Source organism: bacterium 336/3 (assembly GCA_001281695.1).
Lineage (GTDB): Bacteria > Bacteroidota > Bacteroidia > Cytophagales > Thermonemataceae > Raineya.
The window spans coordinates 1-57671 of sequence record LJIE01000003.1 but is presented as its reverse complement, the minus strand read 5'-3'; the positions used below and the strand labels follow the sequence as shown (position 1 = coordinate 57671).

Here is a 57671-nt window from a genome sequence, read left to right as displayed (position 1 = left end):
CTCATGGTAGGGCATGACATTCCTGATATTCCAGCACCACCAGACGAAGTATCTTCGATTTTGGGACAAATGAATTTGGCACTTGGCAGAGATATGAGTAGTTTGTCTGATGGAAGAGGTTTTGCGATGGGAATGGATGTGAAAGTGGATACAGGGGATTTAACCTTTTTGGTGTTTTATGCTCGTTTTGCAGCAGGATTAGGTTTTGATATCATGATGAAAAACTATGGAGAGGAAGCAGTCTGTGTAGAGACTCAGCAAAGAGTAGGCATCAATGGCTGGTATGCCATGGGACAAGCTTATGCTTTTGTGATGGGAAAAATTGGTATCAAGGTGGATTTGCCTTTCTTCAAAGGCAAAGTAGATATTTTAGATATTGCTGCTGCTGCGATTTTGCAAGCAAAACTGCCCAATCCTGCTTGGTTTAGAGGGATTGTGGGTGGTAGATTCAATATTTTAGGAGGACTTGTAAAGGGTAGTTGCAAATTTGAGATGACCATTGGTAAGCAATGTACCATCCAGAATGCCAATTTACTTGCTGGTATGCAGATTATTAGCCAGCTTACCCCAGAAAATGAAGCAACTGGACTTGATGTCTTTACAAGCCCTCAAGCAGTGTTTAATTATGAAATTGGTAAAGAGTTTGAGTTAAGCGACCCTGAAACAGGTAGACTCCGTATTTTTAGAGTAAAACTTGAAAAGTTTGAAATAGTAGCAAATGGTGCAGTAATTCCAGCAAGTTTAGAGTGGGACAGTGACAAAAAAACAGCTGCACTCGTAAGCCATGATATTTTGCCTTCTGAAGCTCAAGTAAATGTTTTGTGCAGAGTCAGTTTTGAAGAATATATTGGTACTAGCTGGAAAGGAGTCATCAGTGGAGGAAAGTTAGTGACAGAAGAAAAAACAGCAAGCTTTAAAACAGGCAAAGCTCCTGATTATATCCCTCTATCCAATGTTGCTTGGAGTTATCCCGTTGCAAACCAACTGTATTATCATCCCAAGCAAACAAGGGAAGCCTATATCAAACTCAAACGTGGACAACCTGATTTGTTTGTAGCAAAAGATGAATGGAATCAGGAAGTAAGAGTGAAAACAGGAAGTGCTGCTACCCTCAAAGCTGGCTTTGTCTATGACAATGCTTCCAAAGAAATCCGTTTCTCCATGCCAGAAGGTGTTCTAACCAGTAAAGTCTATACTTGGGAGATTGTAAACACGCCAGCCTATGCAAGAGATTCAATTAATAGCAATGTAAGTCAGGTTACGACTACCACTGGTACTACGGACAATAATATTCAATTAACAGGACAACAAGCCACAGGCAGTTTAGTGCAACTTCAAGACAAAGCTATTTTTACAGCTTATTTTGCAAGTTCTAAATACAACACGTTTAAAGAGAAAATCGCTTCACTGAGGATGTCTCAAGGTTGGAGTTATCCAGTGCTGACAGGAGTCCATGAAATTGGAGTCAATATTTCAGCTGTTGAGCTTTTTGATAAAGCTGAAATTTTAGGAAATGAACAGAATGGTGTCCAATCACTCGTGCAAATGGAGGCTGAGTACAATACGTATTGGCACAATAGCTTGCTTCATCCAATCGTCTATGAAGGATTGCCACATCCAAACATCAGTATTTTGAATCGAGTGCCTGCAATTTTTGGTGTGCCTCCCACAAAGGACATCATCATTGGGCAAAATCCAAACAGTCAAGTATTGTCTGCTAGTGATGCTACAGCAGGTATTGTGCCTCTCTCTCCCACTTTTGGCTCTTTTGTCTATCGAATGGCAATTAGTGGTTTTAATGATTATACGGACTTGCGTACTCAAGCTGCACAAGTAGGATATTCTGCTAATGGCAATGCATGGATTAATAGGCTCTTAACAGAACCTTATCCTACGATTCAATCAGGCGATTATCCAGTGAGAATCAGATATGTATTACCAGGCAAAAACCAAGTCATTGCAGAGGAGCGTTTTATCATCAATAGACCTTAAAGAGTTATAAGTGATGAGTGATGAATTGTTTTAAAATTAGGAGCACATGAGAAAAAAAATATATAAATTACAATTAGTATTGAGTTTTATCTGGTTTGTGGCAAGCACCAGTATTGCTCAAAACTTCCCTATTGAGGTAGTCACACAATTATCCAAACCTTATTCCCTAAGGCTCACAGATTATGGTGGTGGCTCAGGAGAAAGAGTAAACCTAACACTACTTTTAAAAGATATAAATCGTACCAATTATCAAGTCAGACTCAGACTTGTGATTGAAGGAGCAGGAATTAGTATTTTTACAAAACCCTCCTACATTGGAAAGATTGTATTGCTTCAAGGGGGTATTCCTGAACAGTTTAACGGCATTGAACTCGCTGATTACTTTAATCCTAATAATTTAGAGTTTCAGGGCTTTACAAGAAGCCAGTACGATAGAGCCCAAAAACTACCAGAAGGTATTTATAGTATTCGTTTTGAAGTCTTAGACTTCATTAGAAATGTGCCTGTGGCTGCTCCCAAAGCAGGAGAAACCATAGCATGGCTTGCTGAAAATGACCCTCCCTTAATTAACCAGCCCTATCAAGAGGAAAAGGTGCAAATCTTAGAGCCTCAGAACGTGATTTTTTCTTGGACTCCTAGACACCTTTCAAGTCCAAATGCAGCCATTGATGTGGAGTATGAAGTGACTGTTGTACAGTTAATTCCTAAAACCAGAAACCCCAATGATGCAATCCTGACTTCTAACCCCATACTTAGAACAATCACTCAGTCCACTACTTTTATTTACGGAATTAGTGAACCAAGTTTGCTTGCAGGAGAAAGTTATGCCTTACAAGTCAGAGTAATTGAACGCAATGGTCTTGAAATCTTTAAAAACAGAGGAAAAAGTGAAGTAGTCAAGTTTACGTATGGTTCTGTGTGCCTGCCTGCCACAAACATTTCAGCACAGGTACTTGCTCCCACAAGAGCTAAAATAACGTATGAAGCTGGGGCTGGAAATACTCGTTACAAGCTCAGATTCAGAGAAAAAACGTCAGAAAACAATGGTACTTGGTTTGAGGAAAATAGTCAGTTGTTACACATTAACTTGCTTGATTTACGTCCTTCTACCACCTATGAATACGAAGTCTTGAGTTTTTGTGGGGATTTAACGCCCACAAATCAAATAGTAGTTAGAGACACCTTTCAAACCAGTGGCTTTTCAGCTCAGGACTTTGCCTGCGGCAGGGTACCCAAAGAATTTACGCTCCAAAACCAAACACCCAAGGCAAATTTAGTGAGAGGAGATACCATTGTAGCCACTGATTTTAAACTCAAAATAGGAAGAATTGAAGGAGGACAAGGAGTGTTTAGTGGAGAGGGAGTCGTGGTCATGCCTTTTATGAATAATATTAAACTTAAAGCTGCTTTTAAGAATATCAAAGTCAATGAAGAAAACAGAATGATTGATGGCATTATTGCCATCACTGGAGCAAGTGCTCAAGTGCTAGATGATAGTACCCTTGCCACTGTACAAGCCCAAATTACTGAAATTGAAGGTTTTTTAAACCAAGCAGAGTCGGCTTTAGACCAGATAGATATTGTCCTTGATAAAATTGATTTGGTCTCAGCCAAAATGTATGAATATTTGCCTGAAAGTATTCAATTAAGGTTAGACAATGCAAGAGATAGCCTTGCAGCAGCCAAAAAAGAACTGAAAGGACTGCCAGCCAATGCCACAGAAGAACAAAGAGCTGCTGCCAAAGAAAAGCTTAGAAAGGCTAAACTTGAAATGAAACAAAGTCTTTCAGAAGCTATCAAGTATTATGTAGAGGCACTCAAAAGATTTATAGATATTATCTGGGGAACACTGGTGGAACTCAAACGAGAATATTTTGGTGCACAACCAGCCAGTGAGCAAGATTTGGATGCTGCTGGAGAGGCTGCCATGAAAGTTTTGTTTGATGACCAAGGATTATCACGACCTACTACTGAACAAGAAACGGGTGTTTTCCTCATCAAAGATTTTTCCATAGACAATATAGAAAAACCTACTACTTCCAACAGAAGTAATGTAGAGTCTAAACTTTGGGATTTTAATAAAAAAATGAGAAAGAAAAGACTTGTCAAGTTTTTAGTTGCCATGCTTTCTTTCTATTTATCTCCTGATGATGTGAAACAACATTTCAAAAAAGATGCAGTTTTAAAAGGTGAAAAATTAATAGAGGATATTTTTAGGGGAATGCGATTAGAAAAAACCAATCAAGAGCTTATTTCACAAACCAAAGACTCTATTGTTCTCAATATTGAAGAAATGATAGATTTTCTAACAGATACGGATAAATAATAATGCCATGAAAAAACTGATTCAATTATTTCTCTCACTATGGATTTCTTTCTTTGCTCATCAAGCCTTCGCAGAGCTTGATAGTCTTCAAAAGATAAAAGTCAGAAAGGAAATAGAGAGCTTGATGGACAAACAAAAGGCTCAAAACTTAGAAAATGACCGTTTGGGAAAAAGCCATTTGAATAACTATATTATTGATTATCAAAAGATTTTAGATGATGATGAAACAGAGCATTTTAAAATCAAAGAAGCCAATGGAGGGAAGACTCTTTGGAATTTAGAGTCAGATGCTTTTAAGAAAGAAAAAACAGGAATCAAGGCTATTTTAAGTAGTCTCAATACTGGTCGTAGTCCAAAGGATAGAATCTATGTGGTACTTATCTCTATTTATGATTATAAAAGAGATGTAATCAGGTGGTATCAAAATAAAAATAGATATACTCAAGATTATGAAGCTATTGATAATATATCAGGACAAAATTGGAGTACAGTCAATGAAGCACTTACACAAAAACAACAAGACCAGAGTCAAATTGATGCTCAATCTAATGGTATTGATAATGAAACCTTTAGAAAAAACAACCTTGTTGGTGATTTTGTAGGAACTGTGATGAAACAAAAAATAGGTAGTGGAGACTTTTCCAACAAGAGTATTGCCTGTTTTTCTCATTATAAAATAGAGTTTGATAAAAATGGAAATTCTACCTACAAAGTGAATAGTTCTATTTTACGCTTTACTTCTATTCCTAAAGCATTATTAGACCTGATTGATGCTGCTACTGATAAATTTGATTTGCAAGGAGCAGGAAGAAACGATGCCTTGAGAGATATAGTTAGTATTTTAGCAGATTATGAAAATTGCAGTCCTGATGCCACCAAATACAATGCTGAGGTTCAAAGAATCAGTAGTTTTTTAGACACAGAACTTGATAAACTATCCTCAAATACACAAAGTGGTGTGTTTATTACTCCCAAAACTAATTCAGATTTTAATTTTTGGGGTAACACAATTAGTCTATCTGATTTTACTGAAACACAAAAGAAAATTAGTCATTTAGAAGAAAAAACAGGCTATAAAATATGTGTCATTGTAGATAACTCTAAAGAATATATCTGTGATGATTTAATAGCCAAATCTGTTTTCTTGAAAAGCCAGAAATTAGATAAATTTAAAACCATTTTGATTTATGCTCGCCTAACTACAAAGAAATTTGATGCCCAGCCAATGAGTATGTTTTATAGTGCAAAGCTTGGAAATTATGTACCCACAGAGATGGGGTCATATATAGAAACAAATGATGTTGAAATGGCTCATAACAAGGATTTATACAAAGAAAGTGATGTGGGAGGATTTTCAGAACTTATTATTCGATATGTACATAAGAATATTTATAGACCATTGCCTAAACCTGCTGTGGTTTATGCTTATCAAATGAATTTTAAAGGAGAGATTATTGAACTGCCTGTACAAAAATCTGAAAAAATAGCAGGATTAGATATGTATAATCTTGTTATTGTGCAAGATAGAAGAATTAAAACTGCTATTAATGCCTATAAATCTATTGAACAATCTCAAAATTTCATTAGATCCTCTGCAGCACAAGGGTTATCGCAATCACCACAGATAACACAAGAAGGAGAGAACATTATTGCACAAAAAAAACTATTAGAACAACTTGAAGAAACTCCAAGTTCTGATGGAGATTTAGAAATTATAGACCACCAAATAAAAGAATCTTATTTACGAAATATAGTTACAGAGTCTTTTCAAACAGGTGATATTAAGTATAATCCCATTGCCCGACAATATACAAGATGGCTTCTCTCTACTTATGTGGAAGATGGGTTGCCTAACGTATTTTTTGAAAATTTCTTGCCATCATCCCCTTCTAATGAGATATTTATTACAGGTAACAATGCTGTGAAATTAGCTCGTGTAAAAGAAAAAATAGATGAGGCAAGTTTAGCTTTATCACCTTTTGGTTTGGATTTCATAGCAGATGGATATGGGGCTTTGTATTGTTTTGTAAATAATGATACACAAGGTTCTTTGTTGTATGGAGGCTTTATGTTGATAGGTTCAGCAGATAAAGTTGTGAAGTTGGCTGATAAAACCTACGACATTGTGAGAAGAACAACTTCATCTTACAATATCAAGATTGTAAAAAATGATAAACTCTTTTGTTCTGGTTTTCCTCTATTTGAATTAGTACAAGTCAAACCTATTTTTAAAAATTCCACTCAAGTATTATTGAGTGAACGCTTTTTAGAAAAAGTAACTAGTTTAGGCTTGAGTAAAGCTGAAATTAAAGCTCTTGACAAAGATTTATTCAATAATCGATCTTTAATTGATGCAATGAATGCTGATGTCACTTGGTTAGATGTTTGGAAAGAAATATCTTATTTGAAGCAACATAGAAAAGAGGTTGATTTTTTGAAATGGGTTAGAAAAGTAAATAGTTCAGACCCAGAGTTTGAGAAACTAAGAAAACATATATTTGAAGGAGAGCCAAGTATGCAAGGAGGTGTATTGAAAGTCAAAGGTGTACACCACGAACTTGCTTTAACAACTAGAACAAGTGGCTTCTTAAGAGATGATATAAGAATAAAACCAGGAGCTACTATAACGCCTATTGGCACTAATGGTTGTTATAAAGTCCAAGTGGAGATTTTTGATGGTGTTAATTGGAATCCTAAAATTGGTCCAAATGGAGGAGAAGCCTCATTTTTTCCAGATACATGGACAAAACAACAAGTTTTAGAAGAAATAGCTCTGGCAAGAAGTAAAACAACCCCCATAAATTGGCAACCTCCAATACCTCCAAGAACTTCAAGTAATACTTATCATGTCATTTTAACTTCAGGTGAAACATTAGAAATGTATATAGGACAACCATTTACAACAAGACCTTCCATAGTTCAAGGTAATTTTATATCAGCATTTCCAACAAACTAATAAATTTTAAATATATGTTTTCGTACAGTTTTGGAGTAAGTTTTAATTTAAATGATAATAGCAAAAAAGCTTACATTGGCTTAGGTTCTAGTGAGCCACAATATCCTATGCTCAGTTACCTAAGCCAATACAACTCAATAAGTGCAGCAAATGAAGTTATTGAGGAACTTAGTGCTGTCATTTCTGGAGAGAAAGAATTTTGGGGTTGGGGTACAGATTTTTGTTCAATAGTTTCATATAAGAAAACTTCTTTAATTGAACATCATATTAACCCTCAAAATGGAGAATGGTCTTTGGAACCTGATTTTCAAATTAATATTCCTACCTCTTGGTTATTACAAATGTTTAAAGATTGGCGTATTTTTTTAGAAAATAACCCTATAGAATTATACTCTTAACATATGTTAGAATTTAAGATTAAAAATCATAATGAGCAAGAAGAAGAAATAGGATATAATTCAAGGTATCCAATTTGTTTAGCTTTATCTGAGAATTATGAATTAGTAGCTACTTTGTTATCAGATGACCCTAAAATTGGATTTAGTTACTATCAAAGTTATGGTAAAAAATATATAGAAATTTTAGAAAACTGGCTGATAATTGTAGATAATCATATTAACCACCAACAACCTTTTGAAATAGAAGATACATTGACCTTATCTATCAAAGATAATCGAGTTAAGCTTTGGATGTCTTTTGAACCTGATTTTATAAATGAGATAGATATTTCTGCCTTTAAAGAAATTATTCAAAATTGGAAGAATTATGTATTAGATTGGTTAGAAAGGAATGATAATTTAGCATAATAAATATGGATTACAAATTCTATACATATAATTTTAGAAACACAGTAAATGAGAAGTTTATTGAAGTCCCTTCCATAAATATTGAAAATGCTTCTGAATTTGGGTATTTTTTTTTAGACGAAATATCTAACTTGTATTCAAATTTGGAATATATAAACGAAATAGTTGATAAGATAGATAAAGTCTTGAATGGTTCTGTAGATTTTTATGAGGGATTTGGATATAAAGTTTATATGATTCAGTGTGATAAAAACATTGCAAAAGTGGTTAATTTATTTGAAAATGAAAAAATAGAGGCAGAAATACCAACTATTGAAATATATGCTCTAATGAAGGATTGGAGAGATTATCTGATTAAATTCTATGATAAATAATTTAAAAAGTGCATTAACAGCTTTTATGGAAGATATGTGGATTCCTTTTGAAGATAGTTTAGGTATTATTGACCATGAATTTAGCTCTGAAAAAAAAGAAAATCTAAAGACGGAATTTATTGAAGCAACTGTCAATCAAGATTTTGATTGGCTGCGGTTAGCTAAGGATACTTTGTTATTAATAGAGCCTGAGTCTTATAGTAATTTAGAAATCAAAAATTATGTAAAATTTTTATTGCAAGATTATTTATTTCCTGAACAGAAAATATCTAATGAAGCAATAAATGCTTTAAAAAATATCATTATTAATATATTTCATCAAAAACCTGATAATTGGATATATTCTTATGATTTGTATAATTTCATTATAAAAGAAGAGGCTTTTAAAGATATTGATTACTACAATCTATGGAAAATACCTTTTCAAAAATTAAATATAGAAAGAAAACCTATTGAGAGTAAAGAAAGGGAAATAGGCTTCTTAAAACTGGTTCAATAGGTTCATATTTTCCTAAAAAAAGATAATATAATGAAAAAAATCCAGTATAAGTTTTACTTAAATGAAATAGGTACACCTCAATTTGATAGAATATATGCTCAAAAAGATGCTCAAGGAAATATTAGAAGGTTTAATGATGCTATAACTGAAGCAGCAGAACAATTTATCACAGAACTTGTGCCAACAAGTTACAAAAAAATCATTAGAATATGTGTTTTTAATACTAATGATACAAGATATGCTTCTAACATAACAGTCAAAGCCAGAATTCAAGAATTAGTTACAAATACATTGAGAGATAAGCCTGAGGTACCTGTCAATTTAAAAAATTTAGACGAAATTCACATACAACTTCCTAATGCTTTCTATCGTTATAAGGTCGATGCAAATAATATTGTTCAACAATTACTGCCCTAAATAATAATTTATGAGTTATTCTATTGGATTTGATTTTGAGTTACCAATTACTTCGAAAAACTATGTTGATAGAATATTGGATTTTGATGTGGCTTTTATAAAAAATGCTCATAAATATGGATTGATGTATTGGGGTGATATAGATATCAATCAATTTACAGAAATATACAAGAAAACACGGAAATATGATTTTTTTGACAAAGAACATAAAAATTATTATCTTTTTGATACTCCTTATATTAATCAAGTTTTATCAAAACACTATGATTCACTTGTGTATAACAAAGAGAATTACACTAAAACTTTTGACCATAAAATTATAGGTGCTGTTAGACAATCTGTATGTTTTTTTGAGTTTGAGAATACAGCACTTGCCGCTTATGAAGTGGAAGGGCTTGATTATTGGGAAGAAAATGCAAGTATAAGCCTACTTTTCAATAGCCATCGTTTTCATAAAATGGCATACGATACTAAAATATTTTATATTCCTAGATTCAATAGTTTTGTAAGAGAAATAAGTAAATTTGTTAAGGAAATAGGTGGCAAAATAAATGCTGATATTACATATGAGAAGTTTATGACTATTGAGGGCTTTTTACTCAACGGAAAAATTATCTATCAAGAAGATGTAGATGAAGGTAGAGAACCTTTTCCAACCCCACATATTGATTTTTGGCTAGAATTAGAATAGAAATTAAAGACTGAAAAAATAAATAGCTTAAATAAGTTATACAGGCAATATTGTCTTAGAATATTATGAGGTAAGGCAACCCTTTGATGATAATGAAAATCGAGATTCTTCCTGCAAAAATGAGAAAAATGGCGGTTTGCTCTATATGTGTCTGTGAATTAGTATATTATTGTTTTTGAGTTTTCATATTGAGTCAATAAAACGAACATTTACTTTACTTTTTGAAAATACCAAAATCTTACTATTTGAACCTATTTTTTTTGTAAACAAATTAGGTTAAAGATTCTAAGTTAAATTTCTAAATCTATTTATGTTTTTTTACTATTGAAAATTGATGTCAAATCATAGATTTTGTTTCAATGATAAATTTACAAAGAAACAAATAGTATTAATACATTAGTTTACAAGTAGATATAGTGCAAACCGCCATTTTCCGCATTTTTGCAGGAAGAACCTCAATAAACACAAGAAAGCTTTTATTCTGCATACTTGTTTATTAACCGAACCATTAAGTTGTTTAGAAATTCCACTTGATATTGCCCAACGGTGGGTTCTAAATGACTATTTCCGATTCCACTATGATTAGTTATAAAAACGTATGTACCATTCGTAGTCATAGATATAAATCGCATGAGAAATTCTGTTTCTTTGTCAATACCACTAGCTGTGATAGGTATCACTTTAATACCTTTTTCAGAAGCCTTTAAGATAGATTTTTGAATATCCTTGATAACTGCATTATCATAATGAGGTGGAGCATCTAATAATAAAAATAAAATTCTTGTTTTTGAGTTTACAGACCATTGAAGTTCATGAATTGCTTTATCTAATGCAGAATGTACTGCTTCTGGAAAATCACCTCCACCTCTGGCACTTTGATTTTTAATAAAGTTTGCTGTAGCATTATTATCATTTGTAAAATTGGAAATTTTTGTAACATATTCGTCTCCTTCATCTCGATAAAATACGGCTGAGGTCAACACTGAATAGTTGGTATGGGCATTTTTAACTCTTGTAATCACATCTAACAATTCAGTTTTTAAATATTCTAACTCATCTCCCATTGAACTTGTGGCATCTACAACAAAGGCTATTTCAATTTTATTTTCTATTTTTGTAGGAGATACAATGATTTCATTGACACCCTCTTTATATGGTTTGACATTAGATATGATATTTGAACCCTCATTAATATCCACAACTAATTTTGTGAAATCAACATTTGGACTATTTTCATATATATTAGCCCATAATTCAGCTTTTCCTTTATTATCTGTTTTTGCACTGAAAATGGTTATTCCATCTCTTTTTAATTTTACTAAGGCATTCATAATAGGAGCAGAATCTGCCCCCTGAATACTTACTGATATTCTGTTATTATTAAAAAAAGACCAATGTGAAGGCATAGATTTAAAATGGTCTTTATGAATGATTGTTTCCCAAAAGTTCCAATTATCAAGGTCATTCCATTCACCAGCAGTAATAACCCCTGATTGATTTGGATTTCCTGGATTACCTTGACCATTTGTGGAAGAAGAGCTTGATGGTGCAATACTACTACCATCATCTTTGCTGAGGCTGTTACAACTTATCAGTAAAATAAAAATGATTAGATTTAAAATTCCATTTTTCATAATTATTGATTTTAAGTTTATATATGATATGAACTATCTTGATAGATTATCAAAAAACAATCCTTTTAATTTTACTTTTGTGTTATCTGTAGGATACCTTATCTAATTGCCCCCCTATGACTGTAAAGGAAAGTATTTGATAACAATCTACTGGTTTTTTTTCTACAAAGGCTGATTGCCAATTTTGAGGCATATTCTTTACGATTGTTAAAACTTGTTGTGCAAGATTTTCTAATTCTCCTTTGCCTTTGCTGATAATTTTTAATTCACAAAACTTCCCATGACAATTTACTAAAAAACCAATATGAACTCTAAAAACTAAATCTTTAGCTTTAGGATCTGTTAATGGATTTTCTACAAAATATTTTTTAAGCTCCTCTAATCCTCCTGTAAAAACAGGGTTTTTGTCAACTTTGGAAAGGTTTTGACCAAGAGATTGTTTTAACAAAATATCATCCACAGCATAACTAATAGTTTGCAAACAAGGGTTAATGGTTTGATGAGGAGTAACATCTTTTGTTTGGCAAAAAGCTGAAGAAGAGAGTATGAGGAGTCCTAATACGTTTTTTAATACTGTTTTCATCTGGAATATTTTAAAGTATGTGTAAGATAGCTTTTTTAGTCCATATCAAAAAATACAAATTTTCATGCCTACTCTGTTTAAGGATACCCACTTAGCTCTCATGTGATAATATTTTGTGAAAAACTTTATACAAAAGAAAGAATAAAAGAGAATATATACAATAGGGTTTCCAGTTACTTCAACTTATTTCCACTTTTTTCCGCAAAAATGCCTATCAAGCCCACTTTTAGTGGGCTTTTTCCATTTATTTCTGAATGACTACTCTAAAGAATCTGGTTTCATTAGGACTCACCACCATCAAGGCATAAATTCCTGCTGGAATATCCTCTCTTAATGTAAAATCAAAGAGATAGTCTTGCTGGTTGTCTCCTTGATAGGTGATTAGGCTTCTGGATTCTTGAAGACTATAAAGTGAAATAGTTACAGGAGCAATCTTGTTTAATTTCACCTGAGCCTGAAATGTTCCAGCAGAAGGGTTTGGAAAAGCTGTAAACTCTGTTACATCAGCTCCCTGATAACCCAATCCATTCTGAGTGGCATTCTTGGCTGCTTTGGGAAGAACCACGATACTTTTCTCTATCTCACTAGAGCATGATGTATAAAATGCTCTGAGCTTGATGGTATAAAATCCTTCTTTCAAAAACTGAAGTTCCTCTGTATAACCTGCATAACCTCCTACCCTTACAATATTGGGGCTATTATACACCCATTCTATTCTGTCTGGTATTTTGGTAGGATTGTTAGGATCATCCACAAGCACCCTTGAAATATCAATGAATACCACTGTATCCTCAGCAATTGCCTCAGCTGTGGAAAGTACATCTGCCTTTACCAAATCATCTCTGACTTCAAGTCTGAATGGATGTGAAGACTCACAACCCAAAGCAGTCTTAATCTTGAGTGTATAATTACCCATTTGAGAAATGGCAATCGTTTGATTGGTGCCTATCACTTGATTTTCTGCATTTTTCCACTCATAAGTTGAACCTGCGTTTCCAGCATCTACTGTATAAGCATTTCCACCACAAACACGAACAGTATCAGGGAAATTTACTTTTGTTGGAAGTGGGTCTGTAAGAGACACTTCTTTTGAGAACTCACAACCCTTGTTATCTTTTACTTTGAGTGTATAGGTTCCTGCTGTTATATTATTGAGTGTGGCAGTAGTGGTGGTAAATCCAAGCCATTCATAGGTATATCCTCCATTACCTCCTGAAACAGTGGCTGTAATGCTTCCATTACTTGCCCTCTCGCAAAGTGGATTTTGTGGAGCAAAACTAATCGCAAGTGGCGTAGTTTCTGGAACTTCTATCACAAAAGGTCTCACACATCCATTTGCCCCTTTGATTTCAATCACATGCTGATTGCTTGCCCCTCCTTTGAGTCCAGTGACATTCACTGTGCCTGTCACAGGAGCAAAGTTTGTTACTCCTTGCAATCTCCATTCATAAGGAGCAGTTCCAGAGGTTACTTCAAAAGAGATGGTACCATCATTTCCTCCAAAACAAGATACAGGTGTGGTTTGCAGGTTAGCCATATCAGGTGAACCAATATCAGAAACAGCAATAGCACTAGATATCCACTCACAACTTCTGCTATCAGTCACTTTCACTCTATATGTTCCTGCAAAAATGTTTGATAAGGTATTGCTGTTACCACTCACTGCAACATAACTAGCTCCTTGAAGCTTCTCCCACGCATACGAATAAGTAGGTGTCCCTCCTGTAATGCTCACTGTAATTACTCCATCATTTTGACCACAAGAAGTGTTTGTAACTACTGGTGCACTTTGAAAAGCAATAGCAGTCGGTGATGTTATGGTTGCATTCACTACACTTGCCCCTGAGCAGTTATTTGCATCAAAGATGCTGATATTGTATGTTCCTGCACTTAAACTTGTAAGGGTTGCTGATGTTGTATTAATATCTGTGAGTATCCAAGTAGTGCCTCCATTTAAAGACACCTTGTAAGGCATGGTACCACCTGAAATATTGAGTGTGGCTGAGCCATCATTTCCTCCAAAACAAGAAGTATTGGTGGAAGTAGCAAGGTTGGCAGTAAGTTGGTCTGGCTCTGTTATCACAAAATTGACTGTCTTCACACAACCTTGCAAGTCTCTGACTGCTAAAGTGTGATTACCTGCTGAAAGTCCTGAGAAAACATTGTTCAAACCAAAAGTACCTCCATCTAAAGCATACTGATAAGAACCCACCCATCCACCAGTGGCAGAACCTGTAATGGAGCCATCATTGCCACCAAAACAAGATACTTGCTGATTAAAACTCACACTTGCATCCAAAGCAATGTTGGGCTCAAAGATGGTAAATTGAGTTACTACCCCTCCAATAATATTATTATCACAATTTTTAGAATCTTTAAATTTCACATAATAAGTTCCTGCCTTGAGATTTTTAAACAAATGGGTTTCAGTTGCTCCAAGGCTGACTGTTTCCACTATTCCTCCCCAGCTATTAAGGGCTGCAATCCCTATATAGCTAGAAGTATTGTTATATGACCATTCTATCTGATAAGGAGCACTTCCTCCCTCGAATCTCACTTGGGCTTCTCCATCACTTCCTCCTTTGCAAGAAACATCTTTCTTGGTACCACTCACTACTCCAGAAGATAACTGTGTTGGTTCTGAGATAATGATGGTTGTATCTTTCTGACAAGAAAACTGGTCTTGAATACGAAGTCTATAAGTTCCCTCTGGTAAAGCAAGAAAACTGGCTCTTGTTTGGCTTTGAGGTGTAGGGTCAATATAACTATAAAAACTATTGGACTCATTTCCTGCTGTTCTTTGAAGGCTAAAAGTATAAGCCCCTCCCACTGCTGGAACTCCTCCAATAGCTTCTGATTCAATTTTTCCATCTTTGCCTTGATAACAAGTAGGAAGTATTACCAAAGCATTTGTAGGGCTTATTCTAGGTGGCTGAGTGAGTGTTACTACTTGTGTTTTCTCACAACCATTGGCATCACGAATGATAAGCGTGTATGTGCCAGCTACTAAATTTGTAAAAGTAGTGGCTGTGGTAGTAGTAGCTGTTTGAGATAGAGAACCTACCTGAACAGTATAGCTTGATGTTTCAATCCCTCCTTTGGGTAATACCTGAATGCTCCCTACTCCTCCAAAACAAGGAATATTATAGGTTCCAAATTGAGAAAGTGTGAGGTTATTAATGTCTACAGGTGCTGTTGGTTCCGATAAGGTAAAGTTTTCAATCACCTCACACGCTCCCAAAGCGTCTCTAATCTTTAAAGTATAGTTAATAGTGTTGCCATCAGAGCCTTTTGCTGCAAGACCTGAAAACTCAAAAGGAGTACTAGTAGCTCCTGAAACAGTAGTTGCAGGACTAAACACAGGGCTATCTTCTGTAAGCTCATAAGTATAAGGCATGATGCCTCCTTTTGCTTGAATGTTTACTTTTCCATCGGTTGAACCTTTGCAACTCACATTGAAACCATTATAAGTATGCTTGGAAAAATTTTGTTTTTCTAACAAAGCAGGCTGTTGAACCTTAATATTAAAAATTTCTCTATAGCAACCTGCCCTACTTCCATTAGAACCCCCTGCATCATAATTTTCGATGGCTAAGGAATATCTACCTGCTAGAAGTCCTGTCAAGCCATTAGCATTATCGGCATTATCAGGAAATACCACAGGATTGCCTGGTGTAGGTTTTTTATTTAGTACATTGAGTGTCAATCCTGATGAAATAGAATTTCCATTTTCATCATGAGTTCTTCTTAGAGAATAATAGTAGCCATTTGCTTGCCCTGTAATATCTTTAACAATAATTTTTCCTGTGGGTGTAGAAAAACACTTTACATTTTCAATTCTTAGTTGAGTACTTTCATAAGTAGCTTCTGAAAGGTTTGAAATAGTATTGTTGGCAGGTGTTGCAGGAGCAATAATATCAACAGCTGGAGGCCAATTGACTCGAATCTGACCAGCATTGGAATAATTGGTGGTTCGAGTATCTGCTCCCACACCATATACCCCTCTTACCCTAAACTGAATATTAGGATTTAAAAGCGTTTTGCCATTATTATAAACATTTGTCAGGTGTCCTTGGATTCCTGGCAAAGCAAAAATATCTGCAATCTCAAATGCATTGGAAGTGGAAGAAGTAAAACCTAATGTCCAAGAGTTATCATACACAGTAGTTACAGCAGGATTATAACAAAGATAAGGATTACAGAAATAATCGTAGGTATAAACATAGTAAGTCGTATCTCTTACACAAATAGGATCACAAGGTACAGATATGAGTCCTCCAGTATCAGGGTCAATATCAAAACAACCTATAGGAGTAACTTCTTTTAAACAAGCAGTGGTCAGTGTACTATCTATTTTACAAGTATTATAGCACGTTACACTATCAGGTTTTGTGTAAGCACCTGATACTCTGTATTCCCAAAAATAAGTCATGCCTTCTACATTAGGAATGGTAGTTCTTTTATCAATGTCCCAACTTACATTGTCTGATAGTCCATCTGTAAGACAATGCCCTGTACCATGATCAGTTGGATCATAATTAAATGTTTGAGGGGCTTCAAATACATTATCAGGTAAGAAGTAACGCATTTCAATAAATACACCATAATTCCACTGTGTAGTTTGGTCTGGTTCAATAATATGCCATACCCCAGGGGCATAATTGGAGAGGTTGATATATTGCCAGTAGTCTTGAGCATTGGTAGCAGCTACATCGGCACTTCTATTATCATCCTCACAGCCTCCCAAATTATCATAATTACAACGATTGCCACAAGATTCTGAATTTCTTCCATCCTCCCAACCATCCACTTTTAAAACCAAATCAGCAGGTAATGAGCCTGTAGCCAAAGGAATATTATAAGTATTGCCTGCTAACTCTGGAAAAAATACTTTTAAACCAAAAGTTTCATCTCCTCCCCCATCTTTAGAGAAACAACCAATTTGGTTAAAGGTGGCTGTTGAATTGGTAGAGGAAGAAAGTACAAAAGAATGGTTTCTACGTGCATAAGACTGAAAAGCAGTAATTTTGATTTCAATTCTTTGGGCAAAGGTTTCGAGACTAAAGCCTAAGAAAATGAGGCAGAGAGTAATGAAAGGGATAAGTTTTTTCATAGTGTCATTGTGTACTTACTATCTTGCAAATATATGTATGTGTTCAATTTAACACCATCACACCTACTGATGTGAGTAGGCGTGATGGTATGATTTATAATGATGTATTAAGGTACTATATCAAATTCTACTAAATCTTTCAATCTTCCACCTTCATTTTCACACCCTGATTTGTAAGCAAGGGTATAACGAAGTGTTCCTTTTGAATAGGTTTCAGGTTTGCCTACTTCTTTGTTATTTACTTTGATAGCAAAGTTAAAAGTGTTAGGTTGATTGGTAGGAGTAATAAAAATAGTGGGTCCAGCAGTTAATGTTACAAATGTTCCATCTTGTTTAAAAGCATATAAGCTTAATGATGCCCCTTCTAATTGGCATTGGGTATCAGGAGTAACTGTTAAATCGAAGGTAATGGTTTCTCCTACTTTATAAGAAGATTTGAATGTGATACTGGGAGCAATTTCTGCATTTTTATAAACTTTGGGTTCATCTTTCTTACAACCTGCAAAAAGTGTGATAGCAAGAAACAAAATAGAAAGTAGTGTAATGTTTTTCATGAGAAAAAGAGATTTATTTGTTGAATGAATAATACTGCAAATATACGAGGTAATTTTCTTATCTACAAGTTTTTAGGATTTCAAAAAACTCAAAAGCATGTAAGAATTCTTGCAAGATTGTATGTTTTTAAGAACACTTTGCAAGATTTTAATACACACCATTCTTTTAAAAACATTAGAAGCTTTTGTATCTTTTTTAAGAACATAAAACTATCTGTAAGATTTTCAGTGATATTACTTAATATACTACCAAGATCACCTTACTCATTTTACTTCGAGCATTATCCTTAAAAATAGCTTGGATGGCATATTGGTATTCTCTATTCAGAGATGCTTCTTTGTCAATGTAACTCTTAGCATTCACATCTAAAGTGGATGTGAGCAATCTCAAAGGCTTTCCTTTTTCACTTCTATAAATCCAGAAAGCATATACATCTTTTTCTGGATACTCCCAGTTTATCCTGATTTCTTTGTTTGTTCTATCTGATACGACTTCAAATTTTTCAATAGCCCTCCTGATTTTCATGTCCAATCTTTTTGCCATGATGGGTTTGGAAGGCTTGGATTCCAAACCACTCTCATCCACTGCCACAAGAATATAAGCATAAACATTCAAAAGATCTGTATCTTTGTCTAAATAGTTTTGGATACTTTTTCCTTCAAACATCTGAATTAGTTTCCAATCCTTCGATCCTTGTTCTTTTCTATAAAGCAAATGCTTTTTCACATCTTCACTACTACTCGATGCCCATTTCAAGAAGATTCCTTCTTCAAGAGCTTCATAGTGAATGAAATTGGCTTCTGTGGGTGGTATTTTATCAGGACGTTTCAAGAGTAATGCTTTTGAAAAATCAGAAGCATTGAATACTTCATCCAAAGCCACTATTTTGTAAAATACTTTCTTAGAAAGTGTTTTGATATTAATAGTATCATAAAACACTGTTTTTCTGATGGGTTCTTTGGAAACTTGACTATATTCTTGATTTTCAAAATTACTTCGAAATACTCTGTATCCATACAGGTCTATTTCCTTTCCTTTTTTCCAAGTAAGTTTCACCACCCCATTTGAATCTACCACTCCTTCAAGCCCTTCTGGAATGTTGGGGGCAATGCTATCTTGAGCAAGTACTCTATAAGGAAAAGACAAAGCATATTCACCCTCCTTTTTGCCCAGAGCCTTGATACGATAGTAATTGGAACGCTCAGGCTTGTTATCTACAAAAAATGTGGTAGTCACAGGTAATATTTGAGTATTTAAAGGCTCAAAACCTGATTGTTCTGTTTTAGAACGTTCAATCTGAAATCCTTTTACTTGAGCAAGGGTTTCTGAAGGAAATTGCCATTCCACTTGAATATGACCATTTTTGAGTTCATAAGCTTTGGTAATACTTGGATTACCTCTCAAAGGGATATAACCCATTCCAGAAACTGTATCAGAAGGCAAACTGATTTGTCCAAAGGCATTCATCCCTTTGATGCGATAGAAGTATTCTTTTTGGTTCTGTTTCAAAGAATCTACATAGAAATTCTTTTTGAGGTCTTCTTTGGCTCCATAAGGCTCTGTATTCAAAAAGGGAAGTTCAGAAGTGGCTTTAAATGTTTTTCCACCATCTTCGGAGCGTTCAATTTGATAAGCTGTGAAATATTTATTGTAAGGATTTTTATCCCAACTCAGTAACACTGATTTATCAGAAAATTCTGCATGTAACTCTCTAATTTGAGGCAGAGGGCGATAATCAGAAACACCTACATACACATAACCTGTATCAATGGCAAGAGTATTTTTAGGGCGAGATGCTACATAGACTTTATACAAATACATTTCATCTTTTTTCACATCAGCATCTTCCAAATACAAAGCAGCAGCCTGAGCTGTCTCTTTTGAAACATCTGAGGCAAACAAAGCAAAAGAGTATCTATTCTCTAATTCAGTAGATTGATTGAGCATTTCTACCATCCCTTTTGTAGTAGAAGTCTTCGCTGCTCCTTGAGATACCTGAAAACTCTTTCCATACAAGGCTTGGGCTGCAATGGCTGCAAATTGATTCTTTTTGGCTAAGGTTTCCCAATCTTTTAAAGCCAAAGGCTTCAAAGGGTTCGTAGTAAGTTTTACAAAGGCTGGTTTGGGGCTTAATACCTTGCCAGACTTTACAATCAGTTGTCTTTCTACTACCACTCCTTGCTCTGTAGATATTTTCCAAGCATAAGGGCTAGAAGCCGCCCATCTGAGTAAAATCTTATCAGGAGAGGCTTGTCCCAAGAGTTTGATAGCATGGGTATTTTTGAGGGTAGTATCTTTCTTTTGAGCATACAAAGGCATCGCCACTACACACAAAAGTAAAAAAGAGCAAAGTGTTTTCATAAAAATTTATGATTTGCACAAAATTATCAAATTATTTTCAGATGCTCAAATCTCTATGATATTCAGCTTGTAAGAAAACATAAAAAATTCAAGATTTTAGAAATGTCTTTTGAAAAAAAGCCAAATGTTTACATATTTCTCTATCGAATCAGCGAAAAAACAGAAATTATCCGTGAATACTTTGGCTTAGAAAACCTCCTTTTTAGATAGTTAAATCACTGACTATGAGTTCTCAATTAACTCATATAGGCTTATAAAAACTCTTTTTTAACTCCAAAACCACTTTCAAAAAAGACAGCGTATCAGTCAAAAAGTGGGGGAAATGTTGCAAAAACCAAACTGGAAATAGAAATATATTCTAAAAGACTGATCAAATAAAATTCAGTAAATCAATGATTTAAAAACGAAAAAACACTTTTTATAAGTCAAAAAACAGAAAATATCCGTCAAAGACTTTGGCTTAGACCGCCCTCCCTTTTAGATAGTTAAATTTTCTTAATCAAGCTTATAAAAACTCTTTTTACAGGTATATCTATGTCCTAAAAAAGACATTTCATCAGTCAAAAAACAGAAATTATCCGTGAATGCTTTGACTTAGAAAACCTCCCTTTTAGACACTTAAATCTTTGAGGATGAGTACTTTTATTTCTAAAAAAGACAGCGTATCAGTCAGGATTTTGGCTTAGGAAACCTCCCTTTTAGCATAGCTAAGTTGCCTCAATCAAACTTATAAAAACTCTTTTACAAGTATGTCTATGTCCTAGAAAAGACATTTCATCAGTGAAAAAACAGAAATTATCCGTTAAATTTTAGCTTAGAAAACCTCCCTTTTAGAAACTTAAACCTTTGAGGATGAGTACTTTTATTTCTAAAAAAGACAGCGTATCAGTCGAAAAACAGAAAATATTTGTCAAGAGTGGGTAAAATGTTGTAAAACCAGATAAATTAAAAAAATTATTATAAAAATAAAACATTATTTATCAAATACTTACAAGCGAAAAAACACATTTTATCAGTCAAAAAACAGAAAATATCCATGAATGTTTTGACTTAGAAAACCTCCTTTTTAGAAGATTAAATTTTTCGATTAGGCTTATAAAAACTCTTTTTACAAGTAAACTTATCCTAAAAAAGACATTTTATCAGTGAAGAAGTCAAATGTTTATGATAAAAGAAATTTTATTTATTCAGTTTTTTTATCATACTAATCCCATTGTTTTTAAGTATAACCCAGCAGGATTGCCTACTTTGCCAAATTTTCCTAATTTCCATTCATAAACCCATTTAAAAGTCTTTTTACGTAAGCTTTCATCTTTTATTATTATACTTACTATATCCTTACGCACAACTCCTATTTCTTCTAAACTTTTTAAACATCTTTGTTCTTCAGAATTGTGATTAAAATCTATATCAACTACTGCTTTATCATTTTGTACATCTATGTCAAATTCAATATCCTGAAATTTCCTTCCTCTTTTTAATAATTTATATGAAACATTTAACTCTGTATATTTATTAATTTGGCTTATAGCTGGATCTAATACTCTGTGCTTTAATTCTACTATTTGTTTATAGAGTTCTGGTTCTTTTCCCTTTGGATCAAGAATTTTTAGTCTAATTTTCATTTCTTCTATACTTATCTTCCATACACCTTTGTCCTTCCATTGAGATAACATCGTATATATTCTTTTTGCGTATTTAGAAGACATATTGAGAGCTGCATATAAACGAAAAGAGGTGAATCTTTCCCTTAAATCAAATAGAAATGGCTTGATTTTTTCTGATAATTCAATTTCTATAATCCCTAAACCTTTTTTATATAAACAACTTGAAAAAAGCCAAATTTGTAAGTAATCTCCATTGTCTAAATTATATTCATACATACGACTTCCCATCTTTTCTGTTGCTTCTCTCAATTGTGTATATTGATATTCTTTTTGAGTTATATTTTGGAGTTCTAATATGGGTATTTGATACTTTTTGGTTTCAGAATCCTTCTTAAGAATACTCAATAAGTAAAATAATATATCTAGTTCAGTTGCACTCATTTCAAAACGTGCTTCTGTCAAAACATTTGATTGTCTTATTTCTTGTTTATCATTTATTCTAGAGAGCATCATAGTCTATAGATTTTATGTTTCATAGCAAATATAAAACATATTTTAAAAAATACAAAAAATTACAAATGTCTTTTTTAAGGGGTATTTTTTTGACTGATAAAATGTCTTTTTTGGAGATTAAGATATTGGTATTCAACTAAAAAAGCAGATAGCTTTATATTATAGATGGTTATTCTTTGACTGATAAAATGTCTTTTTTGGAGATTAAGATGTTGGTGTTCAACTAAAAAAGCAGATAGCTTTATATTATAGATGGTTATTCTTTGACTGATAAAATGTCTTTTTTGGAGATTAAGATGTTGGTGTTCAACTAAAAAAGCAGATAGCTTTATATCATGGGTGGTTATTTTTTGACTGATAAAATGTCTTTTTTAGAAACTAAGATATTGGTATTCAACTAAAAAAGCAGATAGTTTTATATTATAGAAGGTTATTCTTTGACTGATAAAATGTCTTTTTTAATCTTTGACTGATAAAATGTCTTTTTTGGAGATTAAGATGTTGGTGTTCAACTAAAAAAGCAGATAGCTTTATATTATAGATGGTTATTCTTTGACTGATAAAATGTCTTTTTTGGAGATTAAGATGTTGGTGTTCAACTAAAAAAGCAGATAGCTTTATATTATAGATGGTTATTCTTTGACTGATAAAATGTCTTTTTTGGAGATTAAGATGTTGGTGTTCAACTAAAAAAGCAGATAGCTTTATATTATAGATGGTTATTCTTTGACTGATAAAATGTCTTTTTTGGAGATTAAGATGTTGGTGTTCAACTAAAAAAGCAGATAGCTTTATATCATGGGTGGTTATTTTTTGACTGATAAAATGTCTTTTTTAGAAACTAAGATATTGGTATTCAACTAAAAAAGCAGATAGTTTTATATTATAGAAGGTTATTCTTTGACTGATAAAATGTCTTTTTTAGAAACTAAGATATTGATATTCAAGTTAAAAACAACCCATTTCTTATTGCGGATAGTTATTTTTTGACTGATAAAATGTCTTTTTTAGAGGCTAAGATGTTAGTGTTCAACTAAAAAGCAGGCTGTTTCTTATCGAGGATAGTTATTTCTTGACTGATAAAATGTCTTTTTTGGAGATTGAGATGTTGGTGTTCAACTAAAAAAGCGGATAGTTTTATATTATAGAAGATTATTCTTTGGCTGATAAAATGTCTTTTTTGGAGATTAAGATGTTGATGTTCAACTAAAAAAGTAGATAGTTTTATATTATAGAAGGTTGTTTTTTGGCTGATAAAATGTCTTTTTTGGAGATTAAGATATTGGTGTTCAACCAAAAAAGCAGATAGTTTTATATTATAGAAGGTTATTCTTTGACTGATAAAATGTCTTTTTTAGGTACATAAAGACATTTAGTATATTAATGTCTTTTTTGGCTGATAAAATGTCTTTTTCAAACTGATAAAATGTCTTTTTTGGCTGATAAAATGTCTTTTTTCAACTGATAAAATGTCTTTTTTGGCTGATAAAATGTCTTTTTTAATCCTTATAAAAAACTATAAAACAGATAGTTACATTGTATCCAAATAGTCAAATAATATTAAAAATAATACAAATTTGTGTTGTTTTTTTAAAATATTTTTTGTTAAATGATTAAAAAGAGGTATTTTTAAAAGTTGGTAGACTTTGATTTTTAAAGTTTAAATATATTACTCTATTATATAATTTTTTATTTTATATAAAATCTCTAATTTTCGAAAAAAAAGCTCATGACAAAAATTATTGCAGTAGTAAATCATAAGGGAGGGGTTGGTAAAACAACTACAACTCTTAATTTAGGAAAGGCTTTGTCTGTAAATAGTAAAAAAGTTTTACTTATTGATTTAGATCCTCAAGGAAACTTAAGTCAAAGTTTGGGTAAAGAAGTGGAAGAAAATACCATTTATGAAACCCTAATAGAAGATAAGAAACCAAATATTATAAAAATTTCAAAAAATTTAGATTTAATACCTGCTAATATTGACTTGGCTGCGGCTGAAATAGATTTACAAATAAAAACTCTTGCAGGTCATACTAAACTAAAAAAGAAGTTAGCTGATACTGCAATAAAATACGATTTCGTATTAATAGATTGTCCTCCAAGCTTAGGAATGTTAACAGTAAATGCTTTAACATTTGCAACAGAGATGCTAATTGTTGCACAAGCTGAATACCTAAGTGTTAAAGGATTTAATACAATTATGAAACTCCATAAAGATATTGTTGAGGAATTAAATCCTAAAGTTAATTTTTTAGGAATCTTATTTACACAATTTAATGGAACAGTTGTAAATAAAAGTGTTATAGATGGAATGCGTAAAAAGTATAAAAATAAAGTTCTTAATACTCTCATTCGTAGAAATGTAAAAATATCAGAAGCTTCTATACATAATCAAGACATATTTACTTATGACTCAGAATCTATGGGAGCAGAAGATTACAATGCACTTACTTTAGAAATTCTAGAAAATTTAAAAAATGGCTAAAAAAGATATTCTTTCAAAAATTATTCAAGATAATACAGGACAAATAGAAGAAATAACTATCTATCCTGATTTGCAAGCTCTAATCCCCCCTCTTACACAAGAAGAGCTTGAAGGGCTTGAAAAATCTATAATAGAAGAAGGGTGTAGAGAGCCTATTCTACTTTGGGAAAATGGAAATGAATTGGTTTTAGTAGATGGGCACAATCGTTATTCTATTTGTAAAAAACATGGATTACCCTATAAAACTCGGTTAAAGGAATTTAAAAATTTCGAAGTAGTCAAGGATTGGATGATTTCTAATCAACTAGGAAGACGAAACCTAACAGAATTACAAAAATCTTATTTGAGAGGTTTGCAATACAACCGAGAGAAAAAAGGGCTTGGAGGAGATAGGAAGACAGAAAAATCAGGTTCCCAAAATGGCAACTTGAAAACTGTTGATAAATTAGCAGAAGAGCATAAAGTTTCTCGTAATACAATTATAAGAGATGAAAAATTTGCTCTAGGGCTTGATAAACTCACAGAAGGGAATAAAGAACTCAAAGATAAAATTTTAAATAAAAGTATAAAAGTACCTCAAAGTGTTGTTCAGGAAGCAGTCAATTTAGATAAAAAGTCTGTAAAAAAGCTTGCTGAAAAAATTCAGGAAGAACAAGATTTACCAAAAGTATCAAAAGAGAACAAAGGGAAAAAGAAAGATACAAAAGAGAAGCTTTTAGAAAATATTATGCAGAAACTGAAAAATTATACTTATGAAAAATTGCTCGAAATTGAAAAAACTATTTAAAAGCTGATCAATGGTCAGCTTTTTTATTACAAGAAATAAATTATAATCTTAAAAAAGGCTCCTATCAATCTAATAATCTTACAACATATACAATAAAATATAACACCAGCTAATAGATGTTGTAACATTTAATTTACTGATTTTATTAAAAAAACACTTAAATCTTACATCATTAAAAAAGCTTTTAAATATTTAAATAGCTTAAAATAGGCATTTTCTCTCTCAAAAAGTCTCTCAAAAATTATTTTATTACACCATTGCAAAATCAGGGATTCCCTGATGCATAAGAGTTTTTTATTTACTTTATTGCAATTTCAAAAATAAAAAAAAATGATGATATTTGTATAAAAATATCATTCTATGATGGTAAAATTTAAAGACATTGTATATGAATAAATTAAGTTTAATAATAATATGAAATATATTTTTTCTGGACATGATTCTTTTCAATGTAGACAACTTTGGTTAAAAAAAGGATACGATTTTGTGATTGAAGGAAGAAATTTCAATGATGAGTCAGCAGTAATACAACTTGGCGTTGGAAAAAATATGGTTTCATCAATTAGATTTTGGTTAAAAGCTTTTAATATCATTGATAAAAAAGATATTCCAACTGAGTTTGGTAAAAGATTATTTGATAATGAAAATGGCTACGACCCATTTTTGGAAGATGAAGCAAGCCTTTGGCTTTTACACTATCAAATAGTAAAAACTGGCTTTGCATCAATTTACTCCATAATTTTTAATGAATTTAGAAAGGAGAAAATGTTTTTTAATAGAGAAAGTTTTGTAAACTATGTGAAAAGGTTGGGAGAAAGTAATCCAGAGTTAATCTTCAATGAAAATACTATTGCTAAAGATTTTGATGTTTTTATAAATCTTTACAAAAATGAATCAAGCATCACAGATATTGAAGATAGTTTCTCTGGAATTTTATCTGAACTCGAACTTTTGAAAGCAACTTATAATCAAAAAGGAAAAATAGATTCATATTACATAGAAAATACGGAAAGAGATATTCTCAATGAATATATTGTTTTATTTACAATACTTGATAATCCTAATTATGGAAACTCTATTAGTTTAAATTCTTTAGAGTTTGATTTGAATAGTCCAGGCTCAATATTTTCCTTGAATCGCTCTGGTTTGATGAATAAAATCTCTGATTTAGTTAAGAAATTCAAAGAAATTACTTTCACTGATCAAGCGGGAATTAAGGAATTGCAATTCAAAAACAAACCAGAAGCTTACACAATTTTAGACAAATATTATGGAAAATAATTTCACAACATCAATTAATATTATTAGAGATACGGATAAGAATTTCAATTATATTCCAACACCCAATGCTAAGCAAGTTGTTAGCCAAATAGTCAATGATTTCAAGAAGGGTATTCGTTCATTTAATATTGTTGGGACTTATGGAACAGGTAAATCCTCGTTTCTTTTAGCTTTTGAACAAAGTGTAAAAGGAATAAAACGGTATTTTGAACCAAACTTCTTGGCAGAACTTGAATATGATTTTGTAAAAATTGTTGGTTCCTACTCTTCAATTATAGATCAATTTGCAGATATTTTTGAAGTTCAAACACAAAATAATTTACAAGAAAATATACTATCCGAAATATTCAATAGATACCACTCACTTGAAAAGGAAAATAAGATTTTGTTTATATTGATTGATGAGTTTGGTAAATTTTTAGAATATGCAAGCAAACATAATCCTGAAAAGGAATTGTACTTTGTTCAACAATTGGCGGAGTTTTGTAACAATCCCAAACATAATATTGTACTGATAACAACTGTTCATCAAAGTTTAGAATCGTATGCCTACAGTTTGAGTAAAATCCAACAACATGAATGGACTAAAGTAAAAGGACGTTTTCGTGAAATTACATTCAATGAGCCTGTTGAGCAACTGTTATTTTTGGCATCAGAATATATTACAGAAAATTATAAAAATAAAGCATCAAAATCAGAAATTGGAAAATGCTTAAAACTTGCAATTGATACAAAAGCTTTTAACTTCAATAAGGACTTTCTTGAAGAAATTGCCTTAAAACTATACCCACTTGATATTCTTTCTGCAAATATTCTTACACTTTCATTACAAAAATATGGACAAAATGAACGTTCTCTTTTTTCTTTTTTAGAATCATCAGATCATACAGGTTTGACAAAATTTAATAAACAAGAAAATCCATTTTATAATCTATCAAATGTTTATGATTACTTGAATTTTAATTTTTATTCCTTCTTAAATTCAAAGTATAACCCTGACTTTTCAGCTTGGGGCTCAATTCGTTCATCTATTGAAGAAGTAGAAAGAGCATTTGATTATAATATTAATGATTATATCAAAACTGTCACAACAATTGGGCTTTTGAATATCTTTTCAGCAAGTGGCTCAATATTAGACTTGAATTTCTTAGTTGAATACTTAAAAATAACTTGTGGTATTCTTAATGCAAAAGATGTTATCAAGAATCTTGAATCAAAAAAAATTATTCGATATCGAAATCATTCCAAGCGTTTCATACTATTTGAAGGAACAGATTTAGATATTCAGACAGCTTTAATTGAAGCAGGAAACAAAATATCTGAGGTTGTTGATATTACTACACTCCTAAACAAACATATACAGTTTCCTCCTGTTTCTGCTAAACAGTATTCATTCATAACAGGAACACCTAGATATTTCAACTTTGTCATTTCAGATTATCCAGAGACAAAAAAAATCCCTCAAGGGGAGATAGATGGACTTGTAATACTCGTATTCAATTCTAAGTTAAAAGAAAGTGACATCCAAAATAAATCAAAATTACAAGAGGAAGCAGTGATTTACTGCTTCTTTAAGAATTCAGATGAGATAAAAAACTTATTATTTGAAATTGAAAAAATTCAAAAGGTTTTAGAAGAAAATAAAGAGGACAAAGTAGCTAAGAGAGAACTAGAAAACATTGTCGAATCTCAAATACGATTACTCAATCATTATATAACTGATAGTATTTACTCAGGAAGTGAAGATGTAAAGTGGTTTTTTAATGGAGAGGAAAAGAAAATAGCTCATAAAAAAGACTTCAATAAATTACTTTCTCAAGTTTGTAGCATGGTATATGATGCTACACCTATTTTCAAAAACGAATTGGTAAACAAGCATAAAATATCTTCTTCTATTCACACTGCTAAACGTAATTACTTTAAAGCACTAGCCAATGACTGGGATAAAGAGAATTTAGGTTTTGAGGACGCTAAATTTCCACCTGAAAAGACTATCTATTTGTCACTCTTAAAAGAAAATAGTATTTCTCCTATTAGAGAGAACTCAATAGATGTAATATCAATTGATAGAAATTCAAGCTTTTTCAAACTATGGAGAGCATCAGAAGATTTCTTGGAAAGTGCCAAGTTTGAGCAACTAAAGGTTTCAGAATTGAGTGAATTATTAGGTAAGCGACCCTTCAAACTTAAACAAGGATTAATTGACTTTTGGGTCCCAACTTTCCTATTTTTAAAACGGGATGAATTTGCCATATTTAATGAAGATGGTTACATCCCTCAATTATCAGAAGAAAATTTAGAACTGATAGCAAAATACCCTGAAAAGTATTCGATAAAAACTTTTGATATTGAAGGTGTCAAACTTGATATTTTTAATAGTTACCGAACTTTCTTGAACCAATCAACGGAACTAAAATTTGATAACAAATCTTTCATTGAAACAATTAAACCATTTATTATTTTTTATAAACAATTACCTTCTTATACTAAGAACACAAAGAGGCTATCACCCTCAGCTTTAAAAATTCGTAAAGCAATTGCAACAAGTAAAAATCCAGAAGAAACGTTTTTTGAGGCTTTTCCTGATGCATTAGCAACTTCGCTTCATACTTTACAACAGGATATATCAAAGTTGCAAAATTATACAGTGAGTTTGCAGGATACTGTAAGGGAGTTAAGAACAGCTTATGATGCATTAGTTAAACGTTTTGAAGAGTTCATTTGTAGTGAATTTGTTGGTCAACCTACTGAATTTGAAGAATACAAAGCATATCTTCAACAGCGTTTTTCAAAACTAAAAAAACATATGCTTTTAAGTAATCAGAAGACTTTTGTTCAACGATTAGATTCACCACTTGATGATAGAAAATCTTGGCTAAGTTCTATAGCTCAATCAATTACAGGGAAAGCATTAGAAGACTTTTCAGATGAAGATGAGATTTTACTTTATGAGAAATTTAAAGCTATGGTTTTAGACTTAGATAGTTTAACAAAAATCTCTAAATCTGATATTGACGAAACCAAAGAAGAAGTAATTGGAGTAAAAATAGATACATTTTTCAGTAAAATAGATCCCAAAATTGTAAGAATACCTAAAAATAAGACTAAAGAAATTGAGTTGTTGAAAAGCGAATTAAAAACCAAATTGGGTAAAGACAATACATCTAACATTGCTGCTGTTTTGAACCTACTAAAAGAGTTATTACAATGAACAAAGTAAGACATGTATTAGGTATATCAGGAGGTAAAGATAGTGCTACTTTGGCTATTTATGTCAAAACAAAATACCCTTCCATAGATTTAGAGTTTTATAGTTGTGACACAGGTAAAGAATTAGACGAAACCTATCAACTGATAAAAAACCTTGAAATTTATCTTGGAATTAAAATTAAGCTACTTCAAAATGCAGAAAATAGTTCGGAAGATCCTTTTGACCATTTTCTAAAAATGTATGGAGGTTTCCTACCTTCATCAAATGCTCGTTGGTGTACCAAAAAATTAAAACTAGAACCGTTTGAAAAATATGTAGGTGATGATCCAGTAGTTTCCTATGTTGGGATTAGAGGGGATGAAGAACGTGAAGGGTATATTTCAACGAAGAAAAATATTCAATCTATTTTTCCTTTTCGTAAAAACATCTGGAGCCAAGATGTAGTGAATAAATTACTTTCTAACCAAAATATAGAACAACTTTTAGAAATATCAAAAAATATTGATTTTGGCAAAAGTCAAGAAAAAGCATTTCAGACTATTTCACGAAAGGTAGATGTAAGTTTTACCCATAATCAAAAGCTGAATATTTTGCTTGATTCGAATGTAAAAGCATTTAATTACTTAGTTTTTGATTTTTTGAAGACTACAGACTATCCTTTAGCAACTGAAAATATATTTCCATTGCTCGAAGATGAGGAAATTTTGGTACGAGAGGACATTTTTAGAATCTTAGAAGAAAGTGGGGTTGGTGTTCCTGCCTATTACAAAAAAATTGATTTTGAAATCAATGGTAAAAAAGGGCAATATGCAAGAAGTCGTTCAGGTTGCTTTTTTTGCTTCTTTCAACAAAAAATCGAATGGATTTGGTTGTATGAACAGCACCCTGAACTCTACAAAAAAGCAATGGAATATGAGAAAGATGGTTATACATGGGGACAACATGAAAGCTTAGAAGAACTAATTCAGCCGAAAAGAATGGCTGCAATTAAAGAGGAATATGTAAAAAGAATGGAGAAAAAATCAAAAGTAAAATCAAACCTTCTAGTGGATATATTGGATGATGATGACACTGAAGGATGTGCAGCTTGTTTTATTTAAAAAATGTTAAAAATGAAATTTACAATAACTAAATGGACAATAGAAAACCTTTATAGTGTTTTTAAGAATGGAAAATTAGATTTGAGTCCTCCATATCAAAGAAATTTTATTTGGTCAAGAGAAGATCAACAAACGCTTATAGATTCTATAAATAGAGAAATACCAATACCTAATTTTTTTATTCTTGAAAAAGGACAGGAAAAATATGAGATGGTTGATGGACAACAACGCTCAAGAACAATAATCAGTTTTATCAATCAAGGTTTTAAGGACTTTCAAGAGAAGCATTACTCTGAAAGAACTCATCCAAAGTTTTTAAATTTTTCATTTCCATTAACTATTATTCATGATACAGAAGGCGAGTCCATAGAGAAATTTTATGCTTTAGTAAATAAAACAGGAATACACTTAAATAAACCTGAAGTTAGAAAAGCTGACTTTTATTCTACAAAACTTTTAACACTTGTAAATGAAATTGCTGAATCTAAAAAATTCGCAAGATTAAAATTATTTACAGATGCTACCTTAAAAAGAATGAATGATAAGGAGTTTATTTCTGAATTGCTTGTTCTAATAAAAGATGGCCATGTTGATAAAAAAGGACATTTAGATGAATATTTTAAAAATGATATAACCAATGATTTATACATAGAGCTTAAACATAAATTTAATGATGTTATTGATAAGATTAATGTATTAAACACAATTTATCCTATTAATAAGACACGATATAAACAGCGTAACGATTTTTATACGCTTTTTGATTTCATTTTGAATTATTCTCCATATGACGAATTAGAATTAATACATTTTTATAGAATATTAGTTTTAATTGGTTATGATATAAAACCAACTCAAGAGAACTGTGAACCATTGAGAGAATATGCAAGGAATTGTGTAACACAATCTAATTCAAAGGGAGCACGTGAATATAGACTATCATTTTTTCAAACACTCCTTACAAATCCAGAGAATAAGCCGAATAATGTTCAAGAACAAGTTATGGCATTTTATAGATTCAAAAACAAGAAATTAATGAGTATAAATACTTTCTTTACATTGAATATTAAGGATATTTCTAATCAAAAAAATATTGAATTCTTGAAATGAAATTTGAAAATGGTAACATATTGTTGAGTCAAAATAAGTACAGTAACTATGTTCAAATAGATGAGGAAGATTTTTTGTTATTATCCTTAAATGAAGATTTTCAAACATCTAAAGGAGCAAGCTCTAATATATTCATACTTAATGACCCAAATGGAGATACAGAAGATAGAGTAATCAAAATCTGTAAATCACCTCTTTCACAAGGTAAAAATAGTAAAACTAATAGGTTTGAAAGAGAAATTAAAGCTTTTAGGTTAGCAAAAAAACATAAACTTAGAAATGTTATTCAATTTTTTAAAAGTGGAATAGTAGAAATTGATAATGATGAGTTTTATTATTTTATAATGGAAAAAGCCAATGATGATTTAGCTTCTTATCTTGTAAATAACAAATTTGATTTTACAGTAAATCAGAAATTAGCCTTTTGTGTAAATATTTTAAATGGAATTAAACAACTGCATAGTATAGGCATATATCATAGAGATATAAAGCATGATAATATTTTAATAGTAAATGGAGAATTTAAAATAGGAGATTTGGGATTGGTTAAATTTAGAGAAAAAGATTATAATGCTGATAAGACCAATGAAAAAATTGGTCCAATTGGATGGCTATCTCCAGAGGCGACAAACAAAATGCTTACAAACCAAAAGGGCATAATATATAGTTACGATTGTGAAATAGATGGAGATTCTGATATTTTTCAGTTAGGAAAGTTATTTTGGTATGTGTTTCAAGGGAATCTGCCAGTTGGGCAAATAGAGATAGATGATTATATAATTGGTGATAATGAGATATTTAAAATGATTTTTTTAATGTTGCAACACAAAAAAACAAGAAGATTAAAAATTAGAGATATTGAAACTCTATTGGAGCCTGTTAAAATTAAATATGGTGTGTAGCTTCAAATTTTATTTAAACAAATGTCTGAACTTGAAAAACTTACAGAATATATAGTTTCCTTTTCTAGGAAACACTCTCTTTATGTTGAAGAATCAGCAAGTGGAAGATTCAGAATTTTTACAGACCATGCATCAGGTATAACACTTTTTTTAGAAGTCAAAAGCCCTACTAAGTTCTCTTTTTACTTTTTAGAAAGAACATATGATATTGTTTATCATGGTGATAGAACGGACATTCATGTCATAATGAGTTTAATGTTTGCAAGTTTTCTTAGGGAATTTAACACTGAAATTTCTTGCTCACTTTTTGATATACCACATCCTGTAGTAGAGGATGAAATTTGGGGTAGATATATAATGCCTGAACAAACTCCATTGCTTTGGGGTATTACTAGTTGGGAGAAACTAAGTGATACCATTTCCAAAATTATTATAAGTGTAGCAATGTGGCGAGAGTTATTTTGGCAATTTGTTGGATGTCCATGCCAAGATTGTTTAAAAATAATTGGAATAGATCGTAACGATAGAGAGTATGAACTCCCATCAGAGTTAAGTCATGATGAAAATAAATTATTAAAACATACTCTTAATTTAAATTATGGTAATCGTAAAAGACCTGAATGGAGTTATTTCTATGATATGAAAAATGAAATAACAATTATCAAATCAGAAACCTTATCGATGTACTTGGAAGCCCTACAAAACCTATCAGAGAATAAACGAGAGGTAGTAGATGGAATGAAAGGCAAATTTGTTTTGCATGGTGAATTGAAGAACTATTTGGCCAATAGTGATATTGCTGAACTTAAAAAGTTATTCAAGATTTTAGGACATAAATCTAATTCTAAGAGTATTAGAATACTACCCTTAGAAAATATGATGATGGCCGTTGCTAAACCGTACATTATTGCACTTGGTAGATTTTGTGGAATACATAAGTTTAAAATTGAGCGAGAATCTTTGAGAACGCGTCATAATCGAGAATCTGAACTCATTTTTCCTATTGCTCTGTTTGAGTGGGTTGAAGATACTTGTCCTGAGCAGTTTGAGGGCTTAATTAAAGCATTATTAGAACGAGAACCAAATGTTGTTTCAGTGAGAAAGGCATCTCCAATGAATCAAGGAGATGGAGGAAGAGATTTATTGATTGAGTGGAAAATTCGAGAAAATGGGGTTGTATCTCAAGCTCATCCCCCAACTTTACAAATGAGAGTTGTTGGACAATGCAAATCAAGTAATAAATCTGTAGGAAAGAATAAAGTTTTAGATATTAGGGATACTGTGGAATCGCATAACGCACAAGGGTATTTCTTAGCTGTAAGTACTCAAATCTCAACTCACTTAACTAGAAAGTTAGAAGAATTACAAGCAAAAGGAATTTGGACAGAGTGGTGGAATAGAGACGATATTGAAATTCGACTATCAAAAAATCAAGATTTATTACCATTGTTTCCTTTAGTAGTTAAGGCTAAACATCAAATTAAGTTTGTAGAACAAGACTAAAGATGAACATTAAACAAATTACATATCTCGACTACAATTCCACCACCCCAATTGACCAAAGGGTGTTCAAAGCAATTTTACCTTATTTACAGGGCAACTTTGCTAATCCAAGTAGCACCCATTATTTCGGTCAAAGTATCAATGAAGGAGTTAAACAGGCACGTAATGCAATAGCTAATTTCATCAATGCAGAATCTAATGAATTAATTTTTACAAGTGGGGCAACAGAGGCTATTAATCTTGCTATTAAGGGAGTTGTTGAAAGCTATTCAGAAAAAGGTAAACATATTATCACAGCTTCAACGGAGCATAAAGCTGTTTTAGATACTTGCAAAGACTTGGAAAGAAAAGGTTTTGAAGTTTCTTATTTATCAGTTCAAAATAATGGTTTAATGGATTTAAATGAGCTTAAACAAACTATTCGAACTGATACCATTCTTGTTTCAGTAATGTATGTTAACAACGAAACAGGTATTATCCAACCAATCAAAGAAATTTCAAAAATAGCTCAAGAAAAGGGTGTTTTGTTTATGACAGATGCCACCCAAGCAGTTGGTAAAATAGAAATTGATGTGGATGATTTAGGTGTTGATTTGATGTGTTTTAGTGGTCATAAGATATATGCTCCAAAAGGTATAGGAGCACTTTTTGTAAGACAAAGAGGAAATAAAGTAAAACTTATCCCACTAATCCATGGAGGTGGGCATGAGCAAGGTTTGAGAAGTGGTACACTGAATGTGCCAGGAATAATGGCTTTGGCTAAGGCTTGTGAGATTGCTAGCCAAGAGATGATAAAAAATGAGAAAACAATTAGAGAATTAAGAAATACTTTAGAAATAGAGTTATTAAAGTTGCCTAATACTTCACTAAATGGAGATTCTAGAAGCAGGCTTTATAATGTATGTAATATATGTTTCAGAGGACAAGATGCCAATGTACTAATAGGTAGAATGAAAGATATAGCTGTTTCTAATGGTTCAGCTTGTACCTCAGCTGTTGAAGAGCCTTCACATGTTTTAAAAGCTATGGGGATTTCAAATGAAGATGCTTTTGCCTCCATAAGGTTCTCTTTGGGAAAATATAATACCCTTAGCGAAATAGAATATGTTATAAGTAAACTGAAAATATTAATGCAATAAGAACACCACAATATGCTGAAAACTTGTGAATGGTCACCTGATAGAGATTATAAAACAGGTTCAGAAAATGAACCATTACAATTTTATTTGGATGGTTTAGCCAATAGCAATGAGTTCAGTTTGTTATTAGGTTATTTCAGTTCATCAGCTATAAATTTACTTTCAGTAGGCTTTGCCACTTTCATCAGTAAAGGTGGTAAAATGCGAATGGTCATCAACCATTTATTATCTGCAAAAGATAAAGAAGCCATTGAAAAGGCAAATCAAGAAGCTGTAAAGAAAGTTTTTGATTTAACAGATGTGGTTTCTCTTGGAAGAATCCTAGATGAATATGACACCCATTTTTTTGAATGCTTAGCTTATTTAATTGCAGAAAAACGAATAGAAATAAAAGTGATTAAGCCAAAAAATGGAAAAGGCATAGCCCATTATAAATCTGGAGTTTTCAGCGATGGTCAAGATTCTGTGGGTTATAAAGCATCATGTAATTTTACACTTTATGGATTGTCTGAAAACTTAGAAGAACTAGAAGCTTTTCTTAGTTGGGAAAATGGCAGGTCAAACAAATTAATAAAAAAACAACTCAAAATTATTGATGATTATTTTGCTGAAAAAGATGAGGACGTGGAATATGTTGTAGTAAACGAAATTGAAGTTGTGCTAAAAGATAGATTTGGCAAAAAGGATATCAATGAATTATTAGTTCAAGAAGAACAATTGCTCAAAACAAAGCAAAACTTAATGTTCTCTAATCCAAAACTAAAGAAAACAATTAGTAAACTTTTTAGCGAAATTGAGATTATTAGACGTACTCCAAAATTCCCCTATTCAGAAGGGCCAAGAGAATACCAAGTAAAAGCTTATAACAGCTGGACAGCCAATGATTACAAAGGAATGTTTGCAATGGCAACAGGAACAGGTAAAACTATTACTTCCCTCAACTGCCTGCTTAATGAATACAAGAAAACAGGAGTTTATAGAGCGATAATAATGGTTCCAACAACAGCTTTAGTTGAACAATGGAAAAAAGAATGTTTCAAGTTCAATTTTAAAAATATTATTACAATCAGTTCAAAAGAGAACTGGAATAAAAACCTTGCATTTTTCAATACTGCTTCAATACTGATTGATACTTCATATATTGTCATTGTTACTTATGCTTCTTTGCCAAAACCTAAATTTCAAAGTTATTTTACTCAACTGCCTAAAGACACAATATTAATTGCAGATGAAACGCACAATTTAGGTTCGCAAGGTCTTTTAAGACTGTTACCAAACATACATCTTGAAAAACGAATTGGATTATCTGCAACTCCACATAGAAAGTTTGATGAAGTAGGCAATCAAGCCATACAGCAGTTTTTCAATGATGTGCCGCCTTACATAGTTTCTTATTCAATGGAAGAAGCATTAAAAATTGGTTGGTTATGTAAATATACCTATTACCCTCACATTGTAAAGCTAACAAATACAGAGATGGAAAAGTACAAAGAACTTTCTCTTCAACTGTTGCGAATGGGCTTATTTGATAAAGAAACAGGAAATTTTAGAAGTACTCCTGAAATTGAGAAAAAACTCCTTGAAAGAAAACAAATCATACACAAAGCAGCCAATAAATTAGAAGTATTTAAAGTCATTCTAAAAAGTGAGTTCGATAAACGAAAGAATCTAAAATATACATTGGTATATGTACCTGAGGGTGTAGAATCAAAATTTGACAAAACGGATTTTAGCGTTGAAACAGAGGATGAAAACAGGTTGATTAACAAATATACAAGAGCAGTTAGCCAAACAGATGATTCTGTGATGGTGAAACAGTTTACTGCAAGTTCAAGCAACCGTGAGGAAATACTAAAAAACTTTGAACAAAGTAATATCCACGTATTAACCTCAATGAAATGTTTGGATGAAGGTGTGGATGTGCCACGTTCCGAACTGGCAATATTTTGTGCAAGTACTGGTAATCCAAGACAGTTTATCCAAAGAAGAGGAAGAGTTTTGCGATTGCACAACGATAAAATTCACGCAACCATTCACGATTTAGTAGTTGTGCCAGAAGTTTCAGATGAAAGCACCTTTGAAATGGAAAAGGGATTAGTAAAAAAGGAACTTGAACGAGTGGTGGATTTTGCTAATCTGGCAATAAACAAAACTGACACATACGAAAAGCTGAGAAGCATATTGGACCACTACAACCTAAACCTTAACGATTTATAAAATTATTCTTATGGCAAGAAAAGACGATATACTCAAAAGTTTTTTAACCCACGAGCTACTTGAAAACAAGTATGAGCTTAAACAAGAAGACCTACCAAAAACAGTAAGAGAAGCATTGGATTCTGATATTCCAATAGTTAAAGCATTAGCTTTAATTGTAGAAGGATTAGAAAAATCACCTACAGCAACTGATAATGAATTGAGAAACAGTGTTCTTCAATTTTTAAATACTGCAATATGATAATTAAAAAAATCCAAATAAGCAATTACCTTTGTTATTATGGTATAAACACTTTCCAATTTGAGGATGGTCTTAATATTATTTTAGGAGAGAACAATGAGGGCAAAACTAAGTTTTTTGAAGCTGTTGAGTGGTTGTTTAATGGTAAATCAGTTGATGTAGTAAATCTGATTTCAGCCAAAAAGCTAAATGAAATTAGTTCAGGAGATAGTTTTAGAGTAAGCGTATCGATGACTGTAGAACAATATGAGACCGAGTCTAAAATATCAAGAAGTTTTACGGTAACCCAAAAAACAACTAATGAAATTGACACTTCAAATGTTGTATTCGAAGGAGAAGAAACAGATAATACCACAGGAGAAAGAATTCCAAAGAATGCACAAAACTTACTTGACAGAATTTTTCCATATCAAATACGAAAGTATTCAATGTTTAAAGGAGAAACTGAATTAAACATATTTGATAATGATGAAGCACTTGCAAACTTAATAAACCTTTTTTCAGATGCTAGACATTATGAGAAATATACTGAAAAGGGTGCTTTTTTAAGAGAAAAAGCTGAAAAAGCAGTTGAGCAATCAACAAAGCAAAATCAACAAAACCAAAGAGCTTATAATTTATTAGAGAGTGAAATATCTCAACTACAGAGGGAGAAGGAAAGATTGAAAGTTCATCTTAATAGTACTGAAGAAGAAAAAGCTAAATTAGAAAAGAATATAAAAGAAGCTGAGAAATACGCTAATAATGCCAAAGAATTAGAAACAATAAACAAAAGAATTGAAAATATTGAAAATAAAATTTCATTGGCAAACAGAGTAATTGACTTTAATTTCACAACATCTCTTTTCGATGAGAGTTGGATTCTAGTAAACTTTGAGCCATTTCATAAAGAGTTTTCGGAGAAAATTGCAGCCCACAGTAAAAAGAGAAGAGAATTACAATCAGAATTTGACAAACAAAAAGGAATTAAAGAGGGCGAGAAAAAGGCAAAGGCTGAACTGCTTAATAATGCAATTCCACTTCCTATAGGTGTTCCATCAAAATCGCATATGGAGGAAATGTTGAATGATGAAATCTGCAAAGTTTGTAATCGTGAAGCAAAAAAAGGTTCTGAAGCTTATGAGTTCATGATGAAAAGACTTAAAGCATATCTTGAAAGTCAAGCTGTAGAAGATAAAGAGCCAGAAAAGGATGAACCACTGTTTAGTTTTGATTATACCAACAGACTTGAAAATTTAAGTATCAGCCACGAAGACAATCTAAAAAACTTAAGATTAATCCTTTCTGATGTTAAGGATAAATTTGAGTTAATAAGTGAAAGGGAAAAAGAAAAGCAAGAGCTTGAAGAACTTTTAGAAAAAGCAAAAGATGAAAGAAAAAAAATATTAGGCGACTCAAAAATTGCTGATGAATCAAAATTATTGAATGTTTTTAAGAATTACACACATTGGCAAGACGACTTAAAATCAATAAATGAAGATTATTACAATCTGAACACAAAATTTCAAGACATACAGAATAAGATTAAAGTAAAGCAAGCTGAAAAAGATAAAATTGATTTAAATTCTGCAAGTTCATTTTTGCTAAAAACTAGGGATATTCTTAGACATATCGAAGCAGTATTCATTGAAACTAAAGAAAAGAAATTTGACGAGTTTATTAATAGGCTTGAAAGTAAGTCAAATAAATATTTGAGTAAAATCAACATTGAAGCATTTACTGGTCAGATTAAGTTTTCTAAAAAGAGAATTGGTGGGGATAGAATGAAAATTGAGGTATCACTCTTTGAATCTAGAGGAAGACATTTTATTCCTGGTACAGCAGTAAGAACTTCAATGAATATTTCAATTCTTCTTGCAATTTCTGAACTTGCTAACGAAGTTAGGGATGAAACTTACCCAATGATCTTTGATGCACCTACATCTTCATTTGGTGAAACTAAAACAGGTGATTTTTTAAATCTGATTTATGAAACATCAAATCAAAAAATTATACTCCTTAAAGACTTTATCGGTGCAATTAAAAATACAGAGGGTTCCATTAAAGATTTATTTATAAAAGATGAGTTTAACTCTATAAAACGCAAAAAGGCTTTTTGGGTAAAACTAGAAAGACCTTTTGACAAAAATGAATTATCAACAATAAACACTGAAGTAAATCCATTATAATATGAAAAGCTTATTTGAAAAATGGAAAACTAAAGAACCTGAATTCGATATTGTATTTAGGGATTTATTATTTGATAAACTTACACACAAAGGTGGTGGTTCTGAACAATCTCGAGAAAACAGAGGAAAGCAATTTGCAAACAACTACGAATTATATATTTATGCATTTTTTCTAGGGCTTTACAATAATGAATTTCAACCTATAGAATCAGGGACTCAGAAAGTAAGTTTTCGTTACCAGATTTCATTGTGGGGAAGCAAAGGCAATAGATTTGAACGAAAGGATTTTACCAACTTACAAGAAAATATGTTTATTGCACTTGTAGCAAAAACAGATATTGACTTGGTAGCTCTTGAAAAAGGAGAGTTAAACGAAGATGATGTTGTAAAAATGTTAATCAAAACAATGGAGTCTTATACAAATGGTGGATTAATTCTGATTAAAGAGAAACTTGAGGAGAATCCAAACTACTTTTTACAACCAACTGCATTTTTGAATATGATTTTAAATAGTAAAATGGATTGAAGTCTATAAAGCATACTAATTAACTTGATAAGTATAATTTTCAAGCAATCTATCTAAGACATGTTCATACTATATTAGATTATGCTCTTTCTAATAAATCCCTTTATTTATTCTAAATATGAATGTTTTTAAAATATATTCATATGATGCCACCATTTTTCTCAAAAGTTCAAAAAACCCAACTTGACATTAATATATAAGTAGACAAATAAAATAAACTAGTTTATTAAACTTTTTATATAAAAAAAGTAAGCAAGAGAACAAAGTCTAAAGAAAGGGGCATTTTCTTGAACTATTTTTTAAGTTCTCACATGATTCTTTAAAAGCATTTTTCTTTTTATCTTGAATATAAAGGAAATATCTAAATGCTCAATTCAATCTAAGATATTCCTATCCATAAATACTATATAATTTATTGCTCCATAGCTTTTTATTGATTAATTTTGTGATATTTTATTTTTATCTATTAAAACTTTCAAATTCTTTGTTTATGCAAAGGTCTTACCAATTATTTTTTATTTATTGTCTTCTGATATTTTTCGCACACACCGCCAACGCCCAAATTTTTGGATGGGCAAAAGGTATGGGAGGAACAAGTCATGAACAAGGACGTAACATAGCTGTTGATGTTTCTAATAATGTGTATACCATAGGTTATTTTGAAGGTACAGTTGACTTTGACCCAGGAACAAGTACTTTCAGCCTTACAAGTGCAGGTAATAGAGATATTTTTATAAGTAAATTAGATGACAACGGCAATTTTATATGGGCTAAAAATATAGGAGGAGGAGATCATGATTATGGCTATGGTATTGCTGTAGATGCTTTAGGTAATGTATATATTACAGGTTCTTTTACAGGCACTGTTGATTTTGACCCCAATGCAGGTACTTTCAATCTCACAAGTGCAAGCACAAATTACCAAGATATTTTTGTGAGTAAATTAGATGCGTCAGGCAACTTGGTCTGGGCGAAAAAAATGGGAGGAACAAGTATAGATGTTGGCAATGATATTGTTTTAGATGCTACTGGAAATATTTATACCACAGGCTATTTTGGTGGAACAGCCGATTTTGACCCTAATACAGGCACTTTCAATCTCACAAGTTCAGGTGTTGACGATATTTTTGTAAGTAAATTAGATGTTAATGGTAACTTGATTTGGGCGAAAAGTATGGGAGGAACGTGGTATGATGATGGTAATAGCATAGCTTTAGATGCTTTAGGCAATGTTTATATCACAGGGAACTTTTTTGGCACTGTTGATTTTGACCCTAATGCAGGTACTTTCAATCTCACAAGTGCTGGTAACTTAGATATTTTTGTAACTAAATTAGATGCGTCAGGCAACTTGGTCTGGGCTAAAAGAATGGGAGGAGGAGAACCAAATGGTGATTATGGCAACAGTATCACAGTCGATGCCTCAGGCAATGTGTATACTACTGGAATCTTTAATGGCACAGCCGATTTTGACCCCAATGCAGGCACTTTCAATCTCACTAGTGCTGGTGGTGATGATATTTTTGTAAGTAAATTAGATATTAATGGAAATTTTGTGTGGGCGAAACGTATTGGAGGTGGAGCAACTGATTATAGCAATAACATTACATTAGATACCTTTGGCAATGTGTATACGACAGGGCAATTTTTTGGTACAGTTGATTTTGATCCTAATGCAGGCACTTTTAACCTCACTAGTGCTGGTATTCATGATATTTTTGTGAGTAAATTAGATACTAATGGTAATTTGACGTGGGTAAAAGCCATAGGGGGAGTAGTTAATGATGTTGGTCATGGCATTATTGTAGATGCCTTGGGTAATGTCTATACCACAGGTTATTTTACTGACACAGTTGATTTTGACCCGGAAGTAGGCACTTTTAACCTCACTAGTGCTGGTAATGTGGATATTTTTGTAAGTAAAATTAGTCCATGTGCTTCTATCATCATCAGCCCTGCTGTGGGAGTATTACCTTCAGGTGATGTAAATACAGCATACAGTCAAACTATTTCCCAAACAGGTTTAGCAGGCTCGCCTACATGGTCTATCAGTGCTGGAGCATTGCCCACTGGTTTGGCTATCAACCCTATCAGTGGGGTAATTTCAGGTATATCAACAGTGGCAGGCACATTTAATTTTACCATACAAGTAACAGATGGTACTTGTAGTCAAACACAGGCTTATAGTATATCTATAGGCTGTCCTACACTTACTTTCACCAACACCACAGCCACCAACGGAGAGGTAGGTTCTCCATTTAGCCTCAATACAAGTGTTACAGGTAACACAACAACAATTACCTATTCTATTACACCTGTTTTGCCTTCAGGTTTATTCTTAAATACCAGCACAGGTATCATTACAGGTACACCCACAACCACAACACCTTCTGCTACTTATACAGTTACAGCAAGACAAGGCTCTTGTAGTCAAACACAGACTTATACATTTGCAGTAAATGTGGCTCTTTTACAAGCCTTTGGATGGGCGAAAAGAATGGGAGGGGTAAGCAACGAAATTGGTAAGAGCATCGCAGTAGATGCCTCAGGTAATGTGTATACTACAGGTTATTTTGAAGGAACAGTTGACTTTGACCCAGGAACAAGTACTTTCAACCTTACGGGTACTGGGATTAAAGATATTTTTATAAGTAAATTAGATATAAATGGCAATTTTGTATGGGCTAAAAAAATAGAAGGAGTAGATAATGGTTATGGCTATGGTATTGCTGTTGATGCTTCTAATAATGTGTATATCACAGGTTCTTTTACAGGTACTGTTGATTTTGACCCCAATGCGGGCATCTTCAATCTCACAAGTGCTGGTACTTACGATATTTTCGTAAGTAAATTAGATGCTAGTGGCAACTTGATCTGGGCTAAAAGAATGGGAAGCTCAGGTTTTGATAACAGCAATAGTATTACAGTAGATACTTCAGGTAATGTTTATACCACAGGTTATTTTAGTGACACTGTTGATTTTGACCCCAATACAGGTACTTTTAATCTCACAAGTTCAGGTGTTTACGATATTTTCGTAAGTAAATTAGATGCTAGTGGTAACTTGATCTGGGCGAAAAGAATGGGAGGGACATGGTATGATCAGGGCTATGGTATTGCTTTAGATGTCTCAGGTAATGTTTATATCACAGGCGATTTTTTTGGTACAGTTGATTTTGACCCAAATTCAGGTATTTTTAATCTTATAAGTGCTGGTAACTTAGATATTTTTGTAACTAAATTAGATGTCAATGGTAACTTGGTCTGGGCTAAAAGAATGGGAGGAGAAGGAGGATCAAGTGAGGTTTATGGCAATATCATCACAGTAGATGCCTTGGGTAATGTGTATACTACTGGTTATTTTGAAGGCACAATTGATTTTGACCCTAATGCAGGTATTTTCAATCTTACAAGTGCAGGGACTAGAGATATTTTTGTGAGTAAATTGGATGCTAATGGGGGCTTTTTGTGGGCAAAAAGCATGGGAGGGACAAATGAAGAGACTAGTTATAGCATTACAGTAGATGTTTCAGGTAATGTGTATACCACAGGTTTTTTTGTTGGCACAGCAGATTTTGACCCAGGAGTGGGTACTTTTAACCTTATAAGTTCTGGTAACTTAGATATCTTTGTAAGCAAATTAGATGGTAATGGTAATTTTGTATGGGCAAAAAGTATGGAGGGAGGAAACCATGATAAAGGCAACAGTATTGCAGTAGATGCCTCAGGTAATGTTTATACCACAGGTTATTTTAGTGGCACAGTTGATTTTGACCCAGGAGTAGGCACTTTTAACCTCATAAGTGCTGGTAATGTGGATATTTTTGTTAGTAAAATTGTTCCATGTGCTGTTATCAATATCAATCCTACTGCTGGAGCATTGCCTTCAGGCATTGTGGGTACAGTATACAGCCAAACTATTTCCCAAACAGGTTTAGCAAGCTCGCCTACATGGTCTATTAGTGCTGGAGCATTGCCCACTGGTTTGGCTATCAATCCCATTAATGGTACTATAACAGGTACACCCACAACTATAGGTACATTTAACTTTACCATACAAGTAACAGATGGCAGTTGTAGACAAACAAAGACTTATACTATAGTGGTAAGTTGCCCCACACTTACTTTCACCAACACCACAACCAGCAATGGAGAGGTAGGTTCTCCATTTAGCCTCATTGCAAGTGTTACAGGAAATACATCAACGATTACTTATTCTGTTACACCAGCATTGCCTTCAGGTCTATTGTTAAATACCAGCACAGGTATCATTACAGGTACACCCACAACCACAACACCTTCTGCTACTTATACAGTTACAGCAAGACAAGGTGCTTGTAGTGTATCACAAAGTTATACTTTTGCAGTAAGTGTATCTGGTAGTTGTCCTACTATCACTTTTGCAAATACAACAGCCAATGCAGCTACAGTAGGTACTCCTTATACACTCAATGCAAGTGCTACAACTAGCTCTGGTATGCTTAACTATTCTGTAAACCCCACACTTCCAACAGGTTTGTCTTTGAATACTAGCACAGGTATCATTACAGGAACTCCCATTGCTGTAACAGATTTAGCAACTTACACAGTTACAGCGTCTCAGAGTGCTGGGGTATGTAGTGTTGTTCAAGGATACACTTTTGCAGTAGTTTGTCCTACTGCCTCCTTGAACCCCACAACTTTACCTAATGGAACTGTGGGAAGTGCCTATTCTCAAACTATCACCCAAACAGGCTTACCTGTTGGTACAATTACTTGGTCTGTGAGTGTGGGAACACTGCCCTTTGGTCTTTCTTTAAATAACTCTACAGGTGTGATTTCAGGAATTCCTACTGATATTGGTACCTTCAATTTCACTATTCAAGCAAACAGTAATGGTTGTTTGGCTTCAAGGGCTTACACAATTGTCATAAACTGTCCTAACATTACTTTTACTAATACCATAGCCAGTAATGCAGTTGTGGGAACATCTTATAGTTTAGATGCTTCTGTTACAGGAAATACTCAGGCTGTTATCTATTCTGTTACACCAGCATTGCCTTCAGGTTTATTCTTAAATACCAGCACGGGTATCATTACAGGTACACCCACTACTGCAACAGCCTCTGCCATTTATACAATTACAGCAAGACAAGGTGCTTGTAGTGTATCACAAAGTTATAATATAGTGGTAAGTTGCCCTACACTTACCTTCACCAACACTACAACCAGTAATGGAGTGGTAGGTTTCACATTTAACCTCAATGCAAGTGTTATAGGAAATTCTCAACTTATTACTTATTCTGTAAGTCCTTCTTTACCAGCGGGTATTAGTTTAAGTGGTATAGGAATCATCTCTGGCGTTTCTAATATAGAGGTACCTTTAACAACTTATACAGTTACAGCCACTCAGGGAAGTTGTACTAAATCACAAACCTATACTTTTGCTATTAATTGTCCTAATATTTCTATCACTCCTGTAAGTCTAACAAGTATCTTACTCTCTTTACCCTATACTCAAACTTTAGAAGAAGTGGGTTTATTGGGGACACCAATTTGGTCTATTGACTCAGGTAGTTTACCCATTGGCTTAAATTTAGACACATCAACAGGTGTTATTAGTGGTATACCTATTGCAGAAGGTATTTATGATTTCACTATTTTGGTAACAGATGGTATTTGTAGTAAAAGACATTCTTACACTTTAGAAATTGTAAGAGGTGTTGTTTCTTTTGAAGTATTTCCCAACCCAACAGAAAAATTATTAGTCATTAAATCTAGTCAAAAATCAAACTATCAATATCAAATCAATGATTTAAGTGGTAGAAAAGTAAGAGAAGGTAATTTTTATAATAGCAATCAAATGACTATAGATATTTCATCCTTAGAAAAAGGTATCTACATTGTAGAAATAATCACACCTGTTAGTAATAATATATTCAAAATAGTTAAAATTTAGCTTAAAAATGATATATATATCATTTTTAATGTACCTGTTTCACGACTCAGACTTAAGCATGGCAAATCGTAAAATTTAGAAAAATTTCTTTCCATACAGCCCTTTTAAAAGGGCTGTATTTTTTCTAGATGAAAAATGAGTCTAAAATTTGCCCACCTTAAAAAGATTAAAATAGTATATAAAAACGTGCTGTTTTCTGGAAAATATGCTTATTTAACTATCTATACTACTTCTTTATCAACGTATTGTTTTTTGCAGTTTTGGAACAAAAACCTCACGTATAACTATCATAGCTCACTCCATTATTCATTTATTCTTGATAAACCCACACAACTTGTTGATAACGTGAAGCTAATCAAATAGTCTTTATAAATATCTATTAATGATGTGTCTCTACATACTTTTTTTTCTAAATTTAAAAAAATACAATCATATAACTAATGTGTAAGGTCAGTTAATAGGTTATGGAAAAAATAGTCAAGCATAATATATCTTCTTTACAAAGACGTTTTAATTTAGATGGAAGTAAAAAAGATTTCTTTTTTGTTGAAAAAGACAATTACGAAACTTTGCCCAAAGAGCCTTATAGAACTGAAACTTATGGCATAGGTTTATACCGAAAATCTAAAATTAGTTTAAAAACAGGTCTTATTAACCATATGGTTGAAGGTCCTTCAATCATTACAATGGGGCCTTCAGTAATAAGGAGTTGGACACGAATTGATGATAACCCATATTCGAGTTTAATTTTTTTTACAGAACCTTTCTTTTTACAGAAAAATATAGATGTTTTTTACCTCAAATCATTTACTTTTTTTGAAGAAAACGATTGTCATATTCTAAAGTTGGATGAAACAGCATTAAACAAATTTGAAATTATTTTTGGACAAATAAGAAATACAATTAATGAGAGGAAAACTTACGAGGCAGAAATTGTAAGAAGCTATATAAACATACTTATTCATGAAATTTCAACAGCTCATACAAATAATAATTTAAATGAGGACATAAAAACTCCAGCTTCAGACATTCTTATCAATAAATTTAAAACCCTATTAGCAAAGGAATTTATTCGACATAGGTCAGTTGGATTTTATGCAGATAAACTAAATATTACACCAAAATACTTATCAGAAAAAGTTAAACAAGTAACAGGTAGTACAGCAGGTGCATGGATAGATGAAATGGTTTTATTAGAAGCTAAGGTACTATTGCAAAACAAAGAGCTTAGTATTTCGCAAATTTCAGACTATCTAAACTTCTCAGAACAGTCGGTGTTTAGCAAGTTCTTTAAAAAAAGTACAAATCAATCTCCCTTGACTTATAGAAAAGCCCTTTTGTAACATTTTCTTAATCTATGTAAAGCCATTTGAACAAAACTTACCGCCTTTCAGTCATATGTTTTTTGAATAATTAAACTCAATTTTGTGGAGTTAAAATTTGAAATATATGAAAATACATTTGTTGCAAACACAAAATCTTTCTAATGAAGCATTTCAATGGGTTCAGAACAAGTATTTAGCGGTTGATAGCAGAAATCACAATGAGTATGCAAAATATTTGAATGATGATTGTGTACTTCAATTTGGTAATAATCCGTTAGCAGTTGGTGAAGATGCCTTGCTGCAAGGTATTGACAATTTTTGGGCAAGCATACATGGTCTTAATCATAATTTCATTAATGTTCTTGGTACAGATAACCTGATTGTTTTAGAAGCTGTTATTGATTACACAAGAACTGATGATAAAGTAGTACAAACCCCATGCGTAACAATAATAGATCGAAATGAAAAGGGTTTGGCAACCAGTATTCGTATTTTTATTGACACTACACCAGTTTACGCTTAAGAAATAAATATGGAATTAATATATCATCCCGAAAAAACAAGAAGTTTTAAAGATATGGGTTGGATAAAACTTTATCAAAGTTTTAATCCTAACTACCCACCTACACCTAATAGAGTACATTTCGGGGCTCTTATCATTTTTGATAATGGTCACATAATGCCTGGTGGAAAGGGTTTTGGAATGCATCCTCATGATAATATGGAAATTGTAAGCGTAGTAGTACAAGGTACAATGGTGCATAGTGATACAGCAGGACATAATGGCGTTAATGTGGAAAATGCAGTTCAACTCATTAGTGCAGGCACTGGAGTTCAACACAGTGAATACAACCACTCTGATACGGTAGAAATAGATAACTTGCAAATATGGTTTTTGCCTAAAGTCAAAAATATAAAACCACAATACCAAACAATGGTTAGTGAGCCAGCTACAAGAGATAATAAACTACAATTACTGGTTTCGCCAAATGCTGAAAATGCCAGTTTAAAAATCAATCAGGATGTTTGGATGTATCGAGGAACTTTGAAAGCTGGAACTAGTATTGAATACACCAAAAAACTAAACAACAATGGTATCTATTTATACATCATAAATGGCAAAGCAAAAGCAGAAAATCAACTATTAAAATACCGAGATGGGCTGGGTATCATTGATAAAAATTCAACAGCAATTACTTTTGAGACTGATACAGATATTTTGATTATTGATGTACCAATGCAATTAAACTGAATTTTATGAACATTATAGAGCACAAAGCATCAGAGCGAGGACAAGCTGATTTTGGTTGGTTCAAAGCAAAGTATAGTTTCAGTTTCGGCCAATGGCACAATCCTAATAAAATGGGTTTTGGTGCATTAAGAGTTTTTAATGATAGCATCATTCAGCCTGGTAAAGGATTCCCCGAACACCCACATGACAATATGGAAGTCATCACTGTTCAATTACAAGGCAAGTTAAGCCATACAGATGTTTCAGGTACAAGAACCATTCAAGCTGGCGATGTACAGGTAATTACAGCAGGTAGTGGTGTTATACATAGTGATTTGAATATTGGAATTGAAGAAGCCAAACAATTTCAAATTTGGATTTATCCCAATCAGCAAGATGCTACACCGCAATCAAATATTGAGCATTTTGAAGAAATCGATAGAAAAAACAAATGGCAGGTATTGGCTTCGCCCTATGGTGATGCTTCAAGCAGTTTAAATTTATTGCAAAATGCTTGGATTAGTAGGGGGTTATTTAATAAAGGGAGTAATCAAAAATATTCCATTAAAAAACAAGGTAATGGTGTTTATCTTTTTATAATAAATGGATCAATAAAAGTGGCTGACAAAATAATTAATACAAGAGATGCAATAGGTATAACAGGTGTTAATGATTTTGAATTTAGTTTGTTAGAAGATTCAGATGTATTGCTAATAGAAGTGTCAATGTGAAAGTAAATTCAATTAAAATGGAAAACAATTACAAAGTTACAAACAATGAAACCAACCAACGTTTTGAAATAGCAATTGAAAATGAAATTGCTTATTTAGAATATCGGTGGTATAAAGGTGATTTAGCACTAATGCATACCCTAGTTCCAACAGAATTTAAAAGAAGAGGAATTGCTTCATCTTTGGTAAAATTTGCTTTGGAATATGCCAAAGAAAAACAACTTAAAATAATTGTGTATTGTCCATTTGTGGGTAAGTATTTAAAAAATCATACTGAATATTCTTTTTTAATTGATAGAGAATATACAGGGTAAGATATGAAAAACTAATAACAGCAAGTAATAGCAATATTGATAAAAAGCAAAAGGAAGCACTATTGTTAATTACAAAAAAATGCATAGTTTCAAACAATTTTAAATTAAATACAACTATATAATGGAAATAAAGCAAAACGATAATGGTAAAAAAGGAATGTTTTTTATCGAAGAAGATAACCAAACACTTGCAGAAATGACCTATGTTTGGGCTGGTACTAATAAAATAATTATAGATCATACTCAAGTAGATGAAATACTAAAAGGTAAGAATGCTGGAAAACAAATGCTTGCAAAAGCTGTTGAATTTGCAAGGCAAAATAATCTAAAAATTATGCCTCTTTGCCCATTTGCAAAGAGTGTCTTTGACAAAGTAAAAGAATTTAGTGATGTACTTTAAAATATAAAAAATGGATAAATATATATAAGAAAAAATACTGTTACTTTGAAAAGACTAAAATAGTCTAAAAAATATGTGGTTTATGAACTATTTAGGACTGCATAGTTGGGAAACAGGATAGCTCCAAACCATCTTGTTAATGAATTAAAAAATATTAATAAATAACACTTTGCCCAATAGTGTGGCTTATAAAATTAAAGCTGAGTACTCCTATCTAACTTTTGTGCTAATTGACATTGTAGTGTTTTGCACCTCACTCTAAACCATTGGAGTGAAAAGTCTTTGTTTATTCTATCCTGTTGGTATCTATTAACATTTGAAAAATAAAATCAAAATACTATATCCTGAAAGTGATTTTTATACTGATTTCAGCGTTAGGGATTTGACATGAAATGATGGATTGTGAAATATGGGCTAAAAATACTACTTCGCAAATATAGGAGCAGTTATTGTAAAAAGAAGCACTCCATTAAACCTTTAACAATAGAATTCGTCAAACCCAAAAAAGAAAATCAAGATGGATAAATTACATACGATTTTTTTAACAACACTTGTTTTTTTAACAAGTTGTAAGGACAAAGGCGAATTGATAAGTAACAATGATAATTATCAATGTAAAACATTTGCAATACAAAATGATTTTTCACGAAACCAATTATTGCAATCTTTTGACAGTGATATTCTTCAAGGTTTGGCTTCTATTGACGTTCCAAATAGTGAAGGAGCAATGGGTAGAAATAAAAATGGTTATTTTCACGTCAGATTTCAAGTAGGAATATTAGGACAATCTGATTATGCTGTTGCACAACAAAATAGTCAAGCATTAGAGTATGCTATCAAATCCATAGAATATTCCTTTGATCGACAGCTTCCTGATGGCAATTTTCAATTGGTTGTACCTTCTAATTTATCCAATCAAACGCCTAATCAGGCAGATTTAGCAAGTGGTGTTTCGTTTTTTCTTTCGTCAGTAGGTTTGGCACTCAATAATTTTGAGCAAAGTACTTGGTACAATTCTTTAACAATGGCAAATTATAAAAACAGAATTGAAACCCTACGCCCCAAAATAGTGCTTGCTGCAAATTGGTTACTTGCTCAGAAAAATATTCTTGAAATAGCAGACCAAAACGCACCAAACAGACTTTTTTTTAATGCTTTGGCTTTTTATAGTTTGGGAACTTGGCTAAAAGATGAAACCCTGAAATCTGTTGGAATTTCATTTGTCAAACTTGGGATTTCAAAGAAACAATCAAAAGGCTATTTTCTTGAAGGCAATGGTTGGGATAGTAGTTATCAAGGCGTGGCTCTAAATGTGGGTTTTAATTTGTATTCCATTTTATCAAATAATTTGAGTTTAAAAACTGAATTATGGGATTGTTTGAGTTGTGCATCAGATTGGCAAAAAAGTAGAATATTAGAAAGTGGTGAAATATCAACACAAGGAAATGTAAGAGTTTATTCGGGTGGAGAGAGTTTTTTAGGAGAAGAAAAGCAAGTTGATTGGATAAAAAGTATGATATCAATGTTTGCAATGGGCTATTATTCAAATCAAAATACCTATATCTCGACTGCAAACAAGATAAAAAGTTTCTACAATTAGGTAGGACACAATAACAACAAACTACTAACATTGTATTTATGAAAAAGGGGCAAAAGTGCTAAATTTAGGCAAGGTGTAATTTTTGAACTAGAAATTTTTACTTAAAAGTATTTTTTAATACTTGACAATTATTGATATAGTTTGAGTGTTCTTGACCTAGTTTCAGGGAGTATTACAGTTTTTGATAAAAAATATCTGAATAATACTACATTAATATTAAAAATCTATTCAAAAACAAATATTTCAAAGTAGATAGTAGTTTAATATCGACTTCCAATGGTTATTTTAGGTATAGATGCTTCGATAACATCAAAATCCTCTTGAGTGAGTTTCACATTGAATGCTCCTAAATTTTCTTCAAGTCGATGAATTTTTCTTGTACCAGGAATAGTTGTGATTTCATCGTTTTGACTCAATATCCAAGACAAGGCTAATTGTGCTTTGGTTATGCCCTTGCTTTTTGCTAATTGGTCTATCACTTCTACAAATTTGAGATTTTCCATCATTGCTTCCTCTGTAAACCGTGGATTGCTTAATCTAAAATCTCCAACTTCTAAATCTGCACGACTTTTAATTGCTCCAGTTAAAAAGCCTCTTCCCAAAGGACTGTATGATACAAAGGTAATTCCAAGTTCTTTACAAACATCAAAAAGTTCTTGTTCTGGCTCACGACTCCATAAAGAATATTCCGTTTGCAAAGCTGTGATAGGATGAATTTTATGAGCTCTTCTTATTGTTTCAGCATTCACTTCTGACAAACCTATATATTTCACTTTCCCTTGCTTGACTAAATTTGACATTGCATCAACTATTTCTTCAATCTCTACTTTGGTATCTTGACGATGCATATAGTATAAATCTATCACATCTGTTTCCAAATTTAAAAGACTCTGCTCACAAGCCTTCTTGATATATTCTGGTTTACCATTAAGTCCAAGAAATTCTCCATTTTGCCCTCTCATAATACCAAACTTGGTTGCCAAGATAACATCATTCCATCGACCTTTAAAGGCTTTTCCAATGAGTTTTTCATTCGCTCCACTACCATACATATCAGCAGTATCAAAAAAATTAACCCCTAAATCTAGGGCTTTATGCAAAGTATTGATAGATTCTGCTTCATCAAAAGAACCATAAAATTCTGACATACCCATACAGCCAAGACCTATTCGGTTTACGTCTAGTGTACTGTTTCCTAATATTGTTCTATTTTTCATATTCATTGTAATTTAGTTTGAGCTACAAAGGTCTATGATTTACCCAATAATCGCTTGTAAATAGCAATCTAATATTTGCAAAATTCAAATAATTGTAAAGGTATTATTTTTTACTAAACTTATTGAATGCTGACTTAAATTTGAGCAAATTAAACAAGCCTAATATAACAACGAACCACTAACTGTTGCACAACTCAAACTTAAATATGGTAAGTAGTAAAACTTAGAAAAATTTCTTTATCTACACAGCCCTTTTAAGAGGGCTATATTTTTTATATAAAATTAGTTCATAAAAACGTGTAATTTCTTACACTATTTTTGCAAAAATTGTAAGGTCATTAAAATTTGAAAACAACTTTGCAATACGCTCGTTTCATTGAAAAAAATATCAAAAAGATAAAAAGTCAATTAGATAATTTATAAAAACATATTGTGTGTATTGTCAGAGACCTTATTTCTTTTGATATAATTATTTTAAAAAAACATGTCTATTGCGTATATTTAGGAGTTAGTGGGCAACTCTAACCAACACCTCAAACAAAATTAACAGACAAAATAAAAAATGGAGGACTGCAACATATTTGAAATTTGGGAAGAATATAAATCTTCATTGTTTGGTTACATCAAAAAGCATGTAACAGATGAAGACGATGCAAAAGACATTTTACAGGACGTGTTACTCAAAAGTTATCAATACTGTTCAAATGGAAAAACTGTTATATATCTAAAATCTTGGTTATATAAAATTACGCAAAACACTATTATTGACTACCATAAAAAAGCCAACAAGAACATTTCTATTTCCTTTGACATAGTTGAAGCAAATAGTGAAAAGTCTATACTAGGCGAAGCATCTGATTATATAAAAGTATTGCTGAAACTTTTGCCAGATGATTACGCAAGACCGCTATATATGTCTGACATTGAAGGCATAGACCAAAAGACTATTGCAGAAAATTTAGAACTTACCTTGTCCAATACAAAATCACGAATTCAAAGAGCAAGGATAAAACTAAAAGAACGGTTTTTAGAATGTTGTGTAGTTAGTTTTGGCGAAACTGGCGAAATGGTTTCTTTTGATATTAAGCCACAATGCTCTGAACTACAAGCTGAAAAAAATAAATTGGAAAAATCTTTATAAATTTTTGCATCTTTTTTAAAATTCCAAGTCATAGGGGCTAACATTTTAAAAAGATATAAAGATGAATAAATCACAAGCATTAATTGTAGGTGGTACAACAGGAATGGGCAAAGCCACTGCACAACTTTTATTACAACAAGGAGTAGAAGTTGTCATTGTTGGCAGAGCTGACAAAAACCTTGAAGTTGTCCAAAAAGAGCTATCAACTTTTGGAAGTGTGAAAACAGTAGCCTTAAACTTATTTGATATAGATGCTGTAAAAGCATTTTCTGAAAAGTTAGCAACTGAGTATCCAAGCCTAAAATATTTGGTAAATTCGGCAGGATATTTTAGCCCAAAACCATTTTTGGAACACACAGAAGCCGACTATGATATTTACCACAATTTCAACAAGGCATTTTTCTTCATCAGCCAATCAGTTGCAAAAATAATGGTTTCAAATGGTGGTGGTTCTATTGTCAATATTGGTTCTATGTGGGCAAAACAAGCCATTAAAGCTACACCATCAAGTGCCTACTCAATGGCAAAGGCAGGTTTGCACAGTCTTACACAGCATTTGGCAATGGAGTTAGCAGACAGCAATATTCGTGTAAATGCAGTTTCGCCAGCAGTTGTTGTAACACCAATTTACGGTTCATTTATTGAAGAAAGCAAAATTGAAGAAACATTGCAAGGTTTTAACGCCTTCCATCCAATTGGTAGAGTTGGAAGACCAGAAGACATTGCTAAAACAATCAGTTTTTTATTGGGTGATGATAGTTCTTGGGTTACAGGTGCAATTTGGGATATTGATGGTGGCGTTATTGCAGGTAGAAATTAATGACTATTAAAAACTAAAAAAATGGCAATGATAAAAACGGAATATACAGGCAATTTAGGCACTTCAACGGTTTACCCTATGTCTGAAAATCCAATATTTACAAAAGCAAAAACAGTTGGACCTACCAACTTATTAATTGTTCGTTAAGTAGTTGTATTGAAATATACATTGACTTTGTGGCACAGAAAATTAAATTGGAAACGCCAAATGTAACCGCAGAAATCAATAAAACAATGAATGCACATGGTACAATAGTTGAAGCTTTTGCCACAGTTATAAACTTTGGAAAAGAATACTCAAATGAACAAAAAGCAATTATTGAAAATGCTACAAAGACTTGTCCAGTTGATAACAGTTTAGCAACTGATATAAAAAGGTCATATCAATTCAATTATTAAAATTAGTAATGCCATAAATAAAAAGAGTTCTGCATATATTTGTAGAACTCTTTTTGCATTAAAAGAGCAGCCAATAACACAGGTAACTGTTGCACAACTCAGACTTAAGCATGGCAAATAGTAAAATGGAAAAAAATGCTTTTCAATTCAGCCCTTTTAAAAGGGCTTATTTTTTTCTAGATGAAAAATGAGTCTAAAATTTATTTGCATTGAAAAGGCTAAAAACAGTCTAAAAAAGATGTATTTTTTAGACTGTTTTTATAATAATTGTAAGGTCATCAGGGATTTGAAAACAACTTTGCAATACACTCATATGAGTTAAAAAAGTATCAAAAAAATAAAAAGTCTATTAGATAATTTATAAAAGTGTGTTGCGTAGCGTGTATTGTTATAGAGTTTGTTTTTAGGGAAAATTATACTGAACAATACAATATACGCTATGCATATTCTGTATTATTTTTAATATAAAATACTAATAAACAATATTTTATATTGCAGTATACATTTTGATATAATTCTTTTTAAGAAATAGTTATATTGCGTATATTTAGGTGTTGGAGATTTGCTGAAATTCCAAAAACTTCTTCGCTCAGATTTTTGGAACTTCGCAAATCTATGCCTGTTAGCTGTTATTTTAAATGACCACTGTGGAAACATCAACTGACAAAAAAAACTTTGAAATATTTGTCCAATTTTGAAAAAGCCAATCGTCATGGGGTTGTAACAAATATTTTAAACAATTTAAAAAAGTAAAAAAATGAAAGAATTTATGATGATTTTCAGAAGCGAAATTAACGAATCGTTTGGCCCTTCTCAAGAACAAATGCAAGGCAACATTCAACATTGGATAGATTGGTTAGGTGGTATTGCTGCACAAGGAAAAATGGCAAGTGCAAACCGTTTGAGTTTTGAAGGAAAAACATTGAAGCCTAATAATGTAATTGCAGACGGACCTTATGCAGAAGTAAAAGAAATTATTGGAGGTTACGTAGTTGTAAAAGCAACTAACATTGATGAAGCCATGAAATTGGCAGAAGGTTGCCCAATCCTTAGCCATGGAGGAAACGTTGAAGTCAGAAGTATAGTAGCAGTTAACAGTTAATTTGAACGAGAAAGAATTAATTCCACAACTTTTTAAAACAGAGTACAGAAAAATAATTTCTGTACTCTGTAAGTTGTTTGGCATTGTTCATATTGAAATTGCAGAGGATATTACAAACGATACTTTTTTATTGGCTTCTGAAACTTGGGGATTAAATGGCATTCCCGAGAATCCAACGGCTTGGCTTTATACTGTTGCTAAAAACAGAACCAAGGACTACCTTAAACGACATAAAACATTTTCTGAAAAAATAGTTGTTGATTTTAAACTGAATCAAAACCAAAGTGAAGAATTTGATGTTGATTTATCTCTTAAAAATATAACTGACAGTCAATTGCAAATGATTTTCACAATTTG

General features: G+C 32.3%; 40 protein-coding genes and 4 pseudogenes (1 of these 44 running past the window's edge). 36 read left to right on the top strand and 8 right to left on the bottom strand.

Features of this window, described 5'->3' with window-relative positions; genetic code table 11:
- The 9 genes in view from AD998_20345 to AD998_20305 are tightly spaced (at most 46 nt apart) and all read left to right on the top strand, a layout consistent with a single transcriptional unit that may run on beyond the window.
- On the top strand, window positions 1-1992 hold the final stretch of the coding sequence (locus AD998_20345; protein ID KOY84546.1) for a hypothetical protein. Its footprint begins 2733 nt before the window's first position; the window shows 1992 of its 4725 coding nt (coding positions 2734-4725); the start codon falls outside the window, past its left edge; it ends in the stop codon at window positions 1990-1992.
- 46 nt (window positions 1993-2038) lie between these two features.
- Window positions 2039-4318, top strand: a complete 2280-nt coding sequence (locus tag AD998_20340) for a hypothetical protein (protein ID KOY84545.1) — start codon at window positions 2039-2041, stop codon at window positions 4316-4318.
- A 7-nt stretch (window positions 4319-4325) separates the two neighbouring features.
- Window positions 4326-7274: a hypothetical protein gene (locus AD998_20335; protein KOY84544.1), complete on the top strand. Its 2949-nt coding sequence runs from the start codon at window positions 4326-4328 to the stop codon at window positions 7272-7274.
- Between the two features lie 14 nt (window positions 7275-7288).
- Window positions 7289-7672, top strand: coding sequence for a hypothetical protein (locus AD998_20330; protein ID KOY84543.1), 384 nt, complete (start codon window positions 7289-7291; stop codon window positions 7670-7672).
- A 3-nt stretch (window positions 7673-7675) separates the two neighbouring features.
- Window positions 7676-8080 carry a hypothetical protein gene (locus AD998_20325; GenBank protein ID KOY84542.1) on the top strand — a complete coding sequence of 135 codons (405 nt, stop codon included), beginning with the start codon at window positions 7676-7678 and terminating at the stop codon, window positions 8078-8080.
- A 5-nt stretch (window positions 8081-8085) separates the two neighbouring features.
- The gene (locus AD998_20320) at window positions 8086-8454 is read left to right on the top strand and encodes a hypothetical protein (protein KOY84541.1); all 369 of its coding nucleotides are present in this window, start codon (window positions 8086-8088) and stop codon (window positions 8452-8454) included.
- On the top strand, window positions 8444-8953 hold the full coding sequence (locus AD998_20315; protein ID KOY84540.1) for a hypothetical protein: 510 nt from the start codon (window positions 8444-8446) through the stop codon (window positions 8951-8953). Before AD998_20320 ends, AD998_20315 begins: the two co-directional genes overlap by 11 nt.
- A 30-nt stretch (window positions 8954-8983) precedes the next feature.
- Window positions 8984-9370, top strand: a complete 387-nt coding sequence (locus tag AD998_20310) for a hypothetical protein (protein ID KOY84539.1) — start codon at window positions 8984-8986, stop codon at window positions 9368-9370.
- 10 nt (window positions 9371-9380) lie between these two features.
- Window positions 9381-10061, top strand: a complete 681-nt coding sequence (locus AD998_20305; protein ID KOY84538.1) for a hypothetical protein — start codon at window positions 9381-9383, stop codon at window positions 10059-10061.
- A gap of 476 nt (window positions 10062-10537) precedes the next feature.
- Here AD998_20305 and AD998_20300 read toward each other — a convergent pair whose 3' ends face one another.
- The 7 genes and pseudogenes from AD998_20300 to AD998_20270 form a co-directional block, all read right to left on the bottom strand.
- Entirely contained in the window at window positions 10538-11695 is a 1158-nt protein-coding gene (locus AD998_20300; GenBank protein ID KOY84537.1) for a hypothetical protein, read from the bottom strand.
- Window positions 11696-11777: 82 nt separating this feature from the next.
- Window positions 11778-12278 carry a hypothetical protein gene (locus AD998_20295; protein ID KOY84536.1) on the bottom strand — a complete coding sequence of 167 codons (501 nt, stop codon included), beginning with the start codon at window positions 12276-12278 and terminating at the stop codon, window positions 11778-11780.
- Window positions 12279-13827: 1549 nt separating this feature from the next.
- Window positions 13828-14013 (bottom strand): annotated as a pseudogene (locus tag AD998_20290) (hypothetical protein).
- Window positions 14014-17498: 3485 nt separating this feature from the next.
- The gene (locus AD998_20285) at window positions 17499-17945 is read right to left on the bottom strand and encodes a hypothetical protein (protein ID KOY84535.1); all 447 of its coding nucleotides are present in this window, start codon (window positions 17943-17945) and stop codon (window positions 17499-17501) included.
- A 238-nt stretch (window positions 17946-18183) separates the two neighbouring features.
- On the bottom strand, window positions 18184-20307 hold the full coding sequence (locus AD998_20280) for a hypothetical protein (protein KOY84534.1): 2124 nt from the start codon (window positions 20305-20307) through the stop codon (window positions 18184-18186).
- A gap of 1199 nt (window positions 20308-21506) precedes the next feature.
- On the bottom strand, window positions 21507-22427 hold the full coding sequence (locus tag AD998_20275) for a hypothetical protein (protein ID KOY84533.1): 921 nt from the start codon (window positions 22425-22427) through the stop codon (window positions 21507-21509).
- Window positions 22428-23460: 1033 nt separating this feature from the next.
- A complete protein-coding gene (locus tag AD998_20270; GenBank protein ID KOY84532.1) occupies window positions 23461-23724 on the bottom strand; it encodes a hypothetical protein in 264 nt (87 codons plus the stop codon).
- Between the two features lie 432 nt (window positions 23725-24156).
- Here AD998_20270 and AD998_20265 point away from each other — a divergent pair, with 432 nt between their 5' ends.
- The 22 genes and pseudogenes from AD998_20265 to AD998_20160 all read left to right on the top strand — a co-directional run bounded on the left by AD998_20265 (window position 24157) and on the right by AD998_20160 (window position 52636).
- Entirely contained in the window at window positions 24157-24912 is a 756-nt protein-coding gene (locus AD998_20265) for a chromosome partitioning protein (GenBank protein ID KOY84531.1), read from the top strand.
- The gene (locus tag AD998_20260; protein KOY84530.1) at window positions 24905-25699 is read left to right on the top strand and encodes a hypothetical protein; all 795 of its coding nucleotides are present in this window, start codon (window positions 24905-24907) and stop codon (window positions 25697-25699) included. The genes AD998_20265 and AD998_20260 overlap by 8 nt, the downstream gene beginning before the upstream one ends.
- Window positions 25700-26113: 414 nt before the next feature.
- A complete protein-coding gene (locus tag AD998_20255; protein ID KOY84529.1) occupies window positions 26114-26980 on the top strand; it encodes a hypothetical protein in 867 nt (288 codons plus the stop codon).
- A complete protein-coding gene (locus AD998_20250) occupies window positions 26970-30191 on the top strand; it encodes a hypothetical protein (GenBank protein KOY84528.1) in 3222 nt (1073 codons plus the stop codon). The genes AD998_20255 and AD998_20250 overlap by 11 nt, the downstream gene beginning before the upstream one ends.
- Window positions 30188-31291 carry a phosphoadenosine phosphosulfate reductase gene (locus AD998_20245; GenBank protein KOY84527.1) on the top strand — a complete coding sequence of 368 codons (1104 nt, stop codon included), beginning with the start codon at window positions 30188-30190 and terminating at the stop codon, window positions 31289-31291. Before AD998_20250 ends, AD998_20245 begins: the two co-directional genes overlap by 4 nt.
- Before the next feature lie 12 nt (window positions 31292-31303).
- Window positions 31304-32263 (top strand): annotated as a pseudogene (locus tag AD998_20240) (hypothetical protein).
- A gap of 134 nt (window positions 32264-32397) precedes the next feature.
- The gene (locus tag AD998_20235; GenBank protein ID KOY84526.1) at window positions 32398-33303 is read left to right on the top strand and encodes a hypothetical protein; all 906 of its coding nucleotides are present in this window, start codon (window positions 32398-32400) and stop codon (window positions 33301-33303) included.
- Window positions 33304-33324: 21 nt separating this feature from the next.
- Entirely contained in the window at window positions 33325-34806 is a 1482-nt protein-coding gene (locus AD998_20230) for a hypothetical protein (GenBank protein KOY84525.1), read from the top strand.
- Between the two features lie 2 nt (window positions 34807-34808).
- Window positions 34809-35945 (top strand): cysteine desulfurase IscS, encoded by a 1137-nt coding sequence (locus AD998_20225; protein KOY84524.1) that lies wholly within the window; start codon window positions 34809-34811, stop codon window positions 35943-35945.
- 12 nt (window positions 35946-35957) lie between these two features.
- Entirely contained in the window at window positions 35958-38162 is a 2205-nt protein-coding gene (locus AD998_20220) for a hypothetical protein (GenBank protein KOY84523.1), read from the top strand.
- 10 nt (window positions 38163-38172) lie between these two features.
- Window positions 38173-38403: a hypothetical protein gene (locus AD998_20215; GenBank protein ID KOY84522.1), complete on the top strand. Its 231-nt coding sequence runs from the start codon at window positions 38173-38175 to the stop codon at window positions 38401-38403.
- Window positions 38400-40571, top strand: a complete 2172-nt coding sequence (locus AD998_20210) for a hypothetical protein (protein KOY84521.1) — start codon at window positions 38400-38402, stop codon at window positions 40569-40571. The genes AD998_20215 and AD998_20210 overlap by 4 nt, the downstream gene beginning before the upstream one ends.
- A 1-nt stretch (window position 40572) precedes the next feature.
- On the top strand, window positions 40573-41097 hold the full coding sequence (locus AD998_20205; protein ID KOY84520.1) for a hypothetical protein: 525 nt from the start codon (window positions 40573-40575) through the stop codon (window positions 41095-41097).
- A 766-nt stretch (window positions 41098-41863) separates the two neighbouring features.
- A pseudogene (locus AD998_20200) lies at window positions 41864-43021 on the top strand (hypothetical protein).
- A 561-nt stretch (window positions 43022-43582) separates the two neighbouring features.
- Window positions 43583-44716: pseudogene (locus AD998_20195) on the top strand (hypothetical protein).
- 2783 nt (window positions 44717-47499) lie between these two features.
- The gene (locus AD998_20190; GenBank protein KOY84519.1) at window positions 47500-48378 is read left to right on the top strand and encodes a hypothetical protein; all 879 of its coding nucleotides are present in this window, start codon (window positions 47500-47502) and stop codon (window positions 48376-48378) included.
- 106 nt (window positions 48379-48484) lie between these two features.
- Window positions 48485-48883 carry a hypothetical protein gene (locus AD998_20185; GenBank protein KOY84518.1) on the top strand — a complete coding sequence of 133 codons (399 nt, stop codon included), beginning with the start codon at window positions 48485-48487 and terminating at the stop codon, window positions 48881-48883.
- A gap of 9 nt (window positions 48884-48892) precedes the next feature.
- Window positions 48893-49612, top strand: a complete 720-nt coding sequence (locus AD998_20180; protein KOY84517.1) for a hypothetical protein — start codon at window positions 48893-48895, stop codon at window positions 49610-49612.
- A 5-nt stretch (window positions 49613-49617) separates the two neighbouring features.
- Window positions 49618-50322 (top strand): hypothetical protein, encoded by a 705-nt coding sequence (locus AD998_20175; GenBank protein KOY84516.1) that lies wholly within the window; start codon window positions 49618-49620, stop codon window positions 50320-50322.
- A 17-nt stretch (window positions 50323-50339) separates the two neighbouring features.
- Window positions 50340-50636, top strand: coding sequence for a hypothetical protein (locus AD998_20170; protein ID KOY84515.1), 297 nt, complete (start codon window positions 50340-50342; stop codon window positions 50634-50636).
- Between the two features lie 121 nt (window positions 50637-50757).
- Window positions 50758-51036, top strand: a complete 279-nt coding sequence (locus tag AD998_20165; protein KOY84514.1) for a hypothetical protein — start codon at window positions 50758-50760, stop codon at window positions 51034-51036.
- Window positions 51037-51553: 517 nt separating this feature from the next.
- Window positions 51554-52636 (top strand): hypothetical protein, encoded by a 1083-nt coding sequence (locus tag AD998_20160; protein ID KOY84513.1) that lies wholly within the window; start codon window positions 51554-51556, stop codon window positions 52634-52636.
- A 260-nt stretch (window positions 52637-52896) separates the two neighbouring features.
- On the opposite strand, the gene AD998_20155 is transcribed toward AD998_20160, so the two are convergent.
- Entirely contained in the window at window positions 52897-53853 is a 957-nt protein-coding gene (locus AD998_20155; protein ID KOY84588.1) for an aldo/keto reductase, read from the bottom strand.
- Between the two features lie 562 nt (window positions 53854-54415).
- On the opposite strand from AD998_20155, the gene AD998_20150 reads away from it, so the two are divergent.
- The 5 genes from AD998_20150 to AD998_20130 form a co-directional block, all read left to right on the top strand.
- Window positions 54416-54994 (top strand): hypothetical protein, encoded by a 579-nt coding sequence (locus AD998_20150; protein ID KOY84512.1) that lies wholly within the window; start codon window positions 54416-54418, stop codon window positions 54992-54994.
- Between the two features lie 61 nt (window positions 54995-55055).
- On the top strand, window positions 55056-55814 hold the full coding sequence (locus AD998_20145) for a sugar dehydrogenase (protein ID KOY84511.1): 759 nt from the start codon (window positions 55056-55058) through the stop codon (window positions 55812-55814).
- Between the two features lie 176 nt (window positions 55815-55990).
- Window positions 55991-56212 carry a hypothetical protein gene (locus AD998_20140; GenBank protein KOY84510.1) on the top strand — a complete coding sequence of 74 codons (222 nt, stop codon included), beginning with the start codon at window positions 55991-55993 and terminating at the stop codon, window positions 56210-56212.
- 757 nt (window positions 56213-56969) lie between these two features.
- A complete protein-coding gene (locus AD998_20135) occupies window positions 56970-57314 on the top strand; it encodes a transcription initiation protein (GenBank protein ID KOY84509.1) in 345 nt (114 codons plus the stop codon).
- Window position 57315: 1 nt separating this feature from the next.
- Window positions 57316-57671 (top strand): RNA polymerase subunit sigma (locus AD998_20130; GenBank protein ID KOY84508.1); only part of this gene is annotated, 356 nt, incomplete at its 3' end.

What these genes read in the sequence shown, in the direction of transcription:
- AD998_20230 (KOY84525.1), top strand. Translation starts at nt 33,325, where the DNA reads ATGTCTGAACTTGAAAAACTTACAGAATATATAGTTTCCTTTTCTAGG.
- AD998_20275 (KOY84533.1), bottom strand. Translation starts at nt 22,427, where the DNA reads ATGATGCTCTCTAGAATAAATGATAAACAAGAAATAAGACAATCAAAT.
- AD998_20265 (KOY84531.1), top strand. Translation starts at nt 24,157, where the DNA reads ATGACAAAAATTATTGCAGTAGTAAATCATAAGGGAGGGGTTGGTAAA.
- AD998_20225 (KOY84524.1), top strand. Translation starts at nt 34,809, where the DNA reads ATGAACATTAAACAAATTACATATCTCGACTACAATTCCACCACCCCA.
- AD998_20315 (KOY84540.1), top strand. Translation starts at nt 8,444, where the DNA reads ATGATAAATAATTTAAAAAGTGCATTAACAGCTTTTATGGAAGATATG.
- AD998_20335 (KOY84544.1), top strand. Translation starts at nt 4,326, where the DNA reads ATGAAAAAACTGATTCAATTATTTCTCTCACTATGGATTTCTTTCTTT.
- AD998_20280 (KOY84534.1), bottom strand. Translation starts at nt 20,307, where the DNA reads ATGAAAACACTTTGCTCTTTTTTACTTTTGTGTGTAGTGGCGATGCCT.
- AD998_20205 (KOY84520.1), top strand. Translation starts at nt 40,573, where the DNA reads ATGAAAAGCTTATTTGAAAAATGGAAAACTAAAGAACCTGAATTCGAT.
- AD998_20255 (KOY84529.1), top strand. Translation starts at nt 26,114, where the DNA reads ATGAAATATATTTTTTCTGGACATGATTCTTTTCAATGTAGACAACTT.
- AD998_20330 (KOY84543.1), top strand. Translation starts at nt 7,289, where the DNA reads ATGTTTTCGTACAGTTTTGGAGTAAGTTTTAATTTAAATGATAATAGC.
- AD998_20185 (KOY84518.1), top strand. Translation starts at nt 48,485, where the DNA reads ATGAAAATACATTTGTTGCAAACACAAAATCTTTCTAATGAAGCATTT.
- AD998_20300 (KOY84537.1), bottom strand. Translation starts at nt 11,695, where the DNA reads ATGAAAAATGGAATTTTAAATCTAATCATTTTTATTTTACTGATAAGT.
- AD998_20320 (KOY84541.1), top strand. Translation starts at nt 8,086, where the DNA reads ATGGATTACAAATTCTATACATATAATTTTAGAAACACAGTAAATGAG.
- AD998_20175 (KOY84516.1), top strand. Translation starts at nt 49,618, where the DNA reads ATGAACATTATAGAGCACAAAGCATCAGAGCGAGGACAAGCTGATTTT.
- AD998_20160 (KOY84513.1), top strand. Translation starts at nt 51,554, where the DNA reads ATGGATAAATTACATACGATTTTTTTAACAACACTTGTTTTTTTAACA.
- AD998_20260 (KOY84530.1), top strand. Translation starts at nt 24,905, where the DNA reads ATGGCTAAAAAAGATATTCTTTCAAAAATTATTCAAGATAATACAGGA.
- AD998_20235 (KOY84526.1), top strand. Translation starts at nt 32,398, where the DNA reads ATGAAATTTGAAAATGGTAACATATTGTTGAGTCAAAATAAGTACAGT.
- AD998_20245 (KOY84527.1), top strand. Translation starts at nt 30,188, where the DNA reads ATGAACAAAGTAAGACATGTATTAGGTATATCAGGAGGTAAAGATAGT.
- AD998_20340 (KOY84545.1), top strand. Translation starts at nt 2,039, where the DNA reads ATGAGAAAAAAAATATATAAATTACAATTAGTATTGAGTTTTATCTGG.
- AD998_20310 (KOY84539.1), top strand. Translation starts at nt 8,984, where the DNA reads ATGAAAAAAATCCAGTATAAGTTTTACTTAAATGAAATAGGTACACCT.
- AD998_20325 (KOY84542.1), top strand. Translation starts at nt 7,676, where the DNA reads ATGTTAGAATTTAAGATTAAAAATCATAATGAGCAAGAAGAAGAAATA.
- AD998_20285 (KOY84535.1), bottom strand. Translation starts at nt 17,945, where the DNA reads ATGAAAAACATTACACTACTTTCTATTTTGTTTCTTGCTATCACACTT.
- AD998_20145 (KOY84511.1), top strand. Translation starts at nt 55,056, where the DNA reads ATGAATAAATCACAAGCATTAATTGTAGGTGGTACAACAGGAATGGGC.
- AD998_20215 (KOY84522.1), top strand. Translation starts at nt 38,173, where the DNA reads ATGGCAAGAAAAGACGATATACTCAAAAGTTTTTTAACCCACGAGCTA.
- AD998_20150 (KOY84512.1), top strand. Translation starts at nt 54,416, where the DNA reads ATGGAGGACTGCAACATATTTGAAATTTGGGAAGAATATAAATCTTCA.
- AD998_20250 (KOY84528.1), top strand. Translation starts at nt 26,970, where the DNA reads ATGGAAAATAATTTCACAACATCAATTAATATTATTAGAGATACGGAT.
- AD998_20165 (KOY84514.1), top strand. Translation starts at nt 50,758, where the DNA reads ATGGAAATAAAGCAAAACGATAATGGTAAAAAAGGAATGTTTTTTATC.
- AD998_20170 (KOY84515.1), top strand. Translation starts at nt 50,340, where the DNA reads ATGGAAAACAATTACAAAGTTACAAACAATGAAACCAACCAACGTTTT.
- AD998_20305 (KOY84538.1), top strand. Translation starts at nt 9,381, where the DNA reads ATGAGTTATTCTATTGGATTTGATTTTGAGTTACCAATTACTTCGAAA.
- AD998_20295 (KOY84536.1), bottom strand. Translation starts at nt 12,278, where the DNA reads ATGAAAACAGTATTAAAAAACGTATTAGGACTCCTCATACTCTCTTCT.
- AD998_20135 (KOY84509.1), top strand. Translation starts at nt 56,970, where the DNA reads ATGAAAGAATTTATGATGATTTTCAGAAGCGAAATTAACGAATCGTTT.
- AD998_20190 (KOY84519.1), top strand. Translation starts at nt 47,500, where the DNA reads ATGGAAAAAATAGTCAAGCATAATATATCTTCTTTACAAAGACGTTTT.
- AD998_20155 (KOY84588.1), bottom strand. Translation starts at nt 53,853, where the DNA reads ATGAAAAATAGAACAATATTAGGAAACAGTACACTAGACGTAAACCGA.
- AD998_20220 (KOY84523.1), top strand. Translation starts at nt 35,958, where the DNA reads ATGCTGAAAACTTGTGAATGGTCACCTGATAGAGATTATAAAACAGGT.
- AD998_20180 (KOY84517.1), top strand. Translation starts at nt 48,893, where the DNA reads ATGGAATTAATATATCATCCCGAAAAAACAAGAAGTTTTAAAGATATG.
- AD998_20210 (KOY84521.1), top strand. Translation starts at nt 38,400, where the DNA reads ATGATAATTAAAAAAATCCAAATAAGCAATTACCTTTGTTATTATGGT.